This window comes from Streptomyces sp. SP18BB07 (genome assembly GCF_036322545.1).
GTDB classification, from domain to species: domain Bacteria; phylum Actinomycetota; class Actinomycetes; order Streptomycetales; family Streptomycetaceae; genus Streptomyces; species Streptomyces deccanensis.
Genome location: NZ_JAQYWT010000212.1, coordinates 57,672 through 113,034 on the forward strand (window position 1 = coordinate 57,672; position 55,363 = coordinate 113,034).

General features: G+C 71.1%; 57 protein-coding genes and 2 pseudogenes (2 of these 59 only partly in view). 34 read left to right on the forward strand and 25 right to left on the reverse strand.

Annotated features, from left to right (window positions below; all coding sequences use genetic code 11):
* Positions 1-154: the 3' end of an MFS transporter gene (locus PUR53_RS03180; RefSeq protein WP_329897140.1), read on the forward strand. The gene continues 1,340 nt to the left of window position 1, outside the view; the window shows 154 of its 1,494 coding nt (coding positions 1,341-1,494); its start codon lies beyond the left edge, outside the window; it ends in the stop codon at positions 152-154.
* A 131-nt stretch (positions 155-285) separates the two neighbouring features.
* Here PUR53_RS03180 and PUR53_RS03185 read toward each other — a convergent pair whose 3' ends face one another.
* On the reverse strand, positions 286-2,094 hold the full coding sequence (locus tag PUR53_RS03185) for a lysyl oxidase family protein (protein ID WP_329907297.1): 1,809 nt from the start codon (positions 2,092-2,094) through the stop codon (positions 286-288).
* A 420-nt stretch (positions 2,095-2,514) separates the two neighbouring features.
* On the opposite strand from PUR53_RS03185, the gene PUR53_RS03190 reads away from it, so the two are divergent.
* Entirely contained in the window at positions 2,515-3,606 is a 1,092-nt protein-coding gene (locus tag PUR53_RS03190; protein ID WP_329907298.1) for an SCO2400 family protein, read from the forward strand.
* A 57-nt stretch (positions 3,607-3,663) separates the two neighbouring features.
* Here PUR53_RS03190 and PUR53_RS03195 read toward each other — a convergent pair whose 3' ends face one another.
* Entirely contained in the window at positions 3,664-4,137 is a 474-nt protein-coding gene (locus PUR53_RS03195; protein ID WP_329907300.1) for a MarR family winged helix-turn-helix transcriptional regulator, read from the reverse strand.
* 157 nt (positions 4,138-4,294) lie between these two features.
* On the opposite strand from PUR53_RS03195, the gene PUR53_RS03200 reads away from it, so the two are divergent.
* On the forward strand, positions 4,295-5,584 hold the full coding sequence (locus tag PUR53_RS03200) for a cytochrome P450 (RefSeq protein ID WP_443078104.1): 1,290 nt from the start codon (positions 4,295-4,297) through the stop codon (positions 5,582-5,584).
* Between the two features lie 26 nt (positions 5,585-5,610).
* Positions 5,611-5,811 (forward strand): ferredoxin, encoded by a 201-nt coding sequence (locus PUR53_RS03205; protein ID WP_329897145.1) that lies wholly within the window; start codon positions 5,611-5,613, stop codon positions 5,809-5,811.
* Between the two features lie 26 nt (positions 5,812-5,837).
* On the opposite strand, the gene PUR53_RS03210 is transcribed toward PUR53_RS03205, so the two are convergent.
* A complete protein-coding gene (locus PUR53_RS03210; protein ID WP_329907302.1) occupies positions 5,838-6,530 on the reverse strand; it encodes a TetR/AcrR family transcriptional regulator in 693 nt (230 codons plus the stop codon).
* 183 nt (positions 6,531-6,713) lie between these two features.
* Between PUR53_RS03210 and PUR53_RS03215 the strand changes: the two genes are divergently transcribed.
* The gene (locus PUR53_RS03215; RefSeq protein ID WP_329907303.1) at positions 6,714-8,153 is read left to right on the forward strand and encodes an alpha/beta hydrolase; all 1,440 of its coding nucleotides are present in this window, start codon (positions 6,714-6,716) and stop codon (positions 8,151-8,153) included.
* A 26-nt stretch (positions 8,154-8,179) separates the two neighbouring features.
* Here the strand turns inward: PUR53_RS03215 and PUR53_RS03220 are convergent, their stop codons facing one another.
* Complete coding sequence (locus tag PUR53_RS03220; RefSeq protein WP_329897148.1) at positions 8,180-8,968, reverse strand: dienelactone hydrolase family protein; 789 nt, start codon at positions 8,966-8,968, stop codon at positions 8,180-8,182.
* Between the two features lie 212 nt (positions 8,969-9,180).
* Positions 9,181-9,930 carry an NADPH-dependent F420 reductase gene (locus PUR53_RS03225; RefSeq protein WP_329907304.1) on the reverse strand — a complete coding sequence of 250 codons (750 nt, stop codon included), beginning with the start codon at positions 9,928-9,930 and terminating at the stop codon, positions 9,181-9,183.
* A gap of 123 nt (positions 9,931-10,053) precedes the next feature.
* Between PUR53_RS03225 and PUR53_RS03230 the strand changes: the two genes are divergently transcribed.
* Positions 10,054-10,653 (forward strand): TetR family transcriptional regulator, encoded by a 600-nt coding sequence (locus tag PUR53_RS03230; RefSeq protein ID WP_329897150.1) that lies wholly within the window; start codon positions 10,054-10,056, stop codon positions 10,651-10,653.
* 33 nt (positions 10,654-10,686) lie between these two features.
* Here the strand turns inward: PUR53_RS03230 and PUR53_RS03235 are convergent, their stop codons facing one another.
* Positions 10,687-11,301 (reverse strand): hypothetical protein, encoded by a 615-nt coding sequence (locus PUR53_RS03235; RefSeq protein WP_329897201.1) that lies wholly within the window; start codon positions 11,299-11,301, stop codon positions 10,687-10,689.
* Positions 11,302-11,460: 159 nt separating this feature from the next.
* Between PUR53_RS03235 and PUR53_RS03240 the strand changes: the two genes are divergently transcribed.
* From PUR53_RS03240 to PUR53_RS03250, 3 genes are all read left to right on the forward strand, one after another.
* Complete coding sequence (locus PUR53_RS03240) at positions 11,461-11,649, forward strand: hypothetical protein (RefSeq protein ID WP_045558652.1); 189 nt, start codon at positions 11,461-11,463, stop codon at positions 11,647-11,649.
* Positions 11,650-11,784: 135 nt separating this feature from the next.
* On the forward strand, positions 11,785-11,979 hold the full coding sequence (locus PUR53_RS03245) for a hypothetical protein (protein WP_329897151.1): 195 nt from the start codon (positions 11,785-11,787) through the stop codon (positions 11,977-11,979).
* Positions 11,980-12,120: 141 nt separating this feature from the next.
* Positions 12,121-13,701, forward strand: a complete 1,581-nt coding sequence (locus PUR53_RS03250) for a HEAT repeat domain-containing protein (RefSeq protein ID WP_329907305.1) — start codon at positions 12,121-12,123, stop codon at positions 13,699-13,701.
* 87 nt (positions 13,702-13,788) lie between these two features.
* Here PUR53_RS03250 and argG read toward each other — a convergent pair whose 3' ends face one another.
* From argG to PUR53_RS03280, 6 genes are all read right to left on the reverse strand, one after another.
* Entirely contained in the window at positions 13,789-15,243 is a 1,455-nt protein-coding gene (gene argG, locus PUR53_RS03255) for an argininosuccinate synthase (protein WP_329897153.1), read from the reverse strand.
* Between the two features lie 90 nt (positions 15,244-15,333).
* The gene (locus tag PUR53_RS03260; protein WP_329897154.1) at positions 15,334-15,741 is read right to left on the reverse strand and encodes a VOC family protein; all 408 of its coding nucleotides are present in this window, start codon (positions 15,739-15,741) and stop codon (positions 15,334-15,336) included.
* A 65-nt stretch (positions 15,742-15,806) separates the two neighbouring features.
* Complete coding sequence (locus PUR53_RS03265) at positions 15,807-16,403, reverse strand: exonuclease domain-containing protein (protein WP_329897155.1); 597 nt, start codon at positions 16,401-16,403, stop codon at positions 15,807-15,809.
* Between the two features lie 30 nt (positions 16,404-16,433).
* Positions 16,434-17,762: a serine hydrolase domain-containing protein gene (locus tag PUR53_RS03270; protein ID WP_329907307.1), complete on the reverse strand. Its 1,329-nt coding sequence runs from the start codon at positions 17,760-17,762 to the stop codon at positions 16,434-16,436.
* Between the two features lie 176 nt (positions 17,763-17,938).
* Positions 17,939-18,880, reverse strand: coding sequence for a hypothetical protein (locus tag PUR53_RS03275; protein ID WP_329907308.1), 942 nt, complete (start codon positions 18,878-18,880; stop codon positions 17,939-17,941).
* Positions 18,881-18,999: 119 nt separating this feature from the next.
* Positions 19,000-19,854, reverse strand: a complete 855-nt coding sequence (locus PUR53_RS03280) for a hypothetical protein (protein WP_329907309.1) — start codon at positions 19,852-19,854, stop codon at positions 19,000-19,002.
* Positions 19,855-20,093: 239 nt separating this feature from the next.
* Between PUR53_RS03280 and PUR53_RS03285 the strand changes: the two genes are divergently transcribed.
* Positions 20,094-24,077, forward strand: coding sequence for a glycoside hydrolase family 2 TIM barrel-domain containing protein (locus PUR53_RS03285; RefSeq protein ID WP_329907310.1), 3,984 nt, complete (start codon positions 20,094-20,096; stop codon positions 24,075-24,077).
* Positions 24,078-24,170: 93 nt separating this feature from the next.
* Here PUR53_RS03285 and PUR53_RS03290 read toward each other — a convergent pair whose 3' ends face one another.
* Positions 24,171-24,752, reverse strand: coding sequence for an HD domain-containing protein (locus PUR53_RS03290; protein WP_329907311.1), 582 nt, complete (start codon positions 24,750-24,752; stop codon positions 24,171-24,173).
* A 13-nt stretch (positions 24,753-24,765) separates the two neighbouring features.
* Positions 24,766-25,881 carry a helix-turn-helix transcriptional regulator gene (locus tag PUR53_RS03295; protein ID WP_329907312.1) on the reverse strand — a complete coding sequence of 372 codons (1,116 nt, stop codon included), beginning with the start codon at positions 25,879-25,881 and terminating at the stop codon, positions 24,766-24,768.
* 555 nt (positions 25,882-26,436) lie between these two features.
* Between PUR53_RS03295 and PUR53_RS03300 the strand changes: the two genes are divergently transcribed.
* A complete protein-coding gene (locus tag PUR53_RS03300; RefSeq protein ID WP_329907314.1) occupies positions 26,437-26,646 on the forward strand; it encodes a hypothetical protein in 210 nt (69 codons plus the stop codon).
* Positions 26,643-26,903, forward strand: coding sequence for a hypothetical protein (locus PUR53_RS03305; RefSeq protein ID WP_329907315.1), 261 nt, complete (start codon positions 26,643-26,645; stop codon positions 26,901-26,903). Before PUR53_RS03300 ends, PUR53_RS03305 begins: the two co-directional genes overlap by 4 nt.
* A gap of 39 nt (positions 26,904-26,942) precedes the next feature.
* Here PUR53_RS03305 and PUR53_RS03310 read toward each other — a convergent pair whose 3' ends face one another.
* Positions 26,943-27,824: an NAD(P)-dependent oxidoreductase gene (locus tag PUR53_RS03310; protein ID WP_329907316.1), complete on the reverse strand. Its 882-nt coding sequence runs from the start codon at positions 27,822-27,824 to the stop codon at positions 26,943-26,945.
* A 97-nt stretch (positions 27,825-27,921) separates the two neighbouring features.
* Between PUR53_RS03310 and PUR53_RS03315 the strand changes: the two genes are divergently transcribed.
* The 3 genes from PUR53_RS03315 (at position 27,922) to PUR53_RS03325 (ending at position 31,940) form a co-directional block, all read left to right on the forward strand.
* Entirely contained in the window at positions 27,922-28,260 is a 339-nt protein-coding gene (locus tag PUR53_RS03315) for a winged helix-turn-helix transcriptional regulator (RefSeq protein ID WP_329897165.1), read from the forward strand.
* A 231-nt stretch (positions 28,261-28,491) separates the two neighbouring features.
* Positions 28,492-30,519 (forward strand): ricin-type beta-trefoil lectin domain protein, encoded by a 2,028-nt coding sequence (locus tag PUR53_RS03320; protein ID WP_329907317.1) that lies wholly within the window; start codon positions 28,492-28,494, stop codon positions 30,517-30,519.
* 32 nt (positions 30,520-30,551) lie between these two features.
* On the forward strand, positions 30,552-31,940 hold the full coding sequence (locus PUR53_RS03325; protein ID WP_329897202.1) for a glycoside hydrolase family 43 protein: 1,389 nt from the start codon (positions 30,552-30,554) through the stop codon (positions 31,938-31,940).
* A gap of 29 nt (positions 31,941-31,969) precedes the next feature.
* Here PUR53_RS03325 and PUR53_RS03330 read toward each other — a convergent pair whose 3' ends face one another.
* On the reverse strand, positions 31,970-32,527 hold the full coding sequence (locus PUR53_RS03330; RefSeq protein ID WP_329897167.1) for a DM13 domain-containing protein: 558 nt from the start codon (positions 32,525-32,527) through the stop codon (positions 31,970-31,972).
* 176 nt (positions 32,528-32,703) lie between these two features.
* On the opposite strand from PUR53_RS03330, the gene PUR53_RS03335 reads away from it, so the two are divergent.
* Entirely contained in the window at positions 32,704-33,390 is a 687-nt protein-coding gene (locus tag PUR53_RS03335; protein WP_329907318.1) for a hypothetical protein, read from the forward strand.
* 220 nt (positions 33,391-33,610) lie between these two features.
* A pseudogene (locus PUR53_RS03340) lies at positions 33,611-33,808 on the forward strand (ATP-binding protein); the annotation flags it as partial.
* Positions 33,809-33,837: 29 nt separating this feature from the next.
* On the opposite strand, the gene PUR53_RS03345 reads toward PUR53_RS03340, so the two are convergent.
* Positions 33,838-34,149 (reverse strand): hypothetical protein, encoded by a 312-nt coding sequence (locus PUR53_RS03345; protein WP_329897203.1) that lies wholly within the window; start codon positions 34,147-34,149, stop codon positions 33,838-33,840.
* Positions 34,150-34,381: 232 nt separating this feature from the next.
* Here PUR53_RS03345 and PUR53_RS03350 point away from each other — a divergent pair, with 232 nt between their 5' ends.
* The gene (locus PUR53_RS03350; protein ID WP_329907320.1) at positions 34,382-34,852 is read left to right on the forward strand and encodes a DUF6174 domain-containing protein; all 471 of its coding nucleotides are present in this window, start codon (positions 34,382-34,384) and stop codon (positions 34,850-34,852) included.
* On the opposite strand, the gene PUR53_RS03355 is transcribed toward PUR53_RS03350, so the two are convergent.
* Complete coding sequence (locus PUR53_RS03355) at positions 34,834-35,268, reverse strand: hypothetical protein (protein ID WP_329907321.1); 435 nt, start codon at positions 35,266-35,268, stop codon at positions 34,834-34,836. The genes PUR53_RS03350 and PUR53_RS03355 overlap by 19 nt on opposite strands.
* 109 nt (positions 35,269-35,377) lie before the next feature.
* On the opposite strand from PUR53_RS03355, the gene PUR53_RS03360 reads away from it, so the two are divergent.
* From PUR53_RS03360 to PUR53_RS03375, 4 genes and pseudogenes are all read left to right on the forward strand, one after another.
* The gene (locus tag PUR53_RS03360) at positions 35,378-35,878 is read left to right on the forward strand and encodes a hypothetical protein (protein WP_329897171.1); all 501 of its coding nucleotides are present in this window, start codon (positions 35,378-35,380) and stop codon (positions 35,876-35,878) included.
* A 44-nt stretch (positions 35,879-35,922) separates the two neighbouring features.
* Positions 35,923-36,207: a YciI family protein gene (locus PUR53_RS03365; protein ID WP_329897172.1), complete on the forward strand. Its 285-nt coding sequence runs from the start codon at positions 35,923-35,925 to the stop codon at positions 36,205-36,207.
* A gap of 45 nt (positions 36,208-36,252) precedes the next feature.
* On the forward strand, positions 36,253-36,639 hold the full coding sequence (locus PUR53_RS03370) for a hypothetical protein (protein ID WP_329907322.1): 387 nt from the start codon (positions 36,253-36,255) through the stop codon (positions 36,637-36,639).
* 15 nt (positions 36,640-36,654) lie between these two features.
* Positions 36,655-36,834: pseudogene (locus PUR53_RS03375) on the forward strand (serine/threonine protein kinase); the annotation flags it as partial.
* A gap of 134 nt (positions 36,835-36,968) precedes the next feature.
* Here PUR53_RS03375 and PUR53_RS03380 read toward each other — a convergent pair.
* The 3 genes from PUR53_RS03380 to PUR53_RS03390 all read right to left on the reverse strand — a co-directional run bounded on the left by PUR53_RS03380 (position 36,969) and on the right by PUR53_RS03390 (position 38,900).
* Positions 36,969-37,307 carry an XRE family transcriptional regulator gene (locus PUR53_RS03380; protein WP_329897174.1) on the reverse strand — a complete coding sequence of 113 codons (339 nt, stop codon included), beginning with the start codon at positions 37,305-37,307 and terminating at the stop codon, positions 36,969-36,971.
* Positions 37,304-37,690, reverse strand: a complete 387-nt coding sequence (locus PUR53_RS03385) for a type II toxin-antitoxin system RelE/ParE family toxin (RefSeq protein WP_329907340.1) — start codon at positions 37,688-37,690, stop codon at positions 37,304-37,306. Before PUR53_RS03385 ends, PUR53_RS03380 begins: the two co-directional genes overlap by 4 nt.
* A gap of 238 nt (positions 37,691-37,928) precedes the next feature.
* Positions 37,929-38,900: an LAETG motif-containing sortase-dependent surface protein gene (locus PUR53_RS03390; RefSeq protein WP_329897175.1), complete on the reverse strand. Its 972-nt coding sequence runs from the start codon at positions 38,898-38,900 to the stop codon at positions 37,929-37,931.
* A gap of 407 nt (positions 38,901-39,307) precedes the next feature.
* Between PUR53_RS03390 and PUR53_RS03395 the strand changes: the two genes are divergently transcribed.
* The 7 genes from PUR53_RS03395 to PUR53_RS03425 all read left to right on the forward strand — a co-directional run bounded on the left by PUR53_RS03395 (position 39,308) and on the right by PUR53_RS03425 (position 49,312).
* Positions 39,308-40,315 carry an ATP-binding protein gene (locus PUR53_RS03395; protein ID WP_329907323.1) on the forward strand — a complete coding sequence of 336 codons (1,008 nt, stop codon included), beginning with the start codon at positions 39,308-39,310 and terminating at the stop codon, positions 40,313-40,315.
* A 28-nt stretch (positions 40,316-40,343) separates the two neighbouring features.
* Positions 40,344-40,736: an SCO5389 family protein gene (locus PUR53_RS03400; protein WP_329907325.1), complete on the forward strand. Its 393-nt coding sequence runs from the start codon at positions 40,344-40,346 to the stop codon at positions 40,734-40,736.
* A 373-nt stretch (positions 40,737-41,109) separates the two neighbouring features.
* Entirely contained in the window at positions 41,110-44,238 is a 3,129-nt protein-coding gene (locus tag PUR53_RS03405; RefSeq protein ID WP_329907326.1) for a SpoIIE family protein phosphatase, read from the forward strand.
* Between the two features lie 286 nt (positions 44,239-44,524).
* The gene (locus PUR53_RS03410; RefSeq protein ID WP_329907327.1) at positions 44,525-47,194 is read left to right on the forward strand and encodes an SdrD B-like domain-containing protein; all 2,670 of its coding nucleotides are present in this window, start codon (positions 44,525-44,527) and stop codon (positions 47,192-47,194) included.
* Between the two features lie 188 nt (positions 47,195-47,382).
* A complete protein-coding gene (locus tag PUR53_RS03415) occupies positions 47,383-48,063 on the forward strand; it encodes a L,D-transpeptidase family protein (RefSeq protein ID WP_329907341.1) in 681 nt (226 codons plus the stop codon).
* 194 nt (positions 48,064-48,257) lie between these two features.
* Complete coding sequence (locus PUR53_RS03420; RefSeq protein WP_329897180.1) at positions 48,258-48,605, forward strand: LuxR C-terminal-related transcriptional regulator; 348 nt, start codon at positions 48,258-48,260, stop codon at positions 48,603-48,605.
* Positions 48,606-48,799: 194 nt separating this feature from the next.
* Positions 48,800-49,312: a DUF3515 family protein gene (locus PUR53_RS03425; RefSeq protein WP_329907328.1), complete on the forward strand. Its 513-nt coding sequence runs from the start codon at positions 48,800-48,802 to the stop codon at positions 49,310-49,312.
* A 36-nt stretch (positions 49,313-49,348) separates the two neighbouring features.
* On the opposite strand, the gene PUR53_RS03430 is transcribed toward PUR53_RS03425, so the two are convergent.
* Entirely contained in the window at positions 49,349-49,780 is a 432-nt protein-coding gene (locus PUR53_RS03430) for a hypothetical protein (protein ID WP_329897182.1), read from the reverse strand.
* 120 nt (positions 49,781-49,900) lie between these two features.
* Between PUR53_RS03430 and PUR53_RS03435 the strand changes: the two genes are divergently transcribed.
* Entirely contained in the window at positions 49,901-50,512 is a 612-nt protein-coding gene (locus PUR53_RS03435) for a TlpA family protein disulfide reductase (RefSeq protein WP_329897183.1), read from the forward strand.
* Here PUR53_RS03435 and PUR53_RS03440 read toward each other — a convergent pair.
* From PUR53_RS03440 to PUR53_RS03450, 3 genes are all read right to left on the reverse strand, one after another.
* Positions 50,484-51,476, reverse strand: a complete 993-nt coding sequence (locus PUR53_RS03440; protein WP_329897184.1) for a hypothetical protein — start codon at positions 51,474-51,476, stop codon at positions 50,484-50,486. The genes PUR53_RS03435 and PUR53_RS03440 overlap by 29 nt on opposite strands.
* A gap of 136 nt (positions 51,477-51,612) precedes the next feature.
* Positions 51,613-52,509, reverse strand: a complete 897-nt coding sequence (locus tag PUR53_RS03445; protein ID WP_329907329.1) for a L,D-transpeptidase family protein — start codon at positions 52,507-52,509, stop codon at positions 51,613-51,615.
* Positions 52,499-53,002, reverse strand: coding sequence for a SigE family RNA polymerase sigma factor (locus PUR53_RS03450; protein ID WP_329897186.1), 504 nt, complete (start codon positions 53,000-53,002; stop codon positions 52,499-52,501). The genes PUR53_RS03445 and PUR53_RS03450 overlap by 11 nt, the downstream gene beginning before the upstream one ends.
* A 146-nt stretch (positions 53,003-53,148) precedes the next feature.
* On the opposite strand from PUR53_RS03450, the gene PUR53_RS03455 reads away from it, so the two are divergent.
* From PUR53_RS03455 to PUR53_RS03470, 4 genes are all read left to right on the forward strand, one after another.
* Positions 53,149-53,640, forward strand: coding sequence for an Ig-like domain-containing protein (locus tag PUR53_RS03455; RefSeq protein ID WP_329907330.1), 492 nt, complete (start codon positions 53,149-53,151; stop codon positions 53,638-53,640).
* Between the two features lie 157 nt (positions 53,641-53,797).
* Positions 53,798-54,382 (forward strand): hypothetical protein, encoded by a 585-nt coding sequence (locus PUR53_RS03460; RefSeq protein ID WP_329897188.1) that lies wholly within the window; start codon positions 53,798-53,800, stop codon positions 54,380-54,382.
* Positions 54,383-54,543: 161 nt separating this feature from the next.
* Positions 54,544-55,146: a SigE family RNA polymerase sigma factor gene (locus tag PUR53_RS03465; RefSeq protein WP_329897189.1), complete on the forward strand. Its 603-nt coding sequence runs from the start codon at positions 54,544-54,546 to the stop codon at positions 55,144-55,146.
* On the forward strand, positions 55,143-55,363 hold the 5' end (the start) of the coding sequence (locus PUR53_RS03470) for a hypothetical protein (protein ID WP_329897190.1). It continues 679 nt past the right edge of the window; only the first 221 of its 900 coding nucleotides appear in the window; its start codon is at positions 55,143-55,145; the stop codon falls past the right edge of the window. Before PUR53_RS03465 ends, PUR53_RS03470 begins: the two co-directional genes overlap by 4 nt.

Below are 55,363 nucleotides of genomic sequence, written 5' to 3' on the forward strand. Positions count from 1 at the left end.
GGTCGTCATGGCCATCGGCGCCGGCGCCGCCCTCCTCGCCTTCCTCCTCGCCTCCTTCATCCCGAAGCGCCGCGCGGCCGTCCCGGCACCGGACGCCCAGGGCCCGGCGCCGTCGGTAGAGGCGGAGGGGCAGGTGGCCGCGGCGAAGGCGTGACGCCCCCGTCCCACCACCGCACACCGACACCCCCCACTCACCCTCCCCATACGGCGAAACCCCCAGGCCCTGGGCCTGGGGGTTCGTTGCCGCCGGGGGCGGATCAGACCGCTGTCACTTGGCGTCGACTGTCACTTGGCGTCGATCAGGTCGTGCGGCGGGACCTGGACCGTGCGGGCGCCCTCCGTGCCACCGAGGATCACCTTGCGGAGCGCGATGTTGTTCTTGTGGTTGGCCTCCTGGAGACGGTTCTCCGGGTTGGCGATGACCTGGATGTAGTACGTGCCGTTCGGCAGGTCGGTGATGTCGAAGGACTGGCCGGGACGGTACTGGGTGTACGTGTCGCCGGAGCCGACGTCGAGGACCTCACGGACGTTGATGGCGTCCTCGGAACCGCACGCGGTGGACAGGTCGGTGTTGTCCGGGTGCCAGTTGGCGTTCTTCACCGTGTAGTCGATGGCGTCGGTGTTGGCCAGGCAGAACGCCTCCTTGCCGGAGCGCACCTCCTTGGTCTGGTCCGCGCTGAGCAGGCGGTAGCTGGCGAAGTCCGTGAAGTGCCAGTGCTCGTGGCCCTCGCGCGGGTCCCACTCCATGGTGCCGGCGGGCGCGTAGCCGACCTGCTTGCCCTTGGCGTCGTAGAAGTACTGGTACGAGTCCATCAGGTTCGCGCCCGGCTTGCGGAAGCCGTCGACGACGAGCGGCGCGGGGCCCGCGTTCCAGACGTTGGCGCTGAAGGCGAGGTAGTCCTTGCCGGGTGCGTCGCCGTCCTCGCCGTCGGTGATGGCGATGTCCCAGGCGGGCAGCGAGCGCAGGTCCGGCTTGGGGGTGTTCGCCGGGGCGCCCGCCTTGCCGGTGGGACGCTTGGGGGCCGCCTGCAGCGCGGGCGCGATGCGGGAGCCGTCGGTGTGGCCCTTGCCGTCGCCCAGGTGGTTGGCCAGGCCCCGGTCCTGAAGGGCGAAGGACAGCTCGGGCGGCGTCGGGGCGTCGGCGCCGCGCGGGCCGTAGTGGTGGTTGTCCGGAGCCGGCTGTCCGGCCGGGGCGGACTGCGCGTCGTGACCGCCGTGGGCTCCGCCGTGCCCGCCGCCGTGGTGGGCGGAGGACGACGACTTCGACGGGGCCAGGCCCACGCCGCCTTCCCCGCCGTCCTCGCCGGCAGGCTCCTCCCGCACCGTCACCTTGATGGTCGGCCGGTCGTCGGGGATGCCGAACAGGTCGCGGTACTTCTTCGCGACCCCGACCTGGGCGGTGTACTCGCCGGCCGGCAGGTCCACCCCGTTCTCGTAGTCGAACTGGGTGGTGTTGGTGGCCCAGCCCTTCTCGATGCCCCACACCGAGCCCAGCGTCCACGGGTTGGTGGAACAGCTCTGCGGATAGTGGTTGAGGTCGGGGGCGTCCGGACGGATGCGGCCCGAGGCGTTGTTCGGACAGAAGGTGTTCTCGCTCTTCAGGACCTCCTCGCCGGCCGCGTTCTTGATCGACATCTCCAGGAAGCCCTTCAGCCCGGAGAAGTCGTCGACGACGCCCTTCGGCAGCGTCTTCGTCTTGGTGGTCTTGCCGTCGCGCAGGAACTGCTTGACGACGACGGGGTCCTTGTACGACTTCCGCGTCACCTGGAGCTCCAGGGGCGCGTTGTCGACCGACAGGTAGGTCCCGAGCTGGAGGCTGACACCGCCCATCCACTCGGAGCGGGTGAGCGTCACGGAGTTCGACGCGGCGATCAGCTTGATCTGCGGCGTCCCGGGCTTCGCGGCGGGCGCGGCACCGGCGCCGGGGGCGGCCCCGGCCACGGCGGCGACCACGGTGAGCGACGCCAGGGCGGCGAGTGCCGGGCGCTTCAGGCGGCGGCGGTCCTGAGCACCGGCCGGGCCGGGCGAGCTGGTCGAGCTCGCCGGACCGGTCTCGCCGGTCGGGCTGGAGGAGCTGGTCATCTGGCTGGTCATCGGTTCCTCGTCTGCGAGTGCCCTGGTCAGGGGCATCGGACTGGACAGCCCACGGACGACGGCGGACCTGCGGTCGGCCGAACGGATGCACCCCCACGCACCCCGGGCCGACCGGGCTCGTTCCGCTCGCCCTGTGAGCAACCTGTGAGACCGGCAAAAGACGTGCCCGGGTTGCCTGTTGGGACGGAATTCAACGGAAGGTGTGGCGAGCACGGCTCAAACACACGCCCGCGCATCCCTGCGGAACCGGTTCCAAGTCCCCGGGGAATCCGCGCAGGAGCGTCACACAGCCTGCACACAGCCCTGAGAATGGCTCGTTAGCGTTGCTGACCGCTCGATCCGCTCGATCCCACGTGCGAACGTGATGTGACCGGGCCGCGGCCCGGCGGGTCGACGGCATGCCAACACAGGAAGACCTCGATGGACTACTGCTCCTCATGTCGCCGACATCTCAACGGTGCCCTCGTGTGCCCGGGCTGCGGCGCCTACGCGCCCGACATAGCCCCGGCCGCGATCGACAGCCGTGTCGACCCGTCCGGGCCCACCGGGACGGCGACCGCGCCGCTGATGATCCCCATGCCGCCGACGACACCGGCGGCACCGGTACTGCCGGCGGCGACGTGGGAGTACGGGGCGACGGACGAGGGGTGGCACGGCGGGGCACCGGCGGACGACTCGGCAGGCATCGACGGCGGGCACCTCGGCCGGAACACCGACCGGATCGCTGACCGGACCGCTGACACGGATGCCGCTCGCGACGTGAACGGCGTGGACGGCGTGAACGGCGTGGACGTCGAGGGCGTGGACGTGGTGCCGCAGGGGCGGGCCGCCCGGCGGCGTCAGTTGGCGCGGTGGAAGAAGAACCAGCGCCGGGCCGTCGTCGCGACCGCCGTGGCGCTGGTCGGTGGCGGACTGACCGTCATGGGCATGGACCGGCAGTCCACCGACCGCACCCAGGCGGCCACGGCCCCGGACGCCGAGAGCCTCGGCTCCGTCGAGCAACAGGGCTCGCAGCGCGACCGGGCGTCGGCGACGGAGACCGACGACGCCCGGCGCACCCCGGACGACTCCCCCTCATGGACCCCGTCCGGCGACCCCGCACGCGACCGCTCCACCGCGAGCCGGTCGAACTCCCGCGCCGAGCAACCCAACTCGCCCCGCACGGACTCGGCCACGCCGTCCGCACAGGACGCGCGGACCGGCTCCTCGGGCGCCGGCAGGTCGGCCGCCGACGACACCGCCGCCGCCCCGTCGGACGAGGCGACCACACCGCCGGCCACAGACGACTCCGGCTCCTCGTCGGACGCGGGCACCGGCACGGGATCGGGCTCCGGCGCGGACAACGGCTCGGGCACCGGCTCGGAAGCGGGAAGCGGCTCGGGCGGGGACACGGGATCAAGCTCCGGCTCGGGCTCCGGTTCGGACACGGGCGCATCGGACGGTTCGAGCTCCGACACGGCGACGACGTCCCCCTCGGGGCTCTGCCTGCTCGGGATCGTGTGCGTGAACTGACGCACGGCCACACACCGCCGCACGCAGGACACCAGAGGGCTGACCGTTGCCAGGCGGTCAGCCCTCGGCCATCGGGCGTGGCCAAGAACGTCCGCTGACACGTTCGATGTCGGTGTTGAACTGCTCCAGGTCGGCGACGAAGCGCCGAAGGCGTTCGGCGGGCCAGTCGGCGATGACGCCGGTGAGCCCGGCGACGAACTCCTCGCGCTGCGTGGTGAGGCGAGCCGCCCCCTTGTCGGTGATCCGGAACTTACGGGCCACTCCCCCGTCGGGGTCGAGGGTCCGCTCCACCAGCCCCTCTCGCAGGAGCGCGGAGGTCTGCCGGGTGAACGTGGACGCGTTGAACCCGAACGCCTCCACGAAGTCCGGGATGGACATGGGCCCTTGGGCCTCCAGCCTGGTGAGCAGAACATAGGCGCTGCGGTCCAGGGCACCGCCGTCGCGGACGCCACGGGGCGTCGACGTCTCGCGGTTCCGCGTCAGGATCAGCAGTTCCCGCTCGATGCGCTTCCCCGCCTCTCGGGCATCCACCGGTCTCCTCCTGCCTGTCTGGTCTCCATGGGCCCCTCACCCTACGTCGAGATTGCGCCATGCATGGATGGTGCATGATGCACCATTGATGCAGGATGCACTACCCATGTAGCGTGCATTCCCATCTCCCTCCCTCCCCCCACTAGGAGATGCCGAGATGGGCAAAGCCGAGACAGACACGGTCGGGACAGGAACGGCTGGGACGAGCGGTGGTGGTGAGGAAGTGGTCCGGCTGCCGATGGTCAGCGCCGGGCCGCTGGACCCGCCCGCCGCGTGGGAGCGGCTGCGCGCACGCTGCCCGGTGGCCACGGTCGAGCTGCCGAGCGGCGACCGGGCGAAATTCGTGAGCCGTTACGACGACGTCCGCGCCCTCCTCTCCGACCCCCGCTTCGCCCGCCCGCGCGCCGGCGAGGACACCGCGCGGCTCTCCGCCGACGGCTCCGGCGGCGTCGCGGCCGACGCGAGCCCCGAGTACACGCTGGCGATCCCCGAGCACGGTGAGCAGCATCTGCGCTGGCGCCGCCAGGTGGGCCGGTACTTCACCGCGAAACGCATGGCGGCCCTGCGCCCCGGCATGGCGCGGATCGCGGAGTCCCTGCTCGACGAGATGATCGAGCACGCCACGCCGGGTGAACCCGCCGACCTGAAGGCGGCCCTCGGCTTCCCGCTCCCGGTCTACGTCATCTGCGACCTGCTCGGCGCTCCAGCCGAGGACCGCGACCGCTTCTCGCACTGGTCGGACGCGTTCCTGAACGTCAGCCGCTTCTCGAAGGAGGAGACCCGGGCGGCGTTCACGGAGTTCGCGGGCTATATGTCCGCCCTGGTCGAGGCCAAGCGCGCCGCACCGGGCGAGGATCTGCTCAGCACACTGATCGTGGAGAGCGCCGCGCTGCCGGAGGAGGAACGCCTCACCGACGCCGAACTCCTCGCCACCGGCATGGGGTTGCTGGTGGCCGGCCACGAGACCACCGCGAACATGATCGGCAAGATGGTCGCACTGCTGCTGGCCGACCGCAGCCGCTGGGAGCAGTTGCTCGCCGACCCCTCCCTCGTCCGTACGGCGGTGGAGGAGGTGCTGCGCTTCGACGCGAACCTCGGCGCGTTCGGGATGCGGCGCTATCTGAGCGAGGACGTGGAGCTGGACGGGGAACTGCTGCCGGGCGGCACCACCGTGTTCTGCGGGATGTCCTCCGCCAACCGGGACGACCGGGTCTTCGCCTCGCCCGACGAGATGGACCTGACCCGCAGCCCCAACCCCCACCTGACGTTCGGCGCCGGGCCGCACTCCTGCCTCGGCCAGGCCCTCGCGCGCACGGAGCTGCAGGTCGTCCTCGAAGTTCTCCTCCGCAAACTCCCCACCCTCGAACTCGCCGTCCCCGCCGATGAGTTGCGCAAGGTCGAGGGCCTCCTCGTCGGCGGCCTGCGCGAGGTCCCGGTGCGCTGGTGACGGGGGTCTTCCCAGGAGGTGTCCTCATGAAGGTCCACGTCGACGAGACGAAATGCTGTGGCGCCGGCCAGTGCGTCCTCATCGCCCCCGAGGTGTTCGACCAACGCGACGAGGACGGCATCGTCGTACTCCTCGTCCCGACCCCCGCCCCACCGCACCATCCGGCCGTCCGCGAGGCGGCGGCGGTCTGCCCGACGGCGGCGATCACTGTCGACGGGACGGAGTGAGCGGACTGTGGATCCGGATGATCTCGCTACCCCCTGGCCGACCGATGCGGCCCCAACTCTCCTAGTACGGCGTGGAGTTGCTCGGCGGTGAGGGCGGGCCCCGGCAGGGGTGGCGGCGGTGCCGGGGCGGGTGCGGAGGGGCGGAGGCCGTCGAGGAGGAGGGCGAGGGGGCGGCGCCAGGCGTCGGGGGTGGTGGCGGCGGTGAGGGCGGGGACGGCGCGGCCGAGGGCGGCGAGGGCGAAGAGGACGTCCTCGGTGGTGGCATCGGCCCGCACCGTGCCCTCCTCACGACCGCGCAGCAGCAGGAGCTCGATGGTCCGCCGGTTGTGCTCGTGGACATCCTCCAGGACGTCGATGCCCGGCAGATGCGTGGTCATGAGGTCGTTGGTGCCCCGGTCGGCCGCCAGCGTGTGGAAGACCGCGCCGAGGTATTCGACCAGCCCGGTCCAGGCGTCCGGCGCGTCGCGGACCCGGTCCCCCACGGCCATCGTGCCGGTGAGCTGGTCGTGGAAGACGGCCTCGATGAGGGTGGCGCGGCTAGGGAAGTGCCGGTAGAGCGTCGCGTTCCCCACCCCGGCCCGGCGGGCGATCACATCCAGCGGCGCTTCGAGCCCCTGCTCGGTGAACACCTCGTGAGCCGCCGCCACCAGCAGCTCCCGGTTGCGCCGCGCGTCACGCCGCCGCACCGGCGGTGTCCCACGGCCCGCACCGACGGTCATCCGATCCTCCGCGTCGCTGAACAACCCCCGATGCCGAAGCCCGATGCTACGTGGACGTGGCTCCGAGCAGGCCCTGCGGGTCGGGAACCGTCCGTTGGCGGCCCCGGTGGTCGAGTCGCGCGGACGGCGGGGGAAGCTTGGGCCGGTGTCGTTACCCCCCAACTCCCAAGGAGACGACCGGAGATGACGAAACGACCGGCGCGTAGAGCGGTGTTGAGCGGTGGGCTGGGCGCGGGGCTGGCCCTGGCCGGGGCGGTGGGCGTAGGCGGGGTCGGGAGTGCCTGGGCCGTCGGCGGCGGGGGGCGGCGATGGGGCGCCGCCGACGGCGGGGGCGTGGGCGAGGAGTACGTGCCGGTCCCGGTCGGGGCCGGGGGCGGGCCCGTCGGCAGTGATCGGGTGCATGTGCTGAAGGTGGGGCCGCGGGACGCGCGGACCGTGGTGGTGCTGGTGCCGGGGATGTTCGGCGCGGCGAACGACTTCCGGCTGATGGCCCGGGACCTGGTCGCGCGCGTGCCCGGGACACAGGTGTGGGCGGTCGACCGGCGGGAGGAGAACCTCGCCGACCGCAGCGGGTTCGCGAGGGGACGGGGCGCCGACCCCGTGGGCTACTACCTCGACGGGCGCTACCGGGCCCTGGAGCCGGCCGCCGCCGGGTACGTCGGGCGGTGGGGGCTGGAGCGGGCCCTCGACGACCTGCGGTGCGTCGTGCGCGCCGCTCGCGCGGGCGGGCGGCGGCGGGTGGTGCTCGGCGGACATTCCTGGGGTGCGACCAGTGCGCTGGCGTACGCGGCCTGGGACTTCGGCGGCCGGCCGGGGTACCGGGATCTCGTGGGCCTCGCGGTCCTCGACGGGGGCGTGCGCGGCGCGTTCGAGGGGACGGGGGCGCCCGTGCGGGACTCGCCGGAGGAGGTGCGGGAGCGGCTCGCGGCGATCGCCGGCGGGCAGGTCTTCGACATGACGCTCAGCGGCGTCGGACTGGGCGACCGGGCCGAGAGCACCCAGATCTGGTACCAGCTCGCCGGGTGGTACGCCCACCACGACCCCGAGGGCCGGTCCGTCCTCCAGGACCGGGTGCCCGAGGCGCTGCGGGTGCCGTTCCCGGTGACGAACGCCGCGCTGCTCGGCAGCTTCGTCGACGCGGGCTTCGGCTGGCCGAACGACATCAGCGTCCACTCCGGGCACCTCGCGGCGGCGGCCGACGCCGACGGCGTACGGGGGTGGGTCGACGACGGGATCACGCCGATCGGACGGGTCGCGGAGGCGTACGCGGGGCCCGTGCCCGGGGTGTGGGAGTGGTACTGGCCCGCCCGTCTCTCCGTCGACCTGGACGTGAGCGACGCCTTCGCCGACACCGACCTGGCCCGTTCCCTCGGGCTGCGCCTGCGCCACGCCGCCGGGCTCGACATCCCCCTCTACGCCTTCCAGACCAGTTACGCCAAGGGCACCGTCGTGGAAGGCGCCCGTCGTGTCGCCGCCGAGGCCCGCGTCCCGTACGCCGTCTACGAGTCGGACGACTCCATGAACCACCTCGACCCCCTCTTCGCAGCCACGGCCCACAACACGGCGACGCACACCCTGACGGAGTTCCTGGGGAGAGTGACGGGGACGGCCAGGGCTCGGTGACGGCCGGGGGTGCCTCACCGTCGCCCTCAGAGCGTGCGGGCCAGTAGGTCCAGCAGGGCCGACCAGTGGCGTTCCGTCGCCTCACGGCTGTGCATGGCCGTGTCGGCCTGGGTGAAGCCGTGGTGGGCGCCCTCGTAGACCTCGGCCCGGTGGCGTACGCCGGCGGCGGTGAGGCTCTTGCCGAGGCGGTCGATCTGGTCGGCGGGGTTGGTGGAATCGTTGTCGGCGTGCCCGAAGTAGAGCTCGGCGGTGATCCGGTCGGCGAGCAGATGGGGGCTGTCGGGCGCGTCGGTCGCGAGGTACGCGCCGTGGAACCCCGCCGCCGCGGCCACCCGCTCCGGGTACGTCCCGGCCGTACGCAGTGCCAGCCCCGCGCCCATGCAGTAGCCGGTGATCCCGACCGGGCCGCCGTTCGTCAGGGGGGAGGCGTCCAGCCAGTCCAGGTAGACCCCGGCGTCGCGCATCGCCGCGTCCGGCGTCAGTCCCAGCATCGCCGGACGGATCCGGTCGATGATCTCCGGCCGCTCCGCCGGATTGATGAACGCGGGCAGCTCCACCAGCGGCGCCCGCCCGCTGCGGTACATCACGTTCGGCAGCAGCACGGCGTACCCGGCCGCCGCCAGCCGCTCCGCCATCCCCTTCAGATGCGGCCGCACCCCGAACGCGTCCATGTAGAGGAGCACGGCGGGGTGCGGCCCGCCGTCGGCCGGGTGGCAGACGTACGCGTCGACGGTCCCGTCGGGGGTGGGGATGTCGACCGGGGACGTGTGGACGGGACGGGCGGGGCGCGGAGCGGGACCGGCGGAGGGGGTCATGGGCTGATTCCCTTGTGTGGAAGGCGAGTTGACGGGCTTGCGGGAGTCTCTGGAGGACGGAGCCGGGAGACGGTCGGCCGCCGACGCCGACGCCGACGCGGACGGAGCCCGGAGACGGTCGGTCAGCCGATGCCGGACGGAGCCGGGGGGCGTCAGTCGTCGGGACGTCAGTCGTCAGGACGTCAGCCGTCAGGACGTCAGCCGTCGGGACGTCAGTCGGCGAGGGCCATGTGGGCCGCGCCCGGCTCGCCCCGTACCGCCGCGTCCGTCAGTTCCCTCACCCGGGCGGCCGGGACCGGGACACCGGGGGTCTCGAAGAACCAGCGCCCCGCCTCCTCCTGGCCGAGCCCGGCCGGGCGTTCGGCCAGGTACGGCGTGACGTACACCGGCGTGCCCGGCTCGGCGCGCCAGCTCTCGGCCAGGGGGCCGAGATCGACCGCGTCGTAGCCGAGGGCGTCGAGGAGCCGGATCACCTCGTCCTTGGCCGTCGCGTGGTCGCCCGCGACCGGCAGGGCACTGCGGTCGGCGGCCCCGGCGGGCCGGGCGCTGGTGAGCAGCCGCCGGAAGTCGATGGCGTTGAACGCCTTGACCACGTACGAGTCGGCCAGGTGCCGCTGGACCAGGGCGCTGGAGGTCAGGCCGCCGCCGTCCAGTTCGGCGAGGCGGCCGTCGCGCTCCGGGTAGTAGTTCATGGTGTCGATCACGGTCCTGCCCGCCAGGTCGGCGGCGGAGAGCCGCGTGTGGGCGTGCAGCGGGACCGTCGCCACGACCAGGTCACCGGCCCGCGCGGCCTCGGCGGGGGTGGCGGCGTGGGCGCGGTCGCCGAGTTCGGTCACCAGGTCGGCGAGGGTCTCGGGGCCGCGCGAGTTGCTCAGGACGACGTCCAGCCCCGCGGCGACGGCCAGCCGGGCCAGCGCACCGCCGATCATTCCGCTGCCGATGAGTCCGAGGGTCTTGGTCATGGCGCCGGATCGCTCCTTGCTATGAGTAACGTGATAACAAGTGCCGTAGCTGAAACTGAGTGTCACGCTAGCCACTGAGTTGCACACCCGCAAGCCGGGGTCGGGCAGGGTTAACATCGCGGGGTGAGTGAGGTGAGCGGAGCGGCCCGCGCGAACACGCGGAACATCGCACGAGCGGCCGTACGGGCCGAACTGGCCCAGGTCGCCTTCGAGTTGTTCCGCCGCGACGGCTTCGACAAGGTGACGCTCGACGATCTGGCGTCGGCGGCCGGGGTGTCCCGGAGCACGTTCCTGCGGTACTTCGGCACCAAGGAGGACGCCGTCCTCGACGTCTTCGACGCGCACGGCGGCTGGGTCGCGGACGCGCTGCGCGCCCGCCCCGCCGACGAGGACGACTGGACGGCGCTGCGCCGGGCACTGGACACGGTCATTCAGCGCTACCACCAGGACCCGGTCGGCTCCCTCGCCACCACCCGGCTCGTCCGGGACACTCCCGCGCTCTGCGCACGCCAGTTGGAGAAGCAGCACGGCTGGCGGCCGACACTGGCGAAGGCCCTGGCCGAACGTCACGGTTCCCCGGGGCCGCCGACCCTCGCGGAGACCGTACGGGCCGCCGCCGCGCTCGACTGCCTCAACATCGCCCTCGACCACTGGACCGCCTCGGACGGCGACCTCGACCTCGTCGCCCTCCTGGACGAGGCCTTCGCGGCACTGACGCCATAGTTGACGCCGTAGCTGACGCCTTGGACGTAGAGGTCAGACGTACACGATCGGGCATGCGCGGCGGATCGAGTGCTGGGCCGCGCGCAGGTACAGGGCGACGTAGAAGGCCATGTCGAGGTCGTCGGCCCAGGGGCCCGGCCGGGTCGCCGCCAGTTCCTTCGCCGGCCCGTCCAGGAACCACATGGTCAGGTCGAGGTTGTCGCACATCTCCGGGACCTCGGCCGTCGGCAGCTCGACGGCCGCCGCGAGCCGCTCCGCGAGCGCCAGCACCTGAGGCGCGCCCGCGACCACGGTCTCATCCGTGTAGCCGGACTCGACGTCGTCCAGCCGGATGGTCTCCTCCAGCGACAGCGGCACCAGCACGGTCCAACCGAGCAGGGTCTCCGTCTCCGCACGCGTGAGGTGGGCCCCGCACAGCGTGACGAACCCGTCCATCGGCGGGACCAGCTTCTCCTCGAAGGTCAGCCCCGAGCCGCGGACCAAGTCCGTCCGCCCGGGCACCGAGTCATAGGGCGGCAGCCCCCGCCGCGCCAGCTCCCCGTTCAGCGCGGCGGCGACCCGCCCCCGCCCCTCCTCCTCGTCCTCCTCTTCGTCCTGGTCCTCACCGAACCAGTCCTCCGCTTCGACGCTCACCAGGTAGATGCCCATGGCCCGGAACGTACCGCGTGCCACTGACAGCGCGGGGGTGTAGCGGGCTACACCCCCCATCCGGGAGGGCACTCCCTCGTGGCGGGGCCGGCCGAGCGGGATCGTTGAAGCACGAGGTCGAACGGACCTCACCCCTCCTCTCCCCGAAGGGAAACTCCCATGAAGGCCCTGCTCGGCTCGAAGCCCGTCCTGTGGTTCCTGTTCCTGTTCAACCTGGTCGTCGCCGCGGTCGCCCCCTTGGTCGTCGACGGCGCGCAGGGCGTGGCCACCGCCGTCGGCATGGGCGTCGTCTCGCTCGGCGCGGGCGTCAGCCTGCTGCGGGGCCGAGGACAGCGGCAGCACGCCTGAACGCCACCGCCGGCGTGCCGATGAGTCTCGGTGACGTGGGCCGTATCCGCGGAACCCCTTCCCGCCCACACGCGTCCCTTCCGTTGTCCAGCTCACCGAGGCACTCCCGGCGTCGGCCAGTCATACAGAGAGCGAATGACCACCGTGCTCATAGCCATCCTGTCCGTCGTCCTCCTGCTCGCCATCGGCGGCTGCGTCTGCGTCTACTGGACCGCCCGGGGCGACGCCCCGCGCTGGGCACGGGGCATCGCCAGGACCACCGAGGTCGCGAGCGAGCTGGTCCTCAGCGCGAACAGCAAGCCCCGCAGCGGCGGCGGGGACAACGACTAGGACGCGCCCGCGATCGTACGACCAGGACCCGCCCACGGCCGGTCGGCGGTCGGCCCGCACAACTCCCGGGCCCTCGGAACAGTCGTTCTCGGTGACATCTCCCCCGTGGCGGGGCGGTGCAGGGAACTCCGAGGGGGACGCGTGGGAGTTGTCAGGGGTGGCGGAGCCGACGGCGCGGCACATCAAATCGCCTATTTCCTGCGGGAGTTGGCGGCCACGGAACCCGGGCGGAGGGCATCCGCCGTCAAGGGGCTCGGGCGGGTGGGGCGTTGGGCGGCAGCCTACGAGGACGTGGTCGCCGATGTGAGGGAGGCGGTCTTACGGGCCGCTCAGGACCCCGCGGCCGTGGTGCGGGCCGGGGCGGCGGACGCGCTCGGCCGGTTGGGGCCCGTCGGAGGGGAGGGCGCGGCCGCGGTGGTCGTCGCTCTGATGGGGGACCCGGACGGCGGCGTACGGCGTCGCGCGTCGCTCGCGGCCGAACGGCTGGCGCTGGAGGGGCCGGACGTCGTCGGGGCGTTCCGGCGGCTGATGTCCGACGACTCGGACTGGCACCTGCGGCTCAACGGGCTGCTCGGGGTGACCCGCCGGGAAGGAGCCCCCGACCCGACGGTGCTCATCCGGCTGCTGGGCGACACCGGCACCCATGTGTGGGGGCAGGCGCGCACCGCCCTCTACCCGTTGCTTCGGCAGGGTCCCGTCCGGGAACAGGTCCTGCACACCGCCCGGCAGGGCCGGGGTCTGTCCCGGGCGCGGGCCCTGGACATGCTGCCGTCGAAGGACCTGGACCGGCTGCGCGGCTCACTCGTCGAGGGCCTGCGCGACGAGTGCCCCGCCGTCCGGGGCATGGCCGCGTCCAAGCTGTCCGGCGACCGGAGCTCCCGCACGGTCGACGCGATCCTGTCCGCCCTCGCGGCCGAGACCGACGCGGAGGCCGCCCGGCGGATGCTCCACACCCTCGGGTGGTGGGGCGAGGAGCGGGCCCTGCCCCTGGCCGTGCGCTGGCTGGACCACCCGCATCCGGGGTCCACCGCCGTCTGGGCACTGGCCCGCATCGACACGCCGGAGGCCTGGGAGTGGATCAGGACGGTGGTCGTCAGCGGGCCGGGACCCGAGCCGGTGCCCGGTCGCGGTCATCCCGGCGTCCGGGACGCCGCCGCCACGGCGCTGGGCGAGCGCGGGGACGCGAGGACCACCGAGCTGCTGCTGCCGCTCCTGCACGATCCCGACGAGCGGATACGGCGTGGAGCGGTGCGGGGTCTGATGGAACTGGGGCGGCACAGGCTGCGACGCCGGCGGCGGCGCCCGGTGGTCGAGGCGCTGCTCGGTCTCCTGACGACCGACGAGGCGATCCTCCCTCACACGCGGGACGCGCTCAGCAACTACCCCGAGGCCCTTCCCGCCGTACGACAGTTGATCGACCACCCGTCCGACGAGGTCAGGGCGGTGGTCGTCTCCCTCCTCGACGTGGACGAGGACGGCGATGTGCGCCTTCTGCTCGGCCACCTCCACGATCCGTCGGAATCCGTCCGGTACCAGGCCCTGTACGGGATCAGCCGGTATGTGGACACGTACGGCGAGCTGCCCGACGCGGCCGACCGGGCAGGCCTGCTCGGCGAGTTGAAGGCCCTCGCGCACGGCCCTTACTCCTCCGTCACCTCCTTCAACATCCGCCTGACGGCGGGCCGGATCCTCGACAAGCTGAAAGTGGAAGGGAAGGCCTGACCAGGACATGAAACGGCCGGCTCGACGCGGTGGGCGTCGAGCCGGCCGTTCCAGGTGTCCGTCGGCGATCCGGGTGTCCGTCGGCGATCAGTCCGTGCCGGACTCCATCGCGGCGCGGTCCAGGAGGGCGTCCTCCTCGGAGACCTCGCCGCGCGAGGCGATGGCCTCTGCGCCGCCCTGCGGCAGCTCCGGCATGGTGCCGATCAGCCCGGTCGCGGCGGCCTGGGAGGCGCCGATCGTGGGGCTGCCGGTGCCGATCAGGCCGAGGCCCGCGTACTGCTCCAGCTTGGCGCGCGAGTCGGCGATGTCGAGGTTGCGCATGGTGAGCTGGCCGATCCGGTCGACCGGGCCGAACGCCGAGTCCTCGGTGCGCTCCATGGACAGCTTGTCCGGGTGGTACGAGAACGCCGGGCCCGTGGTGTCGAGGATCGAGTAGTCCTCGCCGCGCCGCAGCCGGAGGGTGACCTCACCGGTGACCGCCGCGCCGACCCAGCGCTGCAGGGACTCCCGGATCATCAGCGCCTGCGGGTCCAGCCAGCGGCCCTCGTACATCAGGCGGCCGAGGCGACGGCCCTCGGCGTGGTACTGGGCGAGGGTGTCCTCGTTGTGGATGGCGTTGACGAGGCGCTCGTACGCGGCGTGCAGGAGGGCCATGCCGGGCGCCTCGTAGATGCCGCGGCTCTTGGCCTCGATGATCCGGTTCTCGATCTGGTCGGACATGCCCAGGCCGTGGCGGCCGCCGATGGCGTTGGCCTCCAGGACCAGGTCCACGGCGGAGGCGAACTCCTTGCCGTTGATCGTGACCGGACGGCCCTGCTCGAAGCCGATCGTCACGTCCTCGGTGGCGATCTCGACCGACGGGTCCCAGAACTTGACGCCCATGATCGGCTCGACGGTCTCGAGGCCGGTGTCCAGGTGCTCCAGGGTCTTGGCCTCGTGGGTGGCGCCCCAGATGTTGGCGTCGGTGGAGTACGCCTTCTCCGTGGAGTCCCGGTAGGGCAGCTGGTGGGCGACCAGCCACTCGGACATCTCCTTGCGGCCGCCGAGCTCGGTCACGAACGCCGCGTCCAGCCAGGGCTTGTAGATCCGCAGGTGCGGGTTGGCGAGCAGGCCGTAGCGGTAGAACCGCTCGATGTCGTTGCCCTTGTACGTCGAGCCGTCGCCCCAGATCTGGACGTTGTCCTCCAGCATCGCCCGCACCAGCAGCGTGCCGGTGACGGCACGGCCGAGGGGGGTCGTGTTGAAGTACGCCCGCCCGCCGGAGCGGATGTGGAACGCGCCGCAGGTGAGTGCGGCCAGGCCCTCCTCGACCAGCGCGGCGCGGCAGTCGACCAGGCGCGCGATCTCGGCACCGTAGGTCTTCGCGCGGCCGGGCACCGAGGCGATGTCGGGCTCGTCGTACTGGCCGATGTCAGCCGTGTAGGTGCAGGGGACGGCACCCTTGTCACGCATCCACGCGACGGCGACCGAGGTGTCGAGCCCGCCCGAGAAGGCGATGCCGACGCGCTCGCCGGCCGGAAGAGAGGTGAGGACCTTGGACATAGAAATTATTATGCATGGCAATGCATGATCATGCAAAGTCGCCGTCCGGTGACGGCCCTCACGTCCGACGGCTTTCCCGTCCGACGGCTCTCACGTCCCGAGTTCGGTGAAGAGGGTCAGCTGCAGGGCGCCGGGCGCTTCGAGGCGGGAGTTCAGCGAGTTCCAGGGAGTGCGGGTCGGTTCGGCGATCACCTCGGCGCCGGCCGCCGCCAGCCTCGCCGTGGTCGCCGTCGAGTCGTCCACCTCGAAGGCGACCCGGATGTGGCCGGCCACGCGGCGGCCGACCTCCACCTCGTCGATGAACTCCGCGTGCTTCGGATCGGTGATCTCCAGCGTCGCGCGGCCCGCTTCGAGGATCGACACCCGCCCGCCGTCGGACGAGAACGCCGCCCGCTCGGGCAGCCCCAGCACATCGCGGTAGAAGTGCAGCGCGGCGTCGTAGTCGGCGGCGGTGACGACCAGCCGGAGTTCACGGACGGGGGTGGTCTCGTCGGACACAACAGCTCCTGGGCTACTCGGGGTCGAGGAACGAAAGGGTGATCGTGGGGGCCGCTAGGGGACCCCTAGACGATGCCGTCCGGCAGGACGACCCCGGTGCCCGCCAGGTGGCGCAGGGCCGACGCGATGGAGTGGCAGTCGAAGAGGGCCGAGTGTTCGTCGCCCGGGGTGGCGGGCCGGGGGAGCCCCAGGGCCTGCCAGAGGCGGCCCGAGTTGACGCCGGTCGTCGCCGGGGCGACGGCGTTCAGCCACGGCCGGACGTTGAGGAAGCCCGGGGCGAGCACGCGGTGCTCGATCGTCTCGCCCCGGGCCCGGGCCCAGCCGATGTTCTCGCCGAGGACGAGCATGTCGTTGCCGTAGGAGAGGACCGGCCCGCCCCGGCAGAAGGCGAGGAAGTCGCCGAGGGCCCGGGCCGGCGCCAGGCCGTCCCGGTCCACGGCGCGCTGGTCGATGCCGGTGAGGGTGGTGAAGAACGGCGAGAGCCGGGGGTTCACCACCGGGCGGACGAGCGTCTCGTACTCCTCGACGACGGCGTACTCCTCACTCACCCGCACCGCGCCGATCTGCACGATCTCGCGCAGTTGGCCGGGGGCCGACCAGTCCTGCTCCATGGCCCCCGGCCAGGTCGTGAACTCCAGGTCGAAGATGACGAAGGTGGACAAGACGCTGTGCTCCCTGCGGTGCGAGGACGGTTACGGAAGCGTCCTACCCAGCAGACCGTCCGGGAGGATCCGCCACGCGTCGCCCGCCGCGAGCCTCGACTTCGTCCCGGCCCCCGAAGCCGCCCCCGGCTCCTCCAGCGTCGGGCACAGCGCCCCGAAGACGTGTCGCTCGATCGCGTCGTCGATCGGGCTCGGCTCCAGCGCCGTGCCCTCCGCGTTGAGGCGCTGGTACTTCATCAGGTTCCAGCCCATGGAGACCTGTCGGTCGCCGTCCGCGCTGGTGAGGCTGACGGTGCCCGCGCCGAAGACCCCGCCGTCGTGGCCCCAGAACCGCCCGCAGCCGGGCACGTCCAGGGTGTAGATGCCGAGGCCGTAGCCGATCGCGGCACCCGGGGCGATCTCCACCGGAACCGTGCGCTGCATCTCGGCCAGCGACGAGCGGCGGACCAGATCACCGGTGAGGAGCTGCCGGTAGAAGCGGTTGAGGTCGTCCGTCGTGGAGACGATCGCGCCGGCCGTGTACGCCCAGGACATGTCGTAGACGCTGTAGTCGCGGGGCGGGTCGATGAGCCCGTAGAACGACTCGTACATCCGGGAGTGCGGACCCTTGATGTACGCGGTGCGCGGATACGAGGTGTGGCGCAGCCCGGCGCGGTCGATGACGTTGCGGGTGATGTACGTCGACGCCTTCTGACCGGTGACCTTCTCCAGGATCAGGCCGGCCAGCACGTAGTTGGTGTTGGAGTACCTGCCCGGCTGGGCGCCGGGGCTGCCGGTGGCGGGGGCCGCGAGGCCCAGCCGTACGAGCTCGCGGGGGCTGATCGAGCGGAAGCGGTGCTCGTCGAGGCTGGTGGTGGAGTTCTGGGCGAGGGAGGGGAAGGCGCCGAGGACGTAGTCGCTTATGTGACTGGTGTGGTTGAGGAGCATCCGGACGGTGACGGCGTCCCCGCGCTCCCGGGCGTCCCCGTCGGTGCCGGTGCCGTCGAACAGCTCGGGGACGTAGTCCGTGACCGGGGCGTCGAGGCGGATCCGGCCCCGCTCCACCTGCTGCATGATGGCCACGGCCGTGAACGTCTTGCTGATGCTGCCGACGCGGTGCCGCATGTTCGGGGTGACCTCACGGCCCGTGTCCACGTCGGCCAGCCCGGCCGCACCGCTCCAGCGTTCCCGCCCGTCCCGCACGGACGCGTACGTGCCGTACATCCCGGCCTCGTGGACCGCGTCGAGCGTCTCACGCAACTCGGCCCGGTCCAGACGCTCCCCCGACGCCGCCGGACCGGCCGCCTCGGCGGCGGGTACGGCCGCGCCCAGCAGAAGTGTGGTCCCCACCATGGTCCCGACGAGACGTTGCATACGCACGACGTGTCCCCCTCGATCCTGACGTTCCGACGGCCCCGGACGGTCAACTCCGGTGCTCTGTCAGATAATTGTCACGACCAACCGGTGCGCACTACATCCTTCCCGGGGACGATCACTTTCACAGCGGGGCCATGACATCTGTCATGGCCCCGCCGCACATCACCGGACGAACGGTGTCAGAGACCGTACCGGGACTTCATGTGGCGCCAGAAGTCTCGGAACATCCACTTGTCGAACTCGGTGATCTGAGTGGCGCTGCCCGCCTTCATGAGGAAGCAGCACTGGCCGGTCGGGGTCCAGTCGTAGAAGTCGTCGAGGCCGAAGGTGTGGCCGACCTCGTGCAGATAGATGTGGATGTTCTCCTGGTTCAGGGCGCCGGTGAAGTAGGAACGGCCCATGCGCTGGCCCCAGTCGCCGCCGGCGCCGCCGCCGAAGCCCTCGGTGAGCCAGAGGGACTGGTCGTAGTGGCGGGCGGCGCCGCCGGGACAGCGGGAGTAGTTGCCGTCCTGATGGAAGAAGCGGCCGCAGTCGGGGTTGCACTGCGGGGCTCCGGCGCCGTCCAGCATGTTGGTGTAGATGTCGACGGAGTTGTCGCTCCACTGCAGGGTGGAGCGGTTCTTCACCGCCCAGCCGACGATGTTGACGGGGACGTTGGTGTACGGCCAGGCGTTGTGGCCGACGCCGTTGTCGACCATCGCCGCCATCCACTTGCCGAACTGCTTCTTCAGCGCGGCGTGGATCTGGTCGCGCAGGGCGACGCTGACCGGCTGGTCCGACTCCCAGCGGACGCAGTAGTTGACGCTTCCCCGGTTGGCCATGATCTGGTCCCAGCCGTAGTTGCGGAAGCCGTAGAGGTTGCCGTAGGTCGACTCGACGTGGTTCCAGACCTCGTTCAGGGGCTGGACCAGGTTCGAGGGCGGGTTCCAGGCGGCGGGCGCGGCGGCGACCGCGGCCGCCACCGCCCGGTCCTGGGTCTGTTCCTGGACCTGGTCCTGAGCCGCCCGGTCGTTCGCGGCCTGCGCGACGGACGGGGTGGTCAGACCGGGCGCGAGCAGCACGGCCAGGACGGCGGCGAGCACGGTGAGCAGTCTTGCGATGCGGGTGCGCTTGGTGTGCATGGTGAACTCCCTTGTGGGGTCGGGATTTCACGTACTTTCGGTTCACCCTTCCGTCGCCGCCGCCACCCAAGAAGGTTGCCCCTTCGAACCAACTGGCCACCCTTCACCGCCAGTCAGGTCTACTCGGCCTCCTCGCTCTCCCCCGCCTCCCCGAACCGCGCCAGCGCCACCCCACCCCCCACACAGCCCACGAACCCGACCACCGCCAGCCACCCGTACCCGTCGCGGGTCGAGTCGCCGAGCCACAGCACCCCGAACACCCCCGGCCAGACGGTCTCGCAGATGACCATCGCCGCCGTCGCCGCCGTCACCGAGCCGGACTGGAGGGCCTGCACGAGAAGGAGATAGCCGCCGAGGCCGGAGACGACGACGGCGTACGCGGACGGCTGGGCCAGCACCCCGAGGACCGTGGTGTCCGGCAGCAGGCGGACGGCGATCGCGGTGATGCCGAAGCTCAGGCCCGCCGCCGCGCCGAGGACGACGGCCCGGCCCCGCCGCAGCCGGCCGCCCACCACCCAACCGCCCGCCACCACCAGCACCGACGCGGCCAGCGCCGCCACCCGCAGCGGGGTGTCACCGTCCCCGTCGCCCGCGCGTCCGGCGGACACCGCGAGCGTCGCCAGCCCCAGACAGACGACGGCCACGGCGGCCCACTCGGCCCGCCGCGGCCGCAGCCCCAGCACGAGCGTGCCGGCCACCGCCGTGACCGCCAACGACGCGGCCACCGCCGCCTCCACCAGGAACACCGGCGCCAGCCGCAACGCCACCACCTGCGCCGCGAAGCCGAGCGTGTCCAGTCCCGCCCCGGCGAGGAAGGGCCAGCCGCGCAGCACCTCCACCACGGTCCGCCCCCGGCCGCGCGCACCCTCGTCGCTCCGCGCGGTCGCCACCCGCCGCGCGCCCAGCGCCTGCAGCACGGTCGCCGTCCCCATGCACACCGCCGCGCACAACGCCCACGCCACACCCGCCACCATGGGGGCACCGTAGGGTGCCCGCCCGGTGGCGTCACGCTCCCACCCTCACGACCGCACAAAGTCCGACAGAGTTATTGATCCGCTTCTGTTCGAAGTCCTAGTGTGGGCCCGGTTTTCAACAACATCAGACAAAAAATCGGACCGCATCCGACGCTCCTCGTCCCACACGTCACTCCGTACGTGCATCCCTGTACGTCACTCCGTACGTGCCCCCTGTCACCGCGAGGAAGGCCCCGGCAATGCAGCACCCGCACCCGCAACCACCTCCGCAGCCGCACACCGGCACCCCCGCAGTCCGCCCCGTCGTGAGCCGCCGCCGGCTGCTGGAGGGCGGCGCAGCCGTTCTCGGCGCCCTGGCCCTCTCCGGCGGCGACGCGTACGCCGCTCCCCGCACCGGGACGGCGGCCGCCGACACCCCCGAGTGGTCCGGCAACATGGCCCTCTTCCAGGTCGGCGCGGAACCGCCGCACACCACCCTCATGCCGTACGCGGACGTCAGACAGGCCCTCGCCGCCGACCGCACCCGCTCCCCGTACCGGCTGAGCCTCGACGGGACGTGGAAGTTCGCGTACGTGGACCGGCCGGGCGACCGGGACGAGGACTTCTACAAGACGGACGTCGACGACAGCGACTGGGACACCATCCCCGTCCCCTCCAACTGGCAGCTGCACGGCTACGACTTCCCCATCTACATCAACATCACCTACCCGTGGTGGGGGCCCAACGGCCTCGGCGAGGAGGCCCAGCCGCCGAACGCGCCGACCCGCTACAACCCCGTCGGCCAGTACCGGCGCACCTTCCACCTCCCGAAGGACTGGACGGCCGGCGACCGCCGCACCTTCCTGCACTTCGAGGGCGTCAAGTCGGCCCACTACGTGTGGATCAACGGCCAACTCGTCGGCTACCACGAGGACTCGTACGACCCGGCCGAGTACGACATCACCCGGCACCTCAAGCCGGGGAAGAACCAGATAGCCGTCGAGGTCTACCGCTACTCGGACGGCGACTGGCTGGAGGACCAGGACATGATCCGGCTGAGCGGTATCTTCCGCTCGGTCTACCTCTACTCCACGCCCGCCGTGCACCTGCGCGACTTCAAACTGGACACCCCGCTCAGCGACGGCTACACCGCCGCCGAGCTGTCCGTCACCGCGAGCGTGCGCGCGTACGCGGCCGGGCACGAGGGGGCGTACTCGGTCGAGACACAGCTCTACGACGCCCGGGGGCACGCCGTCTGGTCGCGGCCCCTGGTGCAGTCCGTCGCCGTCGGCGCCTCCACGACCGGCGAGGACGTGACCGTCCAGGCGAAGAAGTCCGTCCCCTCGCCCGAGCTGTGGTCCGCCGAACACCCCACCCTCTACACGGCCGTGCTCCGGCTGCGCGACCCGCGCGGCAAGGTCGTCGAGACCCTCTCCCACCGCGTCGGCCTGCGCGAGTTCGCGCTCAAGGACGGGCTGATGCGGATCAACGGCAAGCCGGTCTCCTTCCGGGGCACCAACCGCCACGAGATGCACCCCGACCGGGGCATGGCGCTCACCCGCGCCGACATGGTCCAGGACATGGGGATCATCAAGGGGCTCAACATCAACACCGTCCGCACCTCGCACTACCCCAACAACCCGCTCTGGTACGAACTGGCGGACGAGTACGGCCTCTACCTCGTCGACGAGACGAACCTGGAGACCCACGGCATCCGCGACCGCTACCCCGGCAACCACGCCGAGTGGACGACGGCCTGCGTGGCCCGCGCCCGCGCCATGGTCCACCGCGACAAGAACCACGCCTCCGTCGTCATCTGGTCCCTCGGCAACGAGGCGGGCGGCGGCTCCACCTTCGTCGCCATGCGCGACTGGATCGAGTCCTACGACCCCACCCGCGTCATCCAGTACGAGGGCGACGACCGGCCGACGATCAGCCAGATCCGCTCGGAGATGTACGACAGCCCGCAGCGGGTCGAGCAGCGGGCGAAGGACACCTCCGACACCCGGCCGTACGTGATGATCGAGTACTCGCACTCCATGGGGAACTCGACCGGCAACTTCAAGAAGTACTGGGACCTCATCCGGCGCTACCCGGTCCTCCAGGGCGGCTGGATCTGGGACTTCGTCGACCAGTCGCTGACCTGGCCGGTTCCCAAGCTGAGGGTGTTCACGGATGCCGGTCCGAGCGCGCTGAAGGGCCAACTCCTCACCGCCGCAGGAACGTTCAGTCGAAGCAAGGGGCTGTCCGGCGCCACCGGCTTCACCCGCGACCCCGCCCTCGACCTCACCGGCTCGCTGACCCTGGAGGCGTGGATCACCCCGCACGTCACCGGCGGCCATCAGCCGCTCGTCGCCAAGGGCGACACGCACTACGCGCTGAAGCAGACCAACAACAGCGTCGAGTTCTTCATCTACGGCGGCGGCCAGTGGGTCAGCGTGAGCTGGGGCCTCCCGGCGGACGGCTGGACCGGCCGCGAACACCATGTCGCCGGGGTCTTCGACGCCGAGGCCGGGTCCCTCACCCTCTACGTCGACGGCGAGGTGAAGGCCACCCGCACCACCACCCGCCGCCCGAGCGTCAACACCGCGCCGCTCGCCCTCGGCACGGACACGGACAACCCGACACGCGAGTTCAGCGGCACGATCCGGCGGGCGGGTGTGTACGCGCGCGCCCTGAGCGGCGCCGAGCTGGCCTCCGGGGGGCGCGGGCCGGGCGACGAGGGCGTGCGGTTCTGGTTCGACGCGGCGACGGTGAAGGTGGCGGAGCGGGAGCGGGAGGGCTTCGCGAAGGAACGTTCGTTTTTCGCGTACGGCGGTGACTGGGGCGACAACCCCAACGACGGCGCCTTCGTCGCGGACGGCATCGTCAAGGCCGACCGGGGCCACACCGGCAAGGCCGCCGAGGTCAAACGCATCTACCAGGCGATCCACGCGACCCCGGCCACCGGCGCCGCGACCGACGCCCTCACCCCGGCCTCACGGACGATCACCCTCACCAACGAATACCTGTTCACCAACCTCCGTGAATTCGACGGCAGTTGGACCCTGTCCGCGGACGGCAAGGAGATCCAGCGGGGCCGCCTCACCCGCGCCCAGCTCGACGTCGCCCCCCTCTCCACCAAGGACATCACCGTCCCCTTCCGCCTCCCCTCCTCCCCCGCGCCCGGCACCGAGTACTTCCTCGCACTCTCCTTCACCACCAAGGACCGCACCCCCTGGGCGAAGTCCGGCTTCGAGGTGGCCCGGCAGCAACTGCCGGTGGACGCGGGCAGCCCGGCGGTGACACCGGTCCCCCTGGCGACCGTCCCGAAGCTGACGTACAAGGACGGGCCGAACGAGATCACCGTCACCGGCAAGGGCGTGCAGGGGCGCGGCTTCTCCGTCACCGTCGACAAGTCCACCGGCATCATCACCACCTACAAGGCGGCCGGCACCCGCCTGATCACCTCGGGTCCGACCCCCAACTTCTGGCGCGCCCCCACCGACAACGACAACGGCAACGGGCAGCACACCCGCAACCAGACCTGGCGCGACGCGGGCACGAACCGCGAGGTGACCGACGTGACGGTCCGCGCCCTGGGCGCCGACCGGGCCGTGGAGATCAAGGTCACCGGCACCCTGCCCACCACCGTCGCGTCCGCCTACACCACCACCTACACGGTGTTCGGCAACGGTGAGATCAAGGTCGACAACACGCTCCACCCGGGCGCGGCCTCCCTCCCGTACATCCCGGAGGTGGGCACCCTCCTCCACCTCCCGCGCCGTCTGGACCGCCTCCACTACTACGGCCGCGGCCCGGAGGAGAACCACTGGGACCGCAACAACGGCACCGACGTCGGCCTCTACTCGGGCAGCGTCGCCGACCAGTGGTCCGGCTACATCCGCCCCCAGGAGAACGGCAACAAGACCGACATCCGCTGGGCGGCCCTGACCGACCGCGACGGCGAGGGCCTGCTGATCGCGGGCGACTCCCTACTTGAGGTCAACGCCTCCTACTTCACCCCGGAGGACCTCTCGACCGGCCTCCGCCACGACTACCACCTCACCCCCCGCGACACCGTCGTCCTCCGCGTCAACCACCGCCAGATGGGCGTCGGCGGCGACAACAGCTGGGGCGCCCACACCCACGACGAGTACAAACTCTTCGCCAACCGCGACTACGCGTACACGTACCGACTCCGCCCCCTCCCGGACGTGGACACCGCGACGAAGCTGTCGAGGAGGCCGACGGCTACGGAGTAGTCACCCCTGGCACAGCCGCCAACAACAGGACGCTCGACCGGGGGCACTCCCGGTCGAGCGTCCTGTCGGCTTTCCCCGGCACCAGGCCGAGCGTCAACCCCGCTTCTCACCCAGTGCCGCGCGCAGCCAGTCCAGGGAACCGGTCGCCAGTACCGCGTCGGCGAGTTCGTTGGCGGACTTCGTGGTCAGTCGGCCGCGGCTGTTGTCGATCCAGCGCTGGGCGTTCTCGTAGCCCTGGGCCTTGTACTCGATGCCCTGGATCATGCACTCGAGCTTGTCGGCGTCCCGGGCACAGATCGCCTCGGCGGATTCCTTCGCCTCGTATTCGGCGACGAGTTCCCGCACGGCCGAGGCCAGGATCTCGGGCATACCGGCAACCTGGTCAGCGGTGACGGCTTGCGGGTCCGCCTCAGTCGCGTACTTCTTGCCGAGGTGGTTCACATCACCGGTCCGGGTTTCCTGCGTGTCGTGCCAGACCGCCAGATAGGCGGCGCGTGCCGGGTCAGCGCCTTCGAGCTTCGCGATGATCGTCGCGAGAAGAGCCGCGCGCCAGGAGTGCTCCGCCACCGACTCCGGATCGCGTACGCCGGCCATCCACCAGCCGGTGCGCTTGGTCTGCTTCAGCGTCCCCGCCTCGTACAGGAAGCGCGCCACCGCCGACAGGTCTTCAGCCACCGTCCGGCTCCTCTCACGCCTCGGCGAGGCGGATCGCGTATCGGATGCTCTCCAGCTCCCGGCGCCCGCGCCCCGACAGCTCCCGGCTATCCAACATCACGGGCAGCCGGTCGCGCAGGGCCCGGCTTGCCGCACCGGATCGGAGCAGGTGAGGCCGGACCTGGAGCAGGGACCAGACGGAGTGGATGTTCAGGTCGAGGTAGCCGTGCTGCGGGGCGAAGCCCTGAGCGAGGTGTGTGAGCAGCTTGTCACCCGGCCATGGCCCAGGAGTGGAGGTGGCGATGAAGTCATCGGTCAACTCGACATGGTCGGTCTCACCGATCCAGTACGCCCAGTAGTTCAGGTTCGCAGTCTCACCGGCATCATCGCCGATCAGGGCTGTGTCGATGAAATGGCTCATGCCGTCCCGGTCACCTTGCCGAGCCGATACAGCGGCAACGGAACGGGAGTTGAGCCATCCTGTGAGCCAGTCGCCAGGGCGCTCGGTGGACTGCTGGTGGGCGAGCCAGTCCGAGGTGTCGGGCTGGTCGTCGTACCCGGAGAGGTACAGGGCCTGGCGGCGAAGAAGGAACTGATCCTCGCCACGGGCCCGCTCTGCGGTGCGCCGCATCTGTGTGAAGAAACGTGTCCGGTCGGATGCCGACAGCTCCGGCCCGTCCGGCGCGGGCCCTCGACGCCTGCGGGGCGCGGTAGGTAGATCACGGATGGTTCCGGGAGGTACGTGGTTGAGAGGCCACGCGAGCACCTCGACGAGATCCCGCTGCATGACACAGGCCCCGAGCGGGCTGTCCCTGAGCCCGCCCGTGTCGTCGAGGGCCCCGGTGAGGAGGACATCCGCTTCCAAAGCGCGGTCAAGCGCTCGGAGAAGCGCAGGCACAGTGCCCATCTGCATGAGCCGGTGACGGTGCACCAGCATCTGACCGACCGGTACGGCGGTCAGGGGGCGTCTGCCGGACTCCCAGCCCGCGATCGTGTCCCCGGACACGCGCAACCGCTCAGCCGTTTCCTCCTGGGTGAGCCCCGCCTGTTCTCGTATGACCCGGAAGACGTAGCCGGAGATGACGCCCGTGCGTGGGCGGACGGACGATCCCTGACTGCCGGTCAGGGTAGGTCGCGAACTTGACCGCATGAGACAGCCCCATTCCCGTGCGCGCGGCAAAGCACCCGTACTCGCGGTCACTTCAAGCCGTGATCACGGACTTCTACCTTCGTATGCGTCACCGGACGAGAGTAGTGGGACGGCAGCCTCTACGACCGGTGACAGAGACAGGCCACGGCTTCGCCGACGAGGCGAGAACCCCCGCGACGGGCGCAACCGTCCGGGGGCGTGGCCATGAGCGGACCAAGAGGAGCTGATGGCAGTGAGCATTATCCACGCGTTGACGCGATGGGTACTGGACGTGATGGCGCCCGGCACCGGCAGACGCCGAGCGGGCACGCATACGGCGGTATCCGCCCGCAACCGATCCCTCGAGGTTTCCGGCGCGACGGCCTCTCTCCCGGTGCACCGATCTCCCTACGGGTTGCACACGCCCCTCGACGGCGCCGCGACCGTCATGGTCCGGCCCTACCTGGACGCCGACGAGCGGAAGCGGGAGTGCCCCCGTCGGCCCCACACCTGGGTTCGGACACCGTGCCGCCCTGCATCACCGCCCCACACCCGGCAGTTCGTGGAGGTGAACTGATGTCTGACGGGCAGACGGGGGCTGGGGCCACCCTCCAGAGTTCCGAGATCCCCATGCTCCGCGCGTACCGGCTGTGGTTCGAGCACACCCGTAAGTGCGACGGCGGCTGCAAGGGCGCCCCCAAGGTGCAGGACGGGTGCGAGAGCGGGCGGGAACTGTGGGGTGCGTACCGCCTCGCGAGGATCGGAAGAAGCGGGGCGGCGTCATGAGCTGGAGCATCGAGCGCACGCCCGGGCGACCCGTGCGGCGCACCGACGACGACCGTCTGGCCGTCCCCCTACGTGTGACCCGTACCGGCGGCCGCCCCACCGACACCGAACTCAGCCTAACCCTCGTCGAAGCCGAGCACCTCCATGCCGCCCTGTGCCGGGCCCTCGACGGCCAGCCGCCGCCCCCGGCCGCCCCGGACTGCCGACAGCGGTTGCTGACATCGCCCGGCACGGCCCGCATCGTGGACCGCAGGTGAGGGGTGCGCAGGGACGCCCCCCAGAGGGCCTGGCGCCGGTCAGCGCACCAGCAGGTCGATCATCCCCGTCGGGCCTTCCTCGCCGTCGCCCTCGGCCAGGCTGCGGCGCATCAGCGCGAAGTAGGGGCTGAGCAACTCGGCGCTGACGCCCTGCTGTTCGGCGGTGGTCAGGAAGGTCGGGATGCCGGCCACCTGCATGGCCAGGCTGGAGTCGACGTCCCGGGTGCGGTCGCCGCCGCGCAGTTGCTCGGCGGTCCCGTGCACGGACGGGGCCATCGCGACGAGCCAGTCGGCGAGGAGGGGGGCGAAGGTCGTGGGGTCGATGTCCTCCTTGCGGATCAGGGCGAAGGCGTGCGCGGCCCCGGCGAACATGCCGTACATCGCGCTGAGCAGGGCCACGTCGTGCAGGGCCGCGAAGCCCGCGTCCTCGCCGACGTAGGTGGTGCCGACCGGGACGGCCAGGGTGGCCCGGTGCTGTTCGAACAGCTGCCGCGAACCGCTGTAGAACACGTAGCCCCCGGCCTCGGGGACGCCGACCATCGGCGGGACGGCCATGATGCCGCCGTCCAGGTAGCGGGCGCCCCGAGCCTCGGCCCACTCGGCGCGGGCGCGGGCCTGGGCGGGGGTGCTGGTGGTCAGGTTCACCAGGTCGCGGCCGGTGAGGTCGGCATCGGCCAGTGCCTTCTCCACGGAGGCGTCGTCCAACAGGCAGACGACGACCAGGGTGTTCGCCGCGACCGCCTCGGCGGCGCTGTCCGCGACCCTCGCGCCCTCGGCGGCGAGCACCGCGGACCGGGCCGGGGTGCGGTTCCAGACGGTGAGCGGATGGCCGGCGGCCTGCCACGCACGGGCCAGCGCGGTGCCCATCGCGCCGAGGCCCAGCAAGGTGACGGGGGTCTTCTCGGAAGGATTCTGTGTCATGCCGAACAGGCTGGTCATGGGCGCGAAAGTGATCAAGTACGTACTTCGGAGTGGGTGGTTACCCTGAGGTGAGCGAGCACGTCGGAGGGGTGGGGGCATGGCGACGTTGAATCGGCCGGGAGCACCGGACGGCCACATCTGCGGGATCGACACCGCGATGGAGGTGATCGGCGGCAGGTGGAAGGTCCTGATCCTCTGGGCCCTGCACGAGCAGCCCTCTCGCCGCTTCGGTGAGCTGCGCCGGCTGCTCCCGGGTGTCAGCGAGAAGGTGTTGGCCTCCCATCTGCGCGAGATGGAGGCGGACGGAGTCGTGCGCCGCGTCTCCTACGACGAGGTGCCGCCCCGCGTCGAGTACTCGCTGACCGAGGACGGCATACGCCTCAACGACGCGCTCGAACCGCTGGCCGCGTGGGGCCGGGAGCGGGCGGCGCGGTAGGAGCCGTATACGTCTCGGGTGTCGCCGCCCGCCGGGCTCAGAGTCGCCGCCCCCGGGCGGGGCGTTCCGCCTCGCCGGCTCCCCACCACCACTTTGTGACCGGTTCAAAAACCACCCGTGTCACACCCGTTGACTTACACCCCCTCCGGCTCTAGTTTCGGCCAGCCGATACGTTCGGCGAGCCGATCCTTGTTCGAGATATCGACGCTCGATATCCATCGAAGGAGCCGCATGTACCCCCCTCCCCGCACCGAATCCACTGACTCCCCCGGTTTCAGACGCCGTTGCAGAAACGCCGCCGTACGCGCCCTCGCCCTGGCGACGACCGCGACGGCTGCCCTGCTCCTCGCCCAGCCACCGGCCGACCCCTCGGCCGAGGCGACGGCCTCCCCGCCCGTCACCCGGCTCGACGCCGCCCCCGTAGCCGTGACGGATCGTCAAATACCCGTCCCCGAAGCCCCGATGGGCTGGGCCTCCTGGAACGCCTTCGCCGCGAAGGTCGACTACAACGTGATCAAGCAGCAGGTCGACGCGTTCGTCGCGGCCGGGCTGCCCGAGGCCGGCTACGAGTACATCAACATCGACGAGGGCTGGTGGCAGGGCACCCGCGACAGCGCGGGCAACATCACCATCGACGAGGCCGAGTGGCCCGGCGGCATGAAGGCCATCGCCGACTACATCCACAGCAAGGGCCTGAAGGCGGGCATCTACACCGACGCCGGCAAGGACGGCTGCGGCTACTACTTCCCCACCGGCCGCCCGGCCGCGCCCGGCAGCGGCAGCGAGGGCCACTACGTCCAGGACATGACGCAGTTCTCCCGGTGGGGCTTCGACTTCGTGAAGGTCGACTGGTGCGGCGGCGACGCCGAAGGCCTCGACCCGAAGACGACCTACCAGGCGATCAGCGACGCCGTCGCCACCGCGACCGCCACCACCGGCCGCCCCCTCGCCCTCTCCCTGTGCAACTGGGGGTACTCCAACCCCTGGAACTGGGCACCGGGCATGGGTCCGATGTGGCGGACGAACACGGACATCTTCTACCACGGCCAGACCTTCACGTACGGCAATGTGCTCACGGCCCACGACCGGAACCTGCACCCCACGGCCCAGCACACCGGCTACGTCAACGACCCCGACATGCTGATGGTCGGCATGGGCCTCACCCCCGCCCAGGACCGCACCCACATGAACCTGTGGGCGATCTCCGGCGCCCCGCTGCTCGCCGGCAACGACCTCTCCACCATGACCACGGAGACGGCGAACATCCTCAAGAACTCCGAGGTCATCGCCGTCGACCAGGACCCCCGCGGCCTCCAGGGCGTCAAGGTCGCCGAGGACACCACCGGCCTCCAGGTGTACGGCAAGGTCCTCTCCGGCAGCGGCAACCGCGCGGTCGTCCTGCTCAACCGCACCTCCACCACCCAGAACATGACCGTCCGCTGGTCCGACCTCGGTCTGACGAACGCGGTGGCGACCGTCCGTGACCTGTGGACCCGTACGAACGTCGGTACGCCCGGCACGAGTTACACCACCAGCGTCCCGGCGGGCACTTCGGTCATGCTCACCGTCAAGGGCGGCACCGAGCAGTCGGCGAGCACCTACAACGGCACAGCGAGCTTCTCCGGGGTGGTCGCCGGAAGCACCGGCCTGAAGACGGTCGACGTCTCCTACACCAACAACACCTCCGCCGCCCGGGTCGCCACCCTCACGGTCAACGGCCAGACCCCCACCAAGGTCTCCTTCCCGCCGACCGGCTCCTCCCCCGGCAACATCTCCGTCGCCATGTCGCTCACCAAGGGCAGCGCCAACACGATCACGTTCTCCGGCGCCCCGACCCTCGAAGGCATCGTCGTACGGCCGCTGCCGGGCACCAACGGCACCCTGATCACCGGCACGGGCTCCGGCCGCTGTGCCGACATCAACGACAACACGATCACCAACGGCACCGACGCCCAGCTGTGGGACTGCTCCGGCGGCCAGAACCAGGTCTTCACATCCACCTCCCGCAAGGAACTGGTGGTGTACGGCAACAAGTGCCTGGACGCCTGGGACCGCGGCACCTCCAACGGCACCCGCGTCGTCATCTGGGACTGCCACGGCGGCACCAACCAGCAGTGGAACGTGAACACCGACGGCACGATCGTCAACGTCAACTCCGGTCTCTGCCTGGACGCCTACAACGCCGCGACCAGCAACGGCACGAAGCTCGTCCTGTGGTCGTGCAACGGCCAGAACAACCAGAAGTGGAGCCTGACATGAGCGACGTGAGCGACGTGCACAACACGGGCGACATGACCGGCAGGCCCGGCCTCTCCCGCCGCATGTTCCTCGGCACGGCGGCGACCGTGCCGCTGGCCGCGACCGGTGTGCTCACCCTCGGCGCCGGCACCGCCCACGCGGCCGACTCCGCGTACGCGATGGTCTACTTCACCGAGTCCACCACCATGCTGGAGGCCGACTACGGCCTGCACCTGGCCGTCAGCCAGGACGGCCTGAACTGGACCCCGCTGAACCAGAACGCCCCCCTGGTCACCCCCACGCAGGGCGCCGGCGGCCTGCGCGACCCGTTCCTGATGCGCAAGCAGGACGGCACGTTCGTCGTCCTGGCGACGGACCTCAAGGGCACCGACTGGAACTACAACAGCACGTACATCCACGTCTGGGACTCCGCCGACCTGCGGACCTTCACCGGCTACCGTCGGCTGAAGCTCCACGACATGACCACCACCCACAGCTGGGCCCCGGAGGCCTACTGGGACGCGTCACGCGGCCAGTACGGCATCCTCTACTCGTCGGTGAACAGCAGCGGCCACAACGTGATCATGGTCAGCTACACCACCGACTTCGTCACGTCGTCGAACCCCCAGGTCTTCTTCGACCCCGGCTACGACATCATCGACGGCAACCTCACGATCGGCGTGAACGGCGTCAACTACCTCTACTACAAGCGCAACCAGCAACTGGTCGGCGCACGGTCGACGTCCCTCACCCCGGGCAGCTTCACACCGTTCAGCACGCCTGTCGCGCAGGGCGGCACCGAGGCCCCCACGGTGGTGAAGTCCCTGACGTCCAACGCCTGGTACCTCTGGGGTGACACCTACACCCCCAACGGCGTCTTCTACGTCTGGCAGTCCAACGACCTCGCCTCCGGCACCTGGACGGCCCTCGACCAGAAGCTCTACACCCAGCCGCTGAACTCCAAGCACTGCGGCATCCACCCGATCACGTCGACGGAGTACACCAACCTGCTGGCCAAGTGGGGCGCCCCCACGTGGAACCGCCTCAAGTCGTACAACTACCCGTCCCGCTACGTCCGCCACAGCAGTTATGTGGGCCGTATCGACGAGTACCCCTTCGACCCGTTCACCGACTCCCAGTGGAAGCTGGTCCCGGGCCTGGCGGACTCCTCGGCCGTCTCCTTCCAGTCGGTGAACTTCCCGACCCGCTACCTGCGCCACTACAACTACGCGCTCCGCCTGGACGTGAACGACGGCACGTCGACGTTCGCCGCGGACGCCACGTTCACCCGCGTCGCCGGCCTCGCCGACTCCACGTGGGCCTCGTTCCGCTCGTACAACAACCCGACCCGCTACATCCGCCACAGCGGCTACCTGCTCCGCATCGACCCGATCTCGACGGCGACGGAGCGGGCGGACGCGACGTTCCGGGTGGGCTACTGACACCCATGCCCCCGAGCTGGTCCGGAGCCTCAGCGGCTCCGGACCAGCTCGGCCGCGCCGAACGACACGTTGAAGCGGTCGCACCAGATGCTGACACTGCCGAAGTCACCGGGGTCGACGTCCCCGGGCACCCGGTAGTTCTGGTCCCCCTTGTTGCCCTTCAGCCCGCCGAGGCTGACGTGGTCGTACGCGTCGTCGTCGAAGAGATGCCAGCCGTCCTCGCCCTCCTTCACCGGCGCGTCGCTCAGCCACACCCGCAGATCGGGCCCGTTGCTGGTCTCGAAGTCCTCCAGCCGCACGACGTACGACCCGTCCGCGAGCCGCAGCAGCCGGACGTCCCCGGAGGTCGCGTGCTCGTGGCTGAGGAACTCCCCGCGGGCGACGGTCTCCGTTTCCCCAGCAGGCTTCTCCGGTGTCGCCGACGCCGTGGCCGTGGCCGTGGCCGACGGCAGGGTCTCTCGCACGGTCTCGTCCGTCCACAGCTTCCACGGCTGGAACCAGTACAGCCCGAAGCCGGCCAGCACGACTCCCACCAGCAGGATCGCGATCACCACCGGCTTGGTCAGCACCGAGCGCAGTCGCCCCATGGGCCGGCCCTCCTCGTTCCTCGTTCGTCTCCGTCGGTCGGATCGTGCCCGATTCAACTCCTGGCCGGGGAGAAGTCGAAGCCAGCAGACCGAACGGGGCGGATCGAACGTTCTGGCGGGCCCCCGCGTCTCAGTACCGATCGTGCGGTCGTACGAGCAGAAACCCGGAGGGCCTCATGGGCGAGCCGTTCAAGCGCAGGTGGACGCGGACCTGGACGTGGGCCAGGACCTGGACGTGGAGCGGCTCGGGTACCCGTTTCCCTTCGCGGACCCGTACCGGAGCCGCCGCAGCCGTGCTGGGCTCCGTCGTCGTACTCGGCGGCATCCAGGGATCGGCGGCCGACGCCCAGACCGTGGAGATCGTGTCGACCCCGACGAGGACCTGCCACGGCACCCAGCCGAAGGGCAGCCTCGCCGGTCACGCGAGGGACGGCTTCCCTGAGGACACCCCACTCGAACGCACTCTGAGCTACGTGGACGAACTGGTCACCGGCCGCCACGCCGCGATCTACACGGGCATGGTCCTGGACGAGGACGCGACCTCCCTGGACGTGTACCGCATCCCGTCCGCCCCGTTCGACACGGCCGTCTGCGATGCCGCCGAGGAGGGCGTGACCGTACGCCTCCACGACCGCGACATCAACGAGAAGGACCTCAACGCCCTCCTCGACCGCGTCACCGAGGACATGAGCCGCTGGGACGGCACCTTCGCCCTGCGCGAGGCCGGCCTGGACGGCACCGGCTTCGTCGAAGTCGGCGTCGACGACCCCGACACCGCCGAGCCGATCCTCCACGAGGCCTACGGCGAACGGAACGCCAAGTACCTCCGCGTCGAGTACGCCCCGCAGGCGCACTTGGCCTGACCGGCCGCGACCGAGGATGCAACCACCCTGAAGATCCGCTATAGTTGATCTCGAGCCGCTCACCGGAAAACGAACTCCCGGTAGCACTCAATGCGTTGGTGGTCCAAGGAAAGACGCCCCGCTTCCTGCGGGGAAATGCAGGTGCAAGGCCTGCCCGGCGCTCCACAGAATGAGCCCCGCTTCACAACACGTGAAGCGGGGCTCATGGCGTTGCACCAGCCTGTTTCTGGGCTCGGTCAAATGGCTGGAGAACGGCACCTTCGACAGCCACGACCTGGCCGCCCTGCAGAAGCACCGCGCGGCGCTCACCGGCGAGCCCGTACCGCTCGTGGCGGTCTCCCGCAACGGCATCGACTGCTCAGGACTCCAGGCGGCGTACGGCCCGGAGGAACTCCTGAGCGTTTGGCGCAGGGCGTGAGCGAGATCCTGGCGCCCGTGCGGTGAGGTCTACGGGGCCGCGTGTCGCCGTCGGGCCAGCAACAGTGCTCCCCCGGCCGCCGCCCCCACCGCTCCGGCGGCCATGAAGCCGCCGTTGGAGCGCCACGACAGCACCGACCAGCGTGAGTGTGCGGACAACAGGGACCCCGTACTCAGCCACGAGCCGGTCGAGATCAGTGACAGCGCGGACCCGATCGAGCCGGCGGACAAGGCGCTCCCGATCGAACCGATCGACAGGACGGACCCGACGGACCCCACGGAGAGCACCGACCCGACGGACCCGATCGACAGCACGGAGTCCTGGGACCACAGCGACAGCACGGAACCGGAGGAGGAGCAAGGGGAAGGCGAGGGGGAGGAGGAACGGGGGGCGGATGGCACGGGCTGCACGGACTGCGCGGACGACTTCGTCATGCGGACATCCTGCCCGTGACGTCCTCCCGGACGGGTCCTTCCGGCGACGACGGCCGGAAACCGTGTCGGCTCGGCACGGCACCGAACGTTGTCGGCCCGTCCGGCGTCCCAGTGGTGACCGTCTTCGAAGGGGGCCGCCATGCCGACGACCACTGCCGTACGACTCCGTCCCCGCGCGCTGTCCGCCGTCGCGACGGTGGGGGCCTTGATGTGGGCGATCTCAGGGTGCGGAGAGGACTCGACGGCTGCGACGAAGCCCTCTGCGCCCGCCTGGAAGGAACCGGCGTCCTACACGTACACGCTGAGGTCGACGGAGGGTGAGCGGCCGCTGATCGGGACGTTCGAGGTGACGGTGCGGGACGGAAAGGTCGTGAAGGCCGTCGGGCTCGACGACAGCGGGCGGAGCGTGGTGGACCGGACGCCGCACCACATACCCACCATCGCGGACCTGTTGAAGGAGGCGGAGACGGCTCGCAAGGAGGGTGCCGACAAGGTGGACGTCTCGTATGCGGCGGACGGCCGCCTCGTCACCCTCTCCATCGACTGGGAGGAGAACGGGATCGACGACGAGGCGGCGTACGAACTCAGCGCCTACGACGCACTCGGCTGACTCAGGTCCCGGACAGTGCCGCCCACCTTGGCCTTCAGCTTCTTGAGCACGTCGGGCTTGGCGGAGATGGCCCAGCGGGGGCCGACGAGGTACTTGCCGCCGTACATCGAGGCCGACTCCAGCCAGACCTCCTTCAGCTCGTCCTTGGGGAAGGTGGTGATGAGGTAGTCGCCCACGCCGGTCTGACACACGCCCTCGCGCAGCTCCTCGGCCTCGGTCCGGATCTTCACCTCACACCCGGTGAGCTCGGCGATCACCTCGACCCTGGCGGGCGCGACGACCGCGGCAACCGGGCTGGACTCCTCACCCGCCTTGCCCGCAGCCTTGTCCCCGCCGCTTCCACTGCACGCCGCCACCAGGGGCAGGACAGCCAGACCCGCAGCCAACACACCGCCCCGCGACAGCTTCCTCATCACGTCCGGATCTCCGTTCGCGTTCTTCGTACCCGAGTGCACTCGCCAAGAGGTACGTAGGGGCACGGCGGGATGCTCACGCTCTCTTCGCATCGGCGTCGTTGTCGCCGCTGTGGCCGCGCTCCTCGTCACAGCGTGTTCCACGCTGGAGCAGCAGCGCTCTCATGGGTCCGCGCTGGAGGGCGGAATCCAGGAAAGCGGAACCGTCGGGAGCGAGAACGTGAAGGTCGGGGACACCTGGTGGTTCGCGCTCCCCGTGCCCACCAACAAATCCGCCGAGCCGATCGAAATCACCGGGGTGTCCCTCGTCCAGGTTCCCAAGGGGATGAAGGTCCTGGGATACGGCGCCTACAGCCTGGAAGACACCGAAGGGCTGGCTCTGTTGGCGAAGGAGGGCGAGGAATTGACTCCGCGGTTCGCCGCGCTGCGCGACCACTCCGACAAGCCCGTGAAGGTGGCTCCACACACGTCGAGCGACATCTACTACCTGGCCCGACTGAAGATCACCAGCCTGCCCTCCCGGAGCGCCCGCTACTGCGAGTTCGACTATCGGCAGGGCGGCCGCGCATACACACAGACACTGGACTGCGAAGTGGAACTGACAGGCAAGTAGGGCCTGCCCCGTAGCCAGGCGCTGGCGCTGCTACGGTCGGGTGCATGCTGATCGTCGAGCTTGCCTTGACCGCTTCACCTGAACGCCTCGCGGCACGTCCGGCGCATCGCGCACTCCTCAACCGCCTTCACGAGGAGGGACGTCTCGTCGCCGCCGGCCCGTTCGCTGACGACACTGGCGCGCTGCTTGTCTTCGACACGGAACGCGCAGAGCTGGACCGCATACTCGACACCGATCCGTACTACCGCACCCCTGGTGTCCAGGTGGTCGGTGTGCGCGAATGGGCGCCGGTCGTGGGTCTGACCGGACTGCGTCGCGATCCTTCCTGAGCAGCGGAGACGGTGCGCGCCCGGACGGACACTCAGACTGCGGCCATGCAACTTCCCGCCCCGGCCGTCGTCGCGGCCACCGCGCTGATCGAGGTCGTCAGGATTTCGGGGCTGCCGGGAAGGCGGGGCGCCCCGTACCCCGGTGCCGTGGTCGCCCACTGGGCCGGGGACGAGGTCGGCGACGTGCTGGCCCTGATCGCGAGCCTGCCCGGCAGCGCACAGCACCGCTGCGGGTTCTCGCCGGGGTGGGGCGTGCGGGCGTACGACGAGGCCCTCGACCTGCCGTTGTACGAGGCGGCGTTCTGCTTCAGCTGCGACGAGGTCCGGATGCAGGGGCCCACCGTGCCGCCCGCCCTGGCCAAGCAGTTCTTCGACGCCGACACCGAACAGGCTCAGGCCCTCCTGACCCGTTTTCGCGGGGTGGTCCGGTAGCTCCACCGGCGGATGCTGCGGCGCAACATCGGGATGCTGCTGCTCGCCCAGGGCCGGGCCGCCGAGGCGCGGCAAGTCCTCGAACCGCTCCACCAGGACATGTGCATGGTGTTCGGCCCCGACGACGAGATGACCGTCGAGATCGCCGAGGCACTCGCCGTGATCCGCCTCGACCGCGACGATTCGGCTACCTGACCCGGATCCTCCAGAAGCAGCATCGGCCTAAGCCATGCTCCCCGCGACGCGTTCGAAGCCGCGCCACATCGTCAAAGACCCGGGACCTTGCTCATTGTCGGAGGCGGGTGGCCGCTCCGGAACTTGCTCCACGGTCAGGCGACGGTGTACTCCGCGTCCCCGAAGTCAGCGACAACGCGCAGTCGGCCGCCGAGCGCCTCCACGTAGGCACGGAGGGTTGCGAGTTCTGCACGGTCCAGGTCGCCGTGCTCGATCGCGGAGACCCGAGGTGCCGAGACCCCCATGGACGCGGCAACCTGGCGTTGAGTCAGCGCCTGCTCACGCCTGACCTCCGCGAGCTTGTGAGCGCGCACTTCTGCGGTCAGCCGGTCCATGGCCTGTTGCTTTTCCTGAGCAGACCGTACTGGCAGCCCCGCGGCCTCACGCCTCATGCGGGCCCTGCGCTTAGTCTCCTCCCAGCTCACGGTGCTCATTCGTACTCCCCGGTTTCAAGATCAGCCAGATGTGCCTGGTACCGCTCTTCAGCAAGCGGAATGTTGATGTCGTACCAGCGCTGCCAGTTTCCGGCTTTGTCGCCAGCCACCAGCAGCACCGCCCGGCGTACAGGATCGAAGGCGAAGAGGATGCGGATCTCGCTACTCCCGGATGATCCCGGCCTCAGCTCTTTCAGGTGATGGTTCTCAGCACCCTTGATCCGATCCACCAGCGGACGGCCGAGCGTCGGGCCCGTAGCCGCCAACATGTCGATAGCGTCTTCTACCTGTTCAGAGCTGTCCCAGTCCTCTTCGGCCAGTGCTTCGAACCACGCCGCGACTTCCCCGACGAGAACCACTTCCCATTGAGCCACGGCCACAATGTTAATGCAAGAGTTAACCCCGCTGCGGGTGGTGAGCCTGGCCGGGGCCGACGCTCGGGGTGCGCGCTCGGCAAGCTTGGGCAGGACGCGCCGGTGGTGTGGCCCGCCCGCGTAGATCACGAAGCGAACGCCCTCCCGGCGTCCGCCCGCCGGACACACCGATGCGGTGCCCCCCGCCTCCGTGGAGGTGGGGGGGCACCGCATCGTCGAGACAAGGGCTACGCGCCCGTCACGACCGTCACGCGCCCGTGCGGCCCGTGCCCCGGCGGCGGGTCACGAGGAAGATCGCGCCGCCCGCGGCCACCAGGCCCGCCGCGCCGATGGCGATCGGGATGGCGTTGCCGCCGCCCGTCTCGGCGAGGTCGCCGGGCTCGCCGCCGTTGGGGGACGGGGCGACCGGGGTGGAGTCCGAGGGGGACGGGGAGGGGGAGGAGTCCGTCTTCGGGGTGTCTTCGGCGGGCGGGTTCTCGTCCGCAGGGGGGTTCTCGTCGGCCGGCGGCTGCTCGTCGGCGGGCGGGTTCTCCTCGGCGGGCGGCTGGTCGCCCGCCGGGGGCTGCTCCTCCGCCGGCGGGTTCTCCTCGGCCGGCGGCTGCTCGTCGGCCGTGCAGTCCTTCGTGCCGCCGTTCCAGGCCGCGATCAGCTTGTCCTTGATGACCGGGCGGTCGGGGCCCTTGGGGACGTCGCCGTGCTCGAAGCCGTCCTTCGCGTCGAGCTTGCCGTCGAACTTCACGGCGCCCCGGTAGAGGTCGATCTGGGCGTAGCAGCCCGCGTCGGGGACGGCGATGTCGAGGGAGTCCGTCGCGCCCTGCTTGACGGTGACGGTGTCGAAGTCGACGAAGACCTGCTCGCCGGAGGTGGCGAAGGTGGGGCCGTGGGCGAGGTAGGACGCGAGGGAGACCGTGCAGGTCGTGGCGTCGGAGGCGGCGCGGACCTTGATGTGGACCTTGCCGTCGTCGGTGGGCTTGAGGTTCTGGTCGTCGAGCTTGACCCAGTCGGCGAACTTCACTCCGTCCAGCGAGAACTCGCAGCGGTCGGTCTCGGTGGGCGTGCCCGCGCCCTGGCCGGGGGCATAGCTCTTCTTGCCCCAGCCGTCGCCGCCGCCGGGTGTCTCATGGGCGAACGCCGGGCCGGAGACCGCCGCGCTCAGCGCAAGAGCGGCGATGCCCGTCCCCACCAGGCGGCTCACGATGACACGTCTCACTATGGACATGCGGATCCCATTCTCGAACTCGGAACGTCGGTGCGTACGAGACCCCTGGGCACGGCGGCAGCACGGCAGCACGAGGCTGCCGGAGGCCGCGCCGGGGGTTGAGTGGTCGAAGAAAACACCGGGCTCAGGGGTCACTTGAGCCACAGGGTGGTGACATCGTTTACCAAGGGGTAGGGGCTGTCAACCTCGGGAAACGCCGGTCGGGCCGGTGACCCATGAGGGCCTCATGCGCGTCCCAACGCCGGGCCGCCTGACCGCAAAGGGTTCACCAACTCGCCGGTCGGCGAGGTGAGTTGATATGGGACGGATTTGACAATCACGTCCCCCGCTCCCGAATCTACGTTCATGACATCCATTTTCATTATCGGCGTCAAGGGTGCCGCCGAGGGCGAGCGGGGTGACGGTCCATGCGTGTGGCCTTCGTAGGCAAGGGCGGCAGCGGCAAGACGACGCTCTCCGCGCTCTTCGCCCGGCACCTCGCCCGGTCGGGCGCGCCGCTGGTGGCGATCGACGGTGACATCAACCAGCACCTCGCGCACGCGCTCGGTCTGGACGAGGACGCGAACTTCGGGGCGCCCCCGCTGAGTTCGCGCACCGGCGAGATCAAGGACCTGCTGCGCGGCGACAACCCGCGGATCGTCTCCCGCGAGGCGATGGTCAAGACGACCCCGCCGGGCCGTGGGTCCCGCCTGCTGCGGCTCCTCGGCGACGACGACCTGCACACCCGGCACGTCGAGCGCGTGGGCGGGGTGCCGCTCATGGTCACCGGCGCGTTCGACGAGAGCGATCTCGGGGTGGCCTGCTACCACTCCAAGCTCGGCGCGGTGGAGCTGTATCTCAACCATCTCGTCGACGGGCCCGGTGAGTACGTCGTGGTCGACATGACCGCCGGCGCCGACGCGTTCGCCTCCGGGCTCTTCACCCGGTTCGACATGACCTTCCTGGTCGTGGAGCCGACGCGGAAGAGCGTCTCCGTGTACCGGCAGTACCGGGAGCACGCCGCCGAGTTCGGCATCCCGATCGCGGTCGTCGGCAACAAGGTCACCGGCGAGGACGACCTGCTCTTCCTCAAGGAGCACGTGGGCGACGACCTGTTGGCGTACTGCGAGCAGTCGTCGTACGTCCGCGCTCAGGAACAGGGGCGGGAACAGGGCGAGTTGGAGTCGCACAACCTGCACGCGCTGACCCGGCTGAAGGACGCCGTGGACGCCCGCACCAAGGACTGGGCCACCTTCCAGCGCCACGCCGTCGAGTTCCACCTCCGCAACGCCGCCGCCTGGGCCAACGACGCCACCGGGCACGATCTGGCCGCCCAGGTGGACCCCGAGTTCCACCACGGACCGGAGGCGCTCGCCGCCGCCACAGCCCCTGCCGGGCCCCCCGCCGGGGCGGCCGTCCCCTCCATAGCTCCCTAGTCTCCCTCTGCTCAGAACAGGAACAGTCATGTCGCTCGACGTCTCCCCGCAGTTGCTCGCCGATGCCGAGAAGGGCGAGGTGCGGGAGGAGGAGTTCGTGGAAACGGTGCGTACGTCGCTGCCGTACGCCTACGAGCTCATCGCCTCGCTCGTCGGTGAACTGCGGGCGGGTGCGGCCCCGTTCGCCGACAACCGGACGCCGCCGCCGTCGGAGAAGGAGCGGGGCCAGCTGCTGCGGGCGCTGTCCAGCGACGCGATCCGGGGAAGCCTGGAGCGGCACTTCGGGGTGGCGCTCGCCTTCCAGAACTGCCACCGGGTGGCGGTCTTCCCACCGGAGGCCCGCGGCGGCGAGACGTACGTCCGCTTCACCTCGCTGCGGTCGCAGATCCTCAACCAGTCACCGGAGTTCCGTGACTGCTGACGCCAGGCCGGGCCGACAGGTTCGAATCGGCCATCTCTCCGTCCCCTCCGCATCCCTCTCGCGGAGGGGGCGGTCGGTTCCGTACGTGGGAGCTCGGGGGGCGTACGGGGGCGCGTTACCGGCGTACGGCTGCATCGGGGGTCGGCGGCTGGGGCGGCTCCGTGTGCGGCTGCGGCTGGTCGTGTGGGCGGCTTCGTCCCTATCCTGCAAGGCCCGTCAGGGGCTCGGCGGGGCCTTGTGGGGGCGAGTGCGTGCCGGTTCGTGCGCCGTGGCGTGCGGTCGTGCGATGTGCGCCGTCACAAGTTGGCCTACCTGCGATCACACAAGGTGAATAATGGGGCCTGAGGGCGTCTCAGCGACAGAGAGGGTCGCCGTGGGGACCAGCAGGGACAGTGCCGTTTCCCGTCAGCGCTTCGACGTGGCCGACGCCGCGCCGTTGCTGATCGACGCGGACGGGTTCGTGACGAGCTGGACCCGGGACGCCGAGCGGCTCTTCGGGTATCCCGCGGCCGAGATCCTGGGCCGCAGCGTCCGTACGCTCCTGGTCGACAAGGACGGCGAACGCATCGGCGCACTGGCCGAAACCCATCGCGCGCTCGGCGGCTGGTCCGGCATCCTCACCGCCCGCCACCGCGACGGACACCCCATCAAGGTGATGGTCCGCGTCGTCCCCACCCGCGAGGCGCCGACACCCACGCCAGGCCGGGCGGAGGCAGAAGCGCCGTCAGCGGGTACGGCGCCTTTGACAGCCGGTGCCCCTGGTACCGGTTCGCCCGGTACCGATCCGGCGGGTGCCCCCAGTTCCGGTTCGCCCGGTGCCCGTGGCTTCGGGCGTGACGCCGGTGCGCGGGCCTCGGCGTCCGCTTCCGGAGTCCGGCCCGCGCCGCGTGCCGGTGGCCTCGACGCACCCCGAGGTGACACGCCACCCGCGTCCCCGGGCCGGTCCGCGACCTCGCCCGAGGTGGGGCGCGCCCCCGCGCGGGAGGTCGACACATGGCCGGCCGGGGGCAACACCGGGAGCCCGCTCAAGCCGAGCCCTCACCCGCCCAAGCCCGCCCCTCCCCGGACCACATCACCCCAGACCGCACCACCGGCGGTGCAGGGAGCCCCCCGGCCGCCGGCGTCCCCCACCGCGCGGGAGCGCGACGCCTGGCCCGCCGCCCGGCACTCCAGCGGCCCCACCGCCCGGCAGACCACCCCCGCCCCGGACTCCCCACCCCCCACCGCGTCCCCATCCGCCCGCCTGCCCTTCTCCCCCTCCCCGCTCTCCCCGCTCTCCCCGTCCTCACCGTCGGCCCCCGCCTCCCCCTCCCCGTCTCCGCCTTCATCCGCGTCACCCTCCCTGTCCCCGGCCTCGCCCCCTCCCTCCCCCGACCCCCTCAAGCCCGCTCACTGGGTCGCGCTCGTGTCCGATGCCACTCAGGCGCCCGGGTGGGACATGAGTCGGACCGTGCTGGAGCGGATGACCGCGTGGTCGCCGGTCGGGATAGCGATCGTGGACACGGAGCTGCGGTTCGTGTGGTCGAACGCGGCGTTGGAGCGGTTCGGCGGCGGCCTGGCGCACGAGCGGGTGGGGCTGCGGCTCGCGGAGGTCCAGCCGGGGCTCGACGCCGAGCGCATCGAGGCGCAGATGCGGAAGGTGCTGGAGACGGGCGTCCCGGTGCTGGACTACGAGCACGTGGGCCGGGTGCGGTCGGCGCCGTACCGCGAGACCGCGCACGCGATGTCGTTCACCCGGCTGGAGGACGACCACGGGCGGCCCATCGGCGTGTACTACACGGTGGTCGACGTGTCGGAGCGGCACCGCGCCCGCACCCGGCTCGCCCTGCTGGACCGCGCCGGTGAGCACATCGGCCGCACCCTCGACGTACGGCGGACCGCGCAGGAGCTGGCGGACGTGGTCGTACCGGCGCTCGCCGACTTCGTGACCGTGGACCTGCTGGACTCGGTGCTGCGCGGCGCCGAGCCGGGGCCCCTCGGCGACGGTTCCGTCCCGCTGCGGCGGATCGCCCAGCAGTCCGTGCACGACGGGGTGCCGGAGGCCGTCCTGGAGATCGGCGCGGTCGCCTCCTACGCGGCCGGATCGCCCCCGGTGCGGGCGCTGGTCGAGGGCCGTTCGTGGTCCGAGCCGCGACTTGACCCCCTGTCGGCGGAGTGGGCGAGAGCCGTCCCGGGCGGCCCCACGGTGCCCGCGGAGGCACTCGGACTGCACAGTGTGATGATCGTTCCGGTGCGGGCGCGCGGCATCACGCTCGGCATCACCACGTTCTTCCGGCGCGACCGTCTCGACCCCTTCGACGCGGTCGACCTGGGCCTCGCCGAGGAACTGGTCGGCCGGGCCGCCGTCTGCGTCGACAACGCCCGCCGGTACACGCGCGAGCGCGACGCCGCCCTCGCCCTCCAGCGCAGCCTGCTGCCGCGCCGGCTGCCGGAGCAGGACGCGGCCGAGGTCGCCGTCCGCTACCGGCCCGCCGACGAACTGACCGGCCTCGGCGGCGACTGGTACGACGTCATCCCGCTCTCCGGCGCCCGTGTCGCCCTCGTCGTCGGCGAGGTGGCCGGCCACGGCATCGACGGCGCCGCCGCCATGGGCCGCCTCCGTACGGCCGTACGCACCCTCGCCGACCTCGACCTGCCGCCGGACGAGGTGCTCGCCCACCTCGACGACATGGTGGCGAAGTCGGCGCGGCAGGAAGGTGCCGAGCCGGGCGGGGGCAGCCGCCAGACGGTCGGGGCGCGCTGTCTGTACGTCGTCCACGACCCGGTGTCCGGCAGCTGCGCCATGGCCGCCGCCGGGCCGTTCGCCCCGGCCCTGGTCGCCCCGGACGGCACGATCACCTTCCCCGAGCTTCCCGAGGGGCCCGCGCTCGGCGTCGACCAGCAGCCCTTCGAGGCGCTGGAGCTGGACCTCGCCGAGGGCACCGTCATCGCCCTGCACACCGACGGGCTGCTCGCCGGGGCCTCGCGGGAGGCGCTGTGCCATGCCCTGGCCCGGCCCGAGCCGTCCCTCGAACGGCACGCCCAGCGCGTCCTGGACTCCCTCGCCCCGGCCCGCCCCACCGACGACGTCGCCCTCCTCCTCGCCCGTACCCGGCGCCTGCCCGCGCACCGGGTCGCGTCCTGGGAGCTGCCGGCCGACCCGGCGCTGGTCGCGGAGGCCCGCAAGACCACCTCGCGGCAGCTCGGGGCATGGGGGCTGGACGAGCTGGCGTTCACCACCGAACTGATCGTCAGCGAGCTGGTCACCAACGCGATCCGGCACGCCGCCGGGCCCATCCGGCTCCGGCTCGTCCTCGAACGCACCCTGATCTGCGAGGTGTTCGACGGCGGCGCCACCGCGCCCCATCTGCGCCACCCGCGCACCACCGACGAGGGCGGCCGCGGCCTGTTCCTCATCTCCCAGTTCACCCAACGCTGGGGCACCCGCTTCCTCCCGGAGGGCAAGGTGATCTGGGCGGAACAGGCACTCACGGAACAGGCACTCACGGAACATTCGTTCTGACCTACCGGCAATCCGCCGAGTACGCCATGCGGGGACCCCTCCGCTGGTCCGAGCGGATGAACCCGCCGGGCCCGGTCGCGTCCCGTACCGCCTCCCCCGCCCCCCCCTCCCGCACCCCTCCACCTCCCCCGAATCTCCACATTTCCGGCATCGCGCCCGCCTTCCCCTCCCCCTCCCGTGCCCCGTTCAGCCTGATTAGTGACGGTTGGCACTTCATATGAATGCAGGCGTCGGCTTCGGGCACCGGGCTCCGTCGCCTAGGCAGGACATCAGGGAGAAGAGGGACGTGGTGAAGCGAAGAACACCGGGGGGTGTGGGCCTGGCCCTGGCCGTCACGGCGGCGCTGGTGGTCGGACTGGCCGGCGAGGCGGCCCCCGCCGTCCCTGCCGCCCCCGGCGCCAGTGGCACCGCGGACGGCAGGGCACCCGGCGACGGCAACGTGACCGTACGGGTCGTCAATGACGTGGACCTTGACGGGACGTACGACCACAGTCTGGAGAAGGGCCGGGCCGGTGTGCGGGTCACGCTCACCGACGACCACGGCACCGTGGAGACCCGGACCACCAACGCGTACGGCGTCGCCTGGTTCCAGCCGACGGCCTCCGCGCTGCGCGGCGGCAAGTACCGCGTCCAGGCCTACAACCCCGACTCCCGCACCCTGCAGCCGGCGATCGCGGGCCTCGGCGACGGACCGGGCGTGATGCGCAGCAGCGTCGGTTTCGTGAACGTCTCCAGGGGCCGGAACACGATGTACACGACCGGCTTCTGGGAGCCGGGGCTCTACTGCCAGGAGAACCCGGACCTGGTGACCTGCAACCTCACCAAGGGCGACGCGCCCGACACCCACAAGGGCCTGGTGCGGTTCTCGGGGAACTTCTCCGACACCCACCCCGGCGGCACGGTCACCCGGCTGACCAACAACCAGCAGCAGGGGGCCGTGTTCGGCATCGGCAACGACCGGACCGGCAACACGTACCTGGGCACACTGGTCAAGCGGCACGCCGCGTACGGGCCGGCGGGCGCGACCAACACCATCTACCGCCGCAACAGCGCCTCCGGGGTGAGCACCTTCGTCACCCTGCCGGGCCTGCTGACCGAGCACGACGAGGCCGAGGACTGGCTGCGCGACAACCCGGTCTACAGCAGGGTCGGCCGGGAGGGCATCGGCGACGTCGACGTCTCCGGTGACGGCAAGACCCTCTACGCGGTCAGCCTCAACGACTCCCGCCTGTACTCCGTGCCGATCCGCGGCACCGGCGACGGGGTCTACCCGGGCACCTACCGCTCGCACGTCATCCCCCGCCCGGAGGAGTGCGCCGGTTACTGGCACCCGTACGGCATCGGGGTGCGCGGCGGCCGGGTCCTCGTCGGCGGGGTGTGCGGCGCGGAGAACACCGTCACCAGGAGCGCCCCGTGGGGCGACCCCTCCCAGGTCACCTCGCACGTCTACGAGTTCACCCGGGGTTCGTTCCGCCCACTGTTCAAGACGGCCATGAACTACCCGCGCGGCTGCGCCTACCGGTTCACCGGCACGCCCGCGACCGCGCCCCGCTGCACGAAGCCCTCCAGCGTCGGCAGCCCGCTGAGCGCCATGTGGGAGGCGTGGAACCAGCGTGTGCCCACCCCCGGCCGGCTCTCCTTCGTCTCCGCGCCGCAGCCGATCCTGTCCAACATCGAGATCGCCGACAACGGCGACCTGATCCTCGGCTTCCGCGACCGGTTCGCCGACATGCAGGGCACGGCGACGTACCCCTTCAACGCCCCCCGCGACGCCTCCAAGGTCAGGGCCGTCGCCGCCGGTGACGTGCTGCGGGTGTGCACGACCCGGAAGACGTACACGCTGGAGAACAACGCCCGGTGCGACGCGCTCTACGGCGCGCTCCCCCACAACGACGAGGGGCCGGGCCACGGCGAGTTCTACGCCGACTCGACGAGGCTCGCGGACGCCCACATGGACCAGGTCACCCAGGGCGGCACGGCCCTCCAGCCGTACCGGAACAAGCTGTGGAGCACGGTCCACTCCCCGTTCGACGGGAACCCCTGGGAGCAGGGCGTGCGCCGCTGGAACGCCACCAAGGGCAAGACCGAGGGCAACCTCCTGGTCCAGCGGACCTGGAGCGCCGACGCCGCGCAGCGCGCCATGCTGTTCGGCGAGGGCAACGGCCTCGCCGACCTGGAGCTGATCTGCGACCGGGCGCCCGTCCAGGTCGGCAACCGCGTCTGGTTCGACACCGACGGCGACGGCGTCCAGGACCCGTCCGAGCCGCCGGTCAAGGGCGTGAAGGTGACGCTCGACCCGACGTCGTCGTCCGGCCCGGACCTCGTCACGTACACGGACGCACGCGGCGAGTACTACATCGGCAGCCAGGGCCGGGGCGGGCTGCGGCCGAACACCACCTACCGGGTCTCCTTCGACCACGGCGGCGTCGACACGAACGCGCTGCCGGGCCGTCCGAGCCGCGCCTCGCTCAAGTGGACGGTCAAGGGCGCAGGTTCGAACCGTGCGATCGACTCCGACGTCGACGCCCACGGCCGGACCACGGTCCGGGTCGGCGACGCCGGCCATGTGAACCACACGGTCGACGCCGGTCTCACCCAGTCGGTGCGGCTGACGCTCGTCAAGCTCGACAAGAAGAGCGCCAGGCCGTTGCCCGGCGCGGTGTTCGAGCTGTGGCAGGACACCAACGGCGTCCGCGGCCTCCAGCGCCACGGCCTGCGCAAGGACCGGTTCGTCAACGACTGCGCCACCTCCCGCAGCGGCCGCTGCTCCTTCGGCTCGCTCCTGCCGGGCACGTACTTCCTGGTGGAGACGGACGTCCCCGAGGGCTACCTCAAACCGAGACGGCCGGTCACCGGGCCGTACGTCCTCACCCCGCGGAACGCCTCCCACGGCAACGGGCTGTTGGTGAAGCTCTTCAACGCACGGGGCGAGGCCTGCAAGGGCAAGAAGTGCTGACGCCCTGACGGCGGTGCCCGTTCGGCCCAGCAGGACGTCTCCGGGGCGGGCCGCATGCCGTATCTCTGGGAGGGGGTTCGGCGAGTGAGCGAGTACCGGAGGCCGCGTTGACGAGACGAAGGACACGGAAGGCCCGCAGGACCCAGAGGAGCCGGATACGTGTGGTCGCGGTGCTGTCGTCCGCCCTGATGGGGTGGACGGCGGCACCCGCCGGCGCGTCGGCGCCCGTCGACTCCGCGGCGCCCGCGCCGGAGTGCGCGGCGCGGACCGGTCCCTACCAGTGGGACCTGGAACGCCATCTCAAGCTCCCGGCGGACGGCAGGCAGTCCACCGCCGACTGCGTGGCCATCCGCGCCTTCCAGCAGCGTACGGGCGTGAAGCCGGCCGACGGTTACGCGGGCCTCGCCACCTACCGCACGATGCTGGTGGTGCAGGCCCGCGCCAACCCCAACGCGGCCGGGAAGTGTCCGGTGCGGACGTACCAGGTGACGTGCGTGGACCTGGACCGGCAGCTCGTGTGGGTGCAGCGGGGGAAGGAGGTGATCTACGCGCCGGTGCCCGCGCGCACCGGCAAGGACGGCGAGGAGACCCGTACCGGCTGGCACACGGTCTACTGGAGGAACCGCGACCATTTCTCCGACCTGTACAACAACGCGCCGATGCCCTTCGCCCAGTTCTTCAACGACGGCCAGGCCTTCCACGGCGTCCTCGACGACCTCTTCCGAGGCGGCTCCCACGGCTGTGTGAACCTCCGCTACGCCGACGCCGAACGCCTGTGGCACGTCATGCACGAGGACGACGCGGTCTACATCTGGGGCGCCAAGCCGGGGACCTGGCGCTCGATGGGTCCGCCGGTCAGCCGTGGATGATCGCGGCGGTCCGGGTGTCGCGGCGATCCGGGTGTCGCGGCGACGGCTCGGGCCCGGGGATGGCCCTCTGTGACGTGCCCGTGTCATTACGGGGGTGCTTCTTGTCAGTAGCGGACGCTAAGTTGGAGGGAGATCGCCGCCGCACCCGGGGCACGGGGCTCTGTCGGGAAAGCGGCATCGGGAAGGTCCGACCCATGACCAAGAGGTCTGACGTAGGAGACACGGCCTGCGCCTACCGGCGCACGGGGGCCGATCCGGTTCGCGACATCAGCAGGCTCAAGACCCTGACGGAACGGGAGAAGGAAGTCCTGCTGCTGCTCGGAACGGGCCTGGGCAACCGGCAGTTGGCCAGGGAGCTCGGCATCGCCGAGCGGACGGTGAAGGCGCATGTCGCCCGCATAGTGGAGAAGCTGGAACAGCAGACACGGCTGCAGGCCGCGGTGCTCTCCGTCCTCGCCCACGAGCTGCTGTGTGCCGATCCACGGTGCGCGTGCGGTTCCGCCGCTCCCCTGTCCCGGCTCGCCCGGGCGTCCGCAGTCTGATCCACCGCCGCGTTTTGGCGTTCACTTGTGGAAATTTTGACCATTCGCTGAAGCGCGTTGGTCTGAGCGGAGGGGCCCGTCAGCGGGCCCCTCCTTCGCCGTCACCATGACGTACCGCCATCACCACGATCCACACGACCCACACGACCCACACGACCCACACGACCCACACGACCCACCGCAGGAGTTGACGGATGAGACGCCCTTCCCGGCGTGCCCGGATCGCGATCGGGACAGCCATGGGAGCGGTGCTGGTCGCCGTACCGCTCGTGGCCCGGGAGGTCTCCTCACCCGCCCTGGACCTACGGCCGGCCGCCCGCGCCGAGGACCCGGCCTGCGCCCGGATCGCCGACCGCTACCCCGACCGGATCGCGGGCGAGTCCCGCGACCCCGTCTCCGTCACCGGCGTGGCCTCCTGGGGCAACGGTGGCGTGGTGCTGCGCTGCGGCCTGGAACCGCCGGCCGAGACCCCCGACCCGTGCGTCGAGGTCGACGGCGTCGACTGGGTCTTCCGGGAGGACCGCTCCACGGGCTCCGGCTACCGCGTCCTCGTCACCTACGGCCGGACCCCCGCCGTACAGGCCTTCGTCGACGACCGGGTCACGGCGATCGACGGCGTCCTGGTGGACCTCAGCGACGTGGTCAGGCCGATCGAGCGGGCGCCCGACGACGAGTGCGTGTCCGCCGCCGACGCCGCCCCGCGCTGACGGGATCCGGTGCGGCGGCCGCGGGGCGAGGCCGTGTCACACCACGCGGGGGCCACCGCTCAGACGGCCCGAGGGGGCCGTCGGGACGAGCCGGTCGTAGCGCCAGGCGCACAGGCCCAGAGCCATCAGGAACTGCAGGTCGAGCAGGGCGACGGTCATCATCACGAAGGCCCAGTCCACCGCGTCGGCCGTCCCGTCACCCGCCCACAGGCCGCTCGCCACCAGGCACAGCAGATACAGGACCGCGTACACCGACGTGTCGATGGTCGCGGTGCGCCAGCGCGACAACGCGGGCAGCGCCTTGCGGACCACCGTCAGCACGGCCACCGCCACCAGCGGGAAGAGCAGTCCCCCGCCGACCGCCGTCACCCCTCCGGCCCCCACGCTCAGCACGGCCGTCCCCCACAGCCAGGAGGGAAGGGTCACCACGGCCGCGTACTCGACCGCCCTGCGCCAAGGCGTGATCATCTGCGCTCCTCGCATCCCCGTACGTCACCGGCGGTCAACCGGTGGCCGGACCAGTGTCCCAGCCGGCTCCACGGGGCCGATCGGCAGGCTCCCCAGGGGCGTTGCCTAAGCTGTACGGCGATGAGAACCAACCCCCGTGCGGCCCTGTGCGTGGTGGTGGCCGGGCTCGTGATGACGGGCTGCGCCACGCCGAAGCCGCTGCCGACCGATGTGGAACAGGGCGAACAGGCCGAACAGGGGGAACGGGGTGAACCGGGTGCACGGGGCGGGCTGTTCAAGAGCATCCCCGTGGGCGAGCGGCCCGCCGCGCCCGACTTCGCGGGCAGCACCGTCGACGGCGGATCCGTCCGCCTCTCCGACTACCGGGGTCAGGTCGTCGTCGTGAACGCCTGGGCCTCCACCTGCGGACCCTGTCGCGTCGAGTCGCCCGATCTCGACCGTGCGCAGCAGGAGTTGAAGACGCGGGACGTACAGGTCCTGGGCGTCAGCACGGACGCGTCCCGGCCCAACGCGCTCGCCTTCCAGCGGGACCTCGACCTGTCCTACCCGAGCCTGCACGACCCCGGCGGCAAGCAGTTCCTGAAGCTGCCGGACGGACTCGTGAACCCGCGGATCCTGCCCTTCACCCTCTTTGTCGACCGCGCGGGCCGGATCGCCGGGGCCGTACAGAGCACGGTGTCCCAGGAGGACGTGCGGAGCGTGGTCACGCCGATGCTGGAGGAGGAGGGGTAGCGGAGGCGGCGAGTGCTCCGGTGCGGATGGTGGGCCGCTGCCCCAGGGCCTCGTCCGAGGACCCCTCGTCACCGGAGTCCGTGGACTGCTCGTCGGACGGTGCCTTGGTGTCCTTCTTCTGAGGCTTGGGGGTCTTCTTCGGTTCGTTCTTCGGTGCGTTCTTCGGCTCCTTTTTCTTGCCCTTCTTCTCCGTCTTCTCCGCCTGTTCCTTCAGGAGGCTCTGGAGGCGTTTGATGCCGGCCTTCGCCGCCTCGGTGGTGGCGGTGTCGTCGATGCCGTAGAGGCCGCCGTGGGTGAGCAGGGCGGCGGTGTCGCCCACGCGTACCGTGGCGAGGTCGAGGGTGAGGGCGCTGTCCTCACCCTCCAGGCCACCGCTGACGACCAGCCGCAGGCCCTGGCGGGCGTCACCGAGGTTGCCGGGCAGTTCGACGGGGGTGACCTCGGCGCCGTACTCCCGCCCCTGGACACCGGTGATGGTGAACTCCCCGCAGGTGTCGACGAGTTGGCCGAGGCGACGGAGGCGGGCGTCGACATCGGCCTTGTCGTACGCGCCGACCTGGTAGCGCAGCTGGGCGCCGTACTCGTAGTCGTCGAAGCCGGTGACGGCCGTGCCGCCCCTGGGCTCGCCGAGGACGTCCTCGGCGTAGACCGCGTCGAGGAGCGCCTGGCACTCGGGGCGGTCGGTGCGGCCCTTGAGGAGGCCGTCCCGCCAGGTCGCCGCGCCCTGGGTGTCGGACCAGGCGTCGCCGAGATCGTCCTGGCGCAGCAGTGCGCTGCGGGCGCGGGCGTCGGTGAGTGCGGGGGTCGCCGGGGCGGTGGGCGAGGCGGAGGCCGTGGTCTCCTCGACGGAGGCGGCCTCGGGGAAGCCGCGGGGGTGCCCGGGGTCGTCCACGACGCAGGCCGCCGCCCCCGCGAGCATCCCTAGGGCCATGACCCGGGCGAGAACACGGTACGGACGACGCATGGCGGAGCCTCCCGAGAGCACGACGTTGCCGTACCTACGCCAACACCGCTCGTGGCCGCCCACCAGCGCACAGGGGCGTACGGGTGAGGTGGTCCCCCGGACAGCGGCGGGGCTTCCCGGGGAGGTGGCCGGTCGGTCACCCGGAGGACGTGCGAGAGGGGATGGGAGGGAAGGTGGGGGTGGAGGTGGGGGGCGTCGTGGGCGGGGTGGGGGAGGTGCCCCGGATGTCCACGATCGCGCCCGTGGTCAGGCGGCCGTACAGCCAGCGGGCGTCCGTGGTGCGCAGGCCGATCCAGCCGGAGGTCATGTCGAAGGTGCCGGGGGCCTTCTCGTTGTGGGGGAGGGCGGCGATCCAGACCGCGCTGTCGCCCGGGGTCAGCGTCGGAGCCGGGCTCGCCCGCCCACCAGTGCCGGTTGCGTCGGTCGGGGCGGTCTCGGGGTCGGGGTCGGCGTCGGGGTCGGGGTCGGCCGGGTCAAAAGGGCCGGCTCCGGTGTTCGTGTCGGTACCGGCAGTCGCCTCGGTCAGGGCCGACTCGCCGGTGGCATCTGCGGCGGCCGGGGCGGCCGTCCCGACCGGGGTCAGTTCCAGGACCCACGTCAGCTGCCCGTCGTACTCGTCGCCGAAGCCGAGCGTCGCGCCGGGGACGAGTCTGACGTCGGCCTTGGCTGTGACGGTCATCCGGCCGGTCGGGGTCGGTGTCTCCAACGTGCCTGCCGAGATGGGCAGTTCGCGACCGGCGACGGTGAGGACACGGCGGGAGAGGTCGACCGTGGCGTCGGGAGCCTCGGCCGTGGCGCCCGGCGGGATGCTCGCCGTCGTGGAGGGGAGCTGCTCGGTCCCGTGCGAGACGGCGTTGAGGGTGAGGACGGCGGCCAGGCCGGCCGCAGCGCAGCCGCCCGCGACCGCGGCGGTCGTACGGCGTCGACGACGACGTCGTCCGGCGGTGGCGCGGACCTCGGCGCCGGACCCGGGCGGCACCGACTCGGCGGACTCGGCCAACGCGCGCAGCCGGACGGTGAGTTCATCGAACACGGCCGTCCTCCTTCGCACCCTCGCCGGGGGCCAGTTCGCGCGCCAGCGCCGCCCGGCCACGGGACAGCCGGGCCTTGACCGTGCCCACGGGGGCACCGGTCTCGGAGGCTACCTCCTCGACACTCAAGTCGCACAGATGGTGCAGAACCACTGCCATCCGCTGGGCCTCCGGAATCCTGCGCAACGCCTCGACCAGCACCGCCCGCTCGGGATCGGGTCCCGGCGCGTGCTCCGGGGGCGGATCGCGGCGCACCAGCTCCAGCCAGCGGCGGGCCCGGCGCCACCGGCTCACCGCGAGCCGCATCGCCACGGTCCTGATCCACGCCTCGGGCGCTCCCTCCGCGAGGAAGTCCCGCCGCCGGTCCCACGCCCGTACGAAGGCCTCCTGCACCACGTCCTGCGCCTCACCGTGGTCCCCGGTGAAGGCGTAGAGCTGGCCGGTCAGTCGGGGGAACGCGGTGGCGTAGAACGCGTCGAACTCTTCCTCGGTCATGCCCCCGCCGTCGTCAGAAGTCCCGTGCATCGCCATGCAACCCGGTCGCCCCCGTCGTGCGTACAGGTCCCGAACGTACGCCCGAGCCCATCGAAACACATCGCCGACAGCAACTGGGGGAGACCATGACCACGGGGAGCAGGGCCATGAGGAACAGGGCCGCGAGGAACGGGGTCGCGATGGTCGTGTGCGCGCTCGCGCTCGCGCTGACGGGGTGTGCGGGGAGCGGGGAGGGAGTGCGGGTCGAGGGGCCGAGCGAGATACCGAGAGCCCAGGCCCGGGCGGACGCGGCCGACACGGAGAACGTGCACGTGGAGACCCCTCCCACGCCGCCGCCGGTCTTCGACGGTGTGCGGGTGAACATCGCCGAGGGCCAGACCGTGGGCGTCGGCACGCCGATATCCGTCACCTTCGCCCGCCCGGTGCCGAAGGCGGAACGCGTGGCGGTGGAACGGCAGTTGAAGGTCACCACGGACGTCGGCTCCGAGGGTTCCTGGGGCTGGGTCGAGGACCGGAGACCGGCCGACGGGCAGCGCGTCGACTTCCGCCCGCGTACCTCCTGGCAGCCCGGCACGAAAGTCACCATCGAGGTCGGCGCGGGCCTCACCCGGCACTTCACCATCGGACGGACGGCATAGGAGGAAGCGGTCGGCACACGAAGGCGTCGCGAGAAGCCGGAGAAAATACTTCCGCCGGTGTCATCCGTCCCGTACACCTCATGGGTTTCAGGAGTGTCAGACCAAGCACCTGGACCAACACACCTTTGGGGGTCGTCCGTTCATGACCGTGACACGGATGCACACACTCGTCGCCGTCGCAGCGCTGACCACGCTGCTGGCGGGGGCGTCGACGACGTCGTACGCCGCCTCGCGGGGGGAGGCGGCGCACGGCGTCGGCACGACGGTGGCGGTGGCGGAGGCCGCCGCCGCGAAGGCGGCAGCCAGAAAGGCGCCGACCCCGCGCATCGTCCTGCCCGGTGAACACGTCGTGGCCGCGCCGGGATTCGAGTTCTGGCTGACGGAGGAGGGCAAGCACTGGATGGAGCCGGACCTGCCCGACTTCCCGCAGTTCCGGAGCGTCGTCGACGGCAACATCGACCGGAGCCGGCCGGGAGTGTCGCTCCAGGCGTCCGCCTTCGAGGGGCGCTACTACCTCTCCGGCGTCTACTACGGGGGTAAGGGGACCGCCTCCCGCGTGGCGGTCCGGACGAGCACGGGCACGGTCCACGGCAAGCTGCTCGAACTGCCCGGCAAGCCGGGCTGGGGCGTCTGGTACGCCATCGCCGACCTGCCCGCGGCGGACGACGGGGAGGAGTTCCTGCGCGGTGTGACCGTCCTGGACACCAAGGGCGGCGTCTACTCCCAGCTGCGCCTGCGCTGACCCGACCGGAGCGGGTGCGGGAGCGGGAGCGGGAGCGGGGAGCGGGCGTGACCGTCCCGCTCCCGCACCGCACGCTCCCCCGTTCCGATCCGTTCCGATCCGTTCTGTTTGGTTCCTGAACCCGTTCCCGAACCCGCTGCCGATCCCGAGGACCGTCGCCCGTGCCGCAGGAGAAACCCGGAGCACCGGAGGCCGGCGACTTCGCCGCGTACGCCACCGCCGCCTGGCCCCGTCTGGTGCGCACCGCGCACATGCTGACCGGCGACTTCCACGAGGCCGAGGACCTCGTGCAGACCACCCTGGCGAAGGTGTACGCCCGCTGGCGGCGCATACCCCGCGACGACGTCGACTTCTACGTACGGCGCTCGCTGGTGAACAACAACATCAGCCGCGTACGGAAGAGACGCGTGGCGCACCTGCTGACCCCGTTCCTGCCCGAGCGGGTGCACGAGCGGCACGCCGGTCACGCCGAGTCGATCGCCCAACGGGCCGCCGTCACCCAGGCGTTGGCCGCGCTGTCGGCCCGGCAGCGGTCCGTGCTGGTGCTCCGCTTCTGGGAGGACCTCAGCGAGAGCGAGATCGCCCAGCTGCTGGGCTGCTCGCTCGGCACGGTCAAGACCCATGTACGCCGGGGGCTGCAAGCCCTGCGCGCCCACCCCGAGTTCGCCGACGCGGCTCACGCGGACCGCCGCGACCACGGCTCCGCCCCCTCCCTCCCGTTCGTCCCGGCGCCACCCTCACCCGTCCCCGGAGCCCGCCCATGAACCACCCGACCTCCGGGACCGGCCCGGACACCGCGGCACAGCCAGCAACAGGAGCAGGAGAAGCGGGAGTTGGTGGAGGTGCGGGCACGCCGGGCCGCACCGGCGCGCGTCTCGCCCCGGACCGGGAGGACACCGGCGGCACCGGCGACATGGGTGACGCCGGCGAGACCGGGCGGCGGCTGCGGGCGGCGTTCGCCGAGGCCGCGTACGGTCTCAC

Excerpts from the sequence above, each read along its gene's own strand:
- PUR53_RS03295 (WP_329907312.1), bottom strand. The coding sequence starts at position 25,881 with ATGCGGTCAAGTTCGCGACCTACCCTGACCGGCAGTCAGGGATCGTCC.
- PUR53_RS03350 (WP_329907320.1), top strand. The coding sequence starts at position 34,382 with ATGCCGACGACCACTGCCGTACGACTCCGTCCCCGCGCGCTGTCCGCC.
- PUR53_RS03435 (WP_329897183.1), top strand. The coding sequence starts at position 49,901 with ATGAGAACCAACCCCCGTGCGGCCCTGTGCGTGGTGGTGGCCGGGCTC.
- PUR53_RS03380 (WP_329897174.1), bottom strand. The coding sequence starts at position 37,307 with ATGAGCACCGTGAGCTGGGAGGAGACTAAGCGCAGGGCCCGCATGAGG.
- PUR53_RS03190 (WP_329907298.1), top strand. The coding sequence starts at position 2,515 with ATGGACTACTGCTCCTCATGTCGCCGACATCTCAACGGTGCCCTCGTG.
- PUR53_RS03330 (WP_329897167.1), bottom strand. The coding sequence starts at position 32,527 with ATGGGGCGACTGCGCTCGGTGCTGACCAAGCCGGTGGTGATCGCGATC.
- PUR53_RS03315 (WP_329897165.1), top strand. The coding sequence starts at position 27,922 with ATGGCGACGTTGAATCGGCCGGGAGCACCGGACGGCCACATCTGCGGG.
- PUR53_RS03335 (WP_329907318.1), top strand. The coding sequence starts at position 32,704 with ATGGGCGAGCCGTTCAAGCGCAGGTGGACGCGGACCTGGACGTGGGCC.
- argG (WP_329897153.1), bottom strand. The coding sequence starts at position 15,243 with ATGTCCAAGGTCCTCACCTCTCTTCCGGCCGGCGAGCGCGTCGGCATC.
- PUR53_RS03440 (WP_329897184.1), bottom strand. The coding sequence starts at position 51,476 with ATGCGTCGTCCGTACCGTGTTCTCGCCCGGGTCATGGCCCTAGGGATG.
- PUR53_RS03420 (WP_329897180.1), top strand. The coding sequence starts at position 48,258 with ATGACCAAGAGGTCTGACGTAGGAGACACGGCCTGCGCCTACCGGCGC.
- PUR53_RS03460 (WP_329897188.1), top strand. The coding sequence starts at position 53,798 with ATGCACACACTCGTCGCCGTCGCAGCGCTGACCACGCTGCTGGCGGGG.
- PUR53_RS03205 (WP_329897145.1), top strand. The coding sequence starts at position 5,611 with ATGAAGGTCCACGTCGACGAGACGAAATGCTGTGGCGCCGGCCAGTGC.
- PUR53_RS03370 (WP_329907322.1), top strand. The coding sequence starts at position 36,253 with ATGCAACTTCCCGCCCCGGCCGTCGTCGCGGCCACCGCGCTGATCGAG.
- PUR53_RS03310 (WP_329907316.1), bottom strand. The coding sequence starts at position 27,824 with ATGACACAGAATCCTTCCGAGAAGACCCCCGTCACCTTGCTGGGCCTC.
- PUR53_RS03240 (WP_045558652.1), top strand. The coding sequence starts at position 11,461 with ATGAAGGCCCTGCTCGGCTCGAAGCCCGTCCTGTGGTTCCTGTTCCTG.
- PUR53_RS03400 (WP_329907325.1), top strand. The coding sequence starts at position 40,344 with ATGTCGCTCGACGTCTCCCCGCAGTTGCTCGCCGATGCCGAGAAGGGC.
- PUR53_RS03200 (WP_443078104.1), top strand. The coding sequence starts at position 4,295 with ATGGGCAAAGCCGAGACAGACACGGTCGGGACAGGAACGGCTGGGACG.
- PUR53_RS03185 (WP_329907297.1), bottom strand. The coding sequence starts at position 2,094 with ATGACCAGCCAGATGACCAGCTCCTCCAGCCCGACCGGCGAGACCGGT.
- PUR53_RS03235 (WP_329897201.1), bottom strand. The coding sequence starts at position 11,301 with ATGGGCATCTACCTGGTGAGCGTCGAAGCGGAGGACTGGTTCGGTGAG.
- PUR53_RS03390 (WP_329897175.1), bottom strand. The coding sequence starts at position 38,900 with ATGTCCATAGTGAGACGTGTCATCGTGAGCCGCCTGGTGGGGACGGGC.
- PUR53_RS03285 (WP_329907310.1), top strand. The coding sequence starts at position 20,094 with ATGCAGCACCCGCACCCGCAACCACCTCCGCAGCCGCACACCGGCACC.
- PUR53_RS03225 (WP_329907304.1), bottom strand. The coding sequence starts at position 9,930 with ATGACCAAGACCCTCGGACTCATCGGCAGCGGAATGATCGGCGGTGCG.
- PUR53_RS03455 (WP_329907330.1), top strand. The coding sequence starts at position 53,149 with ATGAGGAACAGGGCCGCGAGGAACGGGGTCGCGATGGTCGTGTGCGCG.
- PUR53_RS03275 (WP_329907308.1), bottom strand. The coding sequence starts at position 18,880 with ATGCACACCAAGCGCACCCGCATCGCAAGACTGCTCACCGTGCTCGCC.
- PUR53_RS03325 (WP_329897202.1), top strand. The coding sequence starts at position 30,552 with ATGACCGGCAGGCCCGGCCTCTCCCGCCGCATGTTCCTCGGCACGGCG.
- PUR53_RS03415 (WP_329907341.1), top strand. The coding sequence starts at position 47,383 with ATGGGGTGGACGGCGGCACCCGCCGGCGCGTCGGCGCCCGTCGACTCC.
- PUR53_RS03300 (WP_329907314.1), top strand. The coding sequence starts at position 26,437 with ATGTCTGACGGGCAGACGGGGGCTGGGGCCACCCTCCAGAGTTCCGAG.
- PUR53_RS03215 (WP_329907303.1), top strand. The coding sequence starts at position 6,714 with ATGACGAAACGACCGGCGCGTAGAGCGGTGTTGAGCGGTGGGCTGGGC.
- PUR53_RS03245 (WP_329897151.1), top strand. The coding sequence starts at position 11,785 with ATGACCACCGTGCTCATAGCCATCCTGTCCGTCGTCCTCCTGCTCGCC.
- PUR53_RS03450 (WP_329897186.1), bottom strand. The coding sequence starts at position 53,002 with ATGACCGAGGAAGAGTTCGACGCGTTCTACGCCACCGCGTTCCCCCGA.
- PUR53_RS03395 (WP_329907323.1), top strand. The coding sequence starts at position 39,308 with ATGCGTGTGGCCTTCGTAGGCAAGGGCGGCAGCGGCAAGACGACGCTC.
- PUR53_RS03365 (WP_329897172.1), top strand. The coding sequence starts at position 35,923 with ATGCTGATCGTCGAGCTTGCCTTGACCGCTTCACCTGAACGCCTCGCG.
- PUR53_RS03210 (WP_329907302.1), bottom strand. The coding sequence starts at position 6,530 with ATGACCGTCGGTGCGGGCCGTGGGACACCGCCGGTGCGGCGGCGTGAC.
- PUR53_RS03320 (WP_329907317.1), top strand. The coding sequence starts at position 28,492 with ATGTACCCCCCTCCCCGCACCGAATCCACTGACTCCCCCGGTTTCAGA.
- PUR53_RS03430 (WP_329897182.1), bottom strand. The coding sequence starts at position 49,780 with ATGATCACGCCTTGGCGCAGGGCGGTCGAGTACGCGGCCGTGGTGACC.
- PUR53_RS03305 (WP_329907315.1), top strand. The coding sequence starts at position 26,643 with ATGAGCTGGAGCATCGAGCGCACGCCCGGGCGACCCGTGCGGCGCACC.
- PUR53_RS03280 (WP_329907309.1), bottom strand. The coding sequence starts at position 19,854 with ATGGTGGCGGGTGTGGCGTGGGCGTTGTGCGCGGCGGTGTGCATGGGG.
- PUR53_RS03425 (WP_329907328.1), top strand. The coding sequence starts at position 48,800 with ATGAGACGCCCTTCCCGGCGTGCCCGGATCGCGATCGGGACAGCCATG.
- PUR53_RS03220 (WP_329897148.1), bottom strand. The coding sequence starts at position 8,968 with ATGACCCCCTCCGCCGGTCCCGCTCCGCGCCCCGCCCGTCCCGTCCAC.